At 68.6% G+C, this 57671-nt stretch carries 46 protein-coding genes and 1 pseudogene (1 of these 47 running past the window's edge); 18 read left to right on the forward strand and 29 right to left on the reverse strand.

From position 1 onward, the window contains the following. The 3 genes from HV826_RS07395 to HV826_RS07405 form a co-directional block, all read right to left on the reverse strand. Window positions 1–131, reverse strand: the 5' portion of a protein-coding gene (locus HV826_RS07395) for a hypothetical protein (RefSeq protein ID WP_176416298.1). 73 nt of this gene lie to the left of the window's left edge; 131 of the gene's 204 nt are visible here — the first part of the coding sequence; the start codon lies at window positions 129–131; the stop codon falls past the left edge of the window. A 184-nt stretch (window positions 132–315) separates the two neighbouring features. Further along, entirely contained in the window at window positions 316–2394 is a 2079-nt protein-coding gene (locus HV826_RS07400; RefSeq protein ID WP_176416299.1) for a sodium-translocating pyrophosphatase, read from the reverse strand. A 379-nt stretch (window positions 2395–2773) separates the two neighbouring features. After that, window positions 2774–3430 (reverse strand): TetR/AcrR family transcriptional regulator, encoded by a 657-nt coding sequence (locus HV826_RS07405; protein ID WP_176416300.1) that lies wholly within the window; start codon window positions 3428–3430, stop codon window positions 2774–2776. A 96-nt stretch (window positions 3431–3526) separates the two neighbouring features. Between HV826_RS07405 and HV826_RS07410 the strand changes: the two genes are divergently transcribed. Both HV826_RS07410 and HV826_RS07415 read left to right on the forward strand, forming a co-directional pair. Further along, on the forward strand, window positions 3527–4903 hold the full coding sequence (locus HV826_RS07410) for a carotenoid oxygenase family protein (RefSeq protein ID WP_176416301.1): 1377 nt from the start codon (window positions 3527–3529) through the stop codon (window positions 4901–4903). 72 nt (window positions 4904–4975) lie between these two features. Beyond that, complete coding sequence (locus HV826_RS07415; protein WP_176416302.1) at window positions 4976–6244, forward strand: glycosyltransferase; 1269 nt, start codon at window positions 4976–4978, stop codon at window positions 6242–6244. A gap of 112 nt (window positions 6245–6356) precedes the next feature. On the opposite strand, the gene HV826_RS07420 is transcribed toward HV826_RS07415, so the two are convergent. The 4 genes from HV826_RS07420 to HV826_RS07435 are packed head-to-tail and all read right to left on the reverse strand — an operon-like array spanning window position 6357 to window position 12634. Further along, window positions 6357–7118: a hypothetical protein gene (locus HV826_RS07420; RefSeq protein ID WP_217917020.1), complete on the reverse strand. Its 762-nt coding sequence runs from the start codon at window positions 7116–7118 to the stop codon at window positions 6357–6359. Between the two features lie 52 nt (window positions 7119–7170). Then, window positions 7171–8124 carry an NAD-dependent epimerase/dehydratase family protein gene (locus HV826_RS07425; protein WP_368670861.1) on the reverse strand — a complete coding sequence of 318 codons (954 nt, stop codon included), beginning with the start codon at window positions 8122–8124 and terminating at the stop codon, window positions 7171–7173. A gap of 8 nt (window positions 8125–8132) precedes the next feature. Next, window positions 8133–10739: an SDR family oxidoreductase gene (locus tag HV826_RS07430; protein ID WP_176416305.1), complete on the reverse strand. Its 2607-nt coding sequence runs from the start codon at window positions 10737–10739 to the stop codon at window positions 8133–8135. Beyond that, on the reverse strand, window positions 10739–12634 hold the full coding sequence (locus tag HV826_RS07435) for an FAD-binding oxidoreductase (protein ID WP_176416306.1): 1896 nt from the start codon (window positions 12632–12634) through the stop codon (window positions 10739–10741). The genes HV826_RS07430 and HV826_RS07435 overlap by 1 nt, the downstream gene beginning before the upstream one ends. A gap of 172 nt (window positions 12635–12806) precedes the next feature. On the opposite strand from HV826_RS07435, the gene HV826_RS07440 reads away from it, so the two are divergent. The 3 genes from HV826_RS07440 to HV826_RS07450 all read left to right on the forward strand — a co-directional run bounded on the left by HV826_RS07440 (window position 12807) and on the right by HV826_RS07450 (window position 15842). Further along, window positions 12807–13301, forward strand: a complete 495-nt coding sequence (locus HV826_RS07440) for a TetR/AcrR family transcriptional regulator (RefSeq protein WP_368670862.1) — start codon at window positions 12807–12809, stop codon at window positions 13299–13301. Window positions 13302–13501: 200 nt separating this feature from the next. Continuing rightward, window positions 13502–14524 carry a deoxyhypusine synthase family protein gene (locus tag HV826_RS07445; protein WP_176416308.1) on the forward strand — a complete coding sequence of 341 codons (1023 nt, stop codon included), beginning with the start codon at window positions 13502–13504 and terminating at the stop codon, window positions 14522–14524. Between the two features lie 484 nt (window positions 14525–15008). Then, window positions 15009–15842: a sensor histidine kinase KdpD gene (locus tag HV826_RS07450; RefSeq protein ID WP_255217080.1), complete on the forward strand. Its 834-nt coding sequence runs from the start codon at window positions 15009–15011 to the stop codon at window positions 15840–15842. Between the two features lie 66 nt (window positions 15843–15908). Here HV826_RS07450 and HV826_RS07455 read toward each other — a convergent pair whose 3' ends face one another. The 5 genes from HV826_RS07455 to HV826_RS07475 all read right to left on the reverse strand — a co-directional run bounded on the left by HV826_RS07455 (window position 15909) and on the right by HV826_RS07475 (window position 19181). After that, window positions 15909–17159, reverse strand: coding sequence for a c-type cytochrome (locus HV826_RS07455; RefSeq protein ID WP_176416309.1), 1251 nt, complete (start codon window positions 17157–17159; stop codon window positions 15909–15911). Between the two features lie 21 nt (window positions 17160–17180). Continuing rightward, window positions 17181–17822, reverse strand: coding sequence for a hypothetical protein (locus HV826_RS07460; protein WP_176416310.1), 642 nt, complete (start codon window positions 17820–17822; stop codon window positions 17181–17183). Between the two features lie 3 nt (window positions 17823–17825). Further along, on the reverse strand, window positions 17826–18353 hold the full coding sequence (locus tag HV826_RS07465; protein ID WP_176416311.1) for a DUF1801 domain-containing protein: 528 nt from the start codon (window positions 18351–18353) through the stop codon (window positions 17826–17828). 145 nt (window positions 18354–18498) lie between these two features. Next, complete coding sequence (locus HV826_RS07470; protein ID WP_255217091.1) at window positions 18499–18738, reverse strand: SRPBCC family protein; 240 nt, start codon at window positions 18736–18738, stop codon at window positions 18499–18501. Beyond that, window positions 18714–19181: a helix-turn-helix transcriptional regulator gene (locus HV826_RS07475; RefSeq protein WP_255217081.1), complete on the reverse strand. Its 468-nt coding sequence runs from the start codon at window positions 19179–19181 to the stop codon at window positions 18714–18716. The genes HV826_RS07470 and HV826_RS07475 overlap by 25 nt, the downstream gene beginning before the upstream one ends. A 31-nt stretch (window positions 19182–19212) precedes the next feature. Here HV826_RS07475 and HV826_RS07480 point away from each other — a divergent pair, with 31 nt between their 5' ends. Beyond that, the gene (locus HV826_RS07480) at window positions 19213–19422 is read left to right on the forward strand and encodes a hypothetical protein (RefSeq protein ID WP_176416313.1); all 210 of its coding nucleotides are present in this window, start codon (window positions 19213–19215) and stop codon (window positions 19420–19422) included. A gap of 319 nt (window positions 19423–19741) precedes the next feature. Here the strand turns inward: HV826_RS07480 and HV826_RS07485 are convergent, their stop codons facing one another. Then, window positions 19742–20272, reverse strand: a complete 531-nt coding sequence (locus tag HV826_RS07485) for a hypothetical protein (protein ID WP_217917021.1) — start codon at window positions 20270–20272, stop codon at window positions 19742–19744. Window positions 20273–20515: 243 nt separating this feature from the next. Here HV826_RS07485 and mxcH point away from each other — a divergent pair, with 243 nt between their 5' ends. The 3 genes from mxcH (at window position 20516) to HV826_RS07500 (ending at window position 25561) form a co-directional block, all read left to right on the forward strand. Further along, window positions 20516–23116 carry a TonB-dependent siderophore myxochelin receptor MxcH gene (mxcH, locus tag HV826_RS07490; RefSeq protein WP_176416314.1) on the forward strand — a complete coding sequence of 867 codons (2601 nt, stop codon included), beginning with the start codon at window positions 20516–20518 and terminating at the stop codon, window positions 23114–23116. A 57-nt stretch (window positions 23117–23173) separates the two neighbouring features. Then, window positions 23174–24439, forward strand: a complete 1266-nt coding sequence (locus tag HV826_RS07495; protein ID WP_176416315.1) for a hypothetical protein — start codon at window positions 23174–23176, stop codon at window positions 24437–24439. A gap of 78 nt (window positions 24440–24517) precedes the next feature. Then, a complete protein-coding gene (locus HV826_RS07500) occupies window positions 24518–25561 on the forward strand; it encodes an alpha/beta hydrolase (RefSeq protein WP_255207684.1) in 1044 nt (347 codons plus the stop codon). Between the two features lie 65 nt (window positions 25562–25626). On the opposite strand, the gene HV826_RS07505 is transcribed toward HV826_RS07500, so the two are convergent. From HV826_RS07505 to HV826_RS07520, 4 genes are all read right to left on the reverse strand, one after another. Then, on the reverse strand, window positions 25627–26454 hold the full coding sequence (locus HV826_RS07505; protein ID WP_176416317.1) for a MerR family transcriptional regulator: 828 nt from the start codon (window positions 26452–26454) through the stop codon (window positions 25627–25629). Next, window positions 26451–27518, reverse strand: a complete 1068-nt coding sequence (locus HV826_RS07510) for an alpha/beta hydrolase (RefSeq protein ID WP_176416318.1) — start codon at window positions 27516–27518, stop codon at window positions 26451–26453. Before HV826_RS07510 ends, HV826_RS07505 begins: the two co-directional genes overlap by 4 nt. Window positions 27519–27710: 192 nt before the next feature. After that, entirely contained in the window at window positions 27711–28766 is a 1056-nt protein-coding gene (locus HV826_RS07515) for a hypothetical protein (protein ID WP_176416319.1), read from the reverse strand. A 507-nt stretch (window positions 28767–29273) separates the two neighbouring features. Next, window positions 29274–29708 (reverse strand): RidA family protein, encoded by a 435-nt coding sequence (locus HV826_RS07520; protein WP_176416320.1) that lies wholly within the window; start codon window positions 29706–29708, stop codon window positions 29274–29276. Between the two features lie 275 nt (window positions 29709–29983). Between HV826_RS07520 and HV826_RS07525 the strand changes: the two genes are divergently transcribed. Beyond that, a complete protein-coding gene (locus HV826_RS07525) occupies window positions 29984–31024 on the forward strand; it encodes a hypothetical protein (RefSeq protein ID WP_176416321.1) in 1041 nt (346 codons plus the stop codon). A 494-nt stretch (window positions 31025–31518) separates the two neighbouring features. Continuing rightward, window positions 31519–33507, forward strand: a complete 1989-nt coding sequence (locus HV826_RS07530) for a hypothetical protein (protein ID WP_176416322.1) — start codon at window positions 31519–31521, stop codon at window positions 33505–33507. Between the two features lie 421 nt (window positions 33508–33928). Here the strand turns inward: HV826_RS07530 and HV826_RS07535 are convergent, their stop codons facing one another. From HV826_RS07535 to HV826_RS07550, 4 genes are all read right to left on the reverse strand, one after another. After that, window positions 33929–36388: an ABC transporter permease gene (locus HV826_RS07535; RefSeq protein ID WP_176416323.1), complete on the reverse strand. Its 2460-nt coding sequence runs from the start codon at window positions 36386–36388 to the stop codon at window positions 33929–33931. A gap of 397 nt (window positions 36389–36785) precedes the next feature. Further along, entirely contained in the window at window positions 36786–40352 is a 3567-nt protein-coding gene (locus tag HV826_RS07540; protein WP_176416324.1) for a hypothetical protein, read from the reverse strand. A 16-nt stretch (window positions 40353–40368) separates the two neighbouring features. Next, on the reverse strand, window positions 40369–42309 hold the full coding sequence (locus tag HV826_RS07545; protein ID WP_176416325.1) for a hypothetical protein: 1941 nt from the start codon (window positions 42307–42309) through the stop codon (window positions 40369–40371). 349 nt (window positions 42310–42658) lie between these two features. Then, on the reverse strand, window positions 42659–43654 hold the full coding sequence (locus tag HV826_RS07550; protein ID WP_255207685.1) for a LysR substrate-binding domain-containing protein: 996 nt from the start codon (window positions 43652–43654) through the stop codon (window positions 42659–42661). A gap of 212 nt (window positions 43655–43866) precedes the next feature. Here HV826_RS07550 and HV826_RS38005 point away from each other — a divergent pair, with 212 nt between their 5' ends. Both HV826_RS38005 and HV826_RS07560 read left to right on the forward strand, forming a co-directional pair. Further along, the gene (locus tag HV826_RS38005) at window positions 43867–44097 is read left to right on the forward strand and encodes a cupin domain-containing protein (RefSeq protein ID WP_368670863.1); all 231 of its coding nucleotides are present in this window, start codon (window positions 43867–43869) and stop codon (window positions 44095–44097) included. Window positions 44098–44132: 35 nt separating this feature from the next. Beyond that, window positions 44133–44999 (forward strand): MBL fold metallo-hydrolase, encoded by an 867-nt coding sequence (locus HV826_RS07560; protein WP_255207687.1) that lies wholly within the window; start codon window positions 44133–44135, stop codon window positions 44997–44999. A 57-nt stretch (window positions 45000–45056) separates the two neighbouring features. Here the strand turns inward: HV826_RS07560 and HV826_RS07565 are convergent, their stop codons facing one another. The 5 genes from HV826_RS07565 to HV826_RS07585 form a co-directional block, all read right to left on the reverse strand. After that, window positions 45057–45452: a hypothetical protein gene (locus tag HV826_RS07565; protein WP_176416256.1), complete on the reverse strand. Its 396-nt coding sequence runs from the start codon at window positions 45450–45452 to the stop codon at window positions 45057–45059. 136 nt (window positions 45453–45588) lie between these two features. Further along, window positions 45589–48495, reverse strand: a complete 2907-nt coding sequence (locus HV826_RS07570) for a CHAT domain-containing protein (RefSeq protein WP_176416327.1) — start codon at window positions 48493–48495, stop codon at window positions 45589–45591. An 8-nt stretch (window positions 48496–48503) separates the two neighbouring features. Continuing rightward, complete coding sequence (locus HV826_RS07575; protein ID WP_176416328.1) at window positions 48504–49067, reverse strand: hypothetical protein; 564 nt, start codon at window positions 49065–49067, stop codon at window positions 48504–48506. 34 nt (window positions 49068–49101) lie between these two features. Continuing rightward, window positions 49102–49839 (reverse strand): hypothetical protein, encoded by a 738-nt coding sequence (locus tag HV826_RS07580; RefSeq protein WP_368670864.1) that lies wholly within the window; start codon window positions 49837–49839, stop codon window positions 49102–49104. Continuing rightward, complete coding sequence (locus tag HV826_RS07585) at window positions 49836–50396, reverse strand: RNA polymerase sigma factor (protein WP_255217094.1); 561 nt, start codon at window positions 50394–50396, stop codon at window positions 49836–49838. The genes HV826_RS07580 and HV826_RS07585 overlap by 4 nt, the downstream gene beginning before the upstream one ends. 631 nt (window positions 50397–51027) lie before the next feature. On the opposite strand from HV826_RS07585, the pseudogene HV826_RS07590 reads away from it, so the two are divergent. The 4 genes and pseudogenes from HV826_RS07590 to HV826_RS07605 all read left to right on the forward strand — a co-directional run. Further along, window positions 51028–51367: pseudogene (locus tag HV826_RS07590) on the forward strand (DUF6444 domain-containing protein); the annotation flags it as partial. Window positions 51368–51777: 410 nt separating this feature from the next. Continuing rightward, window positions 51778–52107, forward strand: coding sequence for a PadR family transcriptional regulator (locus HV826_RS07595; RefSeq protein ID WP_176416330.1), 330 nt, complete (start codon window positions 51778–51780; stop codon window positions 52105–52107). Window position 52108: 1 nt separating this feature from the next. Beyond that, window positions 52109–52468, forward strand: coding sequence for a DUF1048 domain-containing protein (locus HV826_RS07600; protein ID WP_176416331.1), 360 nt, complete (start codon window positions 52109–52111; stop codon window positions 52466–52468). Window positions 52469–52514: 46 nt separating this feature from the next. Further along, complete coding sequence (locus tag HV826_RS07605; protein ID WP_176416332.1) at window positions 52515–53768, forward strand: serine hydrolase domain-containing protein; 1254 nt, start codon at window positions 52515–52517, stop codon at window positions 53766–53768. Window positions 53769–53844: 76 nt separating this feature from the next. Here the strand turns inward: HV826_RS07605 and HV826_RS07610 are convergent, their stop codons facing one another. Then, window positions 53845–55224, reverse strand: coding sequence for a hypothetical protein (locus HV826_RS07610; RefSeq protein ID WP_176416333.1), 1380 nt, complete (start codon window positions 55222–55224; stop codon window positions 53845–53847). A 189-nt stretch (window positions 55225–55413) separates the two neighbouring features. On the opposite strand from HV826_RS07610, the gene HV826_RS37025 reads away from it, so the two are divergent. Further along, a complete protein-coding gene (locus HV826_RS37025) occupies window positions 55414–55704 on the forward strand; it encodes a PEP/pyruvate-binding domain-containing protein (RefSeq protein WP_303623575.1) in 291 nt (96 codons plus the stop codon). Window positions 55705–55713: 9 nt separating this feature from the next. Here the strand turns inward: HV826_RS37025 and HV826_RS07620 are convergent, their stop codons facing one another. Continuing rightward, window positions 55714–55872, reverse strand: coding sequence for a hypothetical protein (locus HV826_RS07620; protein WP_255217084.1), 159 nt, complete (start codon window positions 55870–55872; stop codon window positions 55714–55716). 264 nt (window positions 55873–56136) lie between these two features. Then, window positions 56137–57621: an ELWxxDGT repeat protein gene (locus HV826_RS07625; RefSeq protein WP_176416335.1), complete on the reverse strand. Its 1485-nt coding sequence runs from the start codon at window positions 57619–57621 to the stop codon at window positions 56137–56139. Between the last annotated feature and the right edge of the window lie 50 nt (window positions 57622–57671).

Consider the following 57671-nt stretch of genomic DNA (forward strand, 5'->3'; position numbering starts at 1 on the left):
AGCTTGCGCTTCAGTGCTTCGCGCAGGTCGCGCGCGTCGGTGTGAAGGACCTCGTCATGCAACTCCGCGATGCTCTCAGACAGGCATGCGTGGAGGACGTGGATCTGCTGCTGGGAGAGCTCCAGGAACATGGGTCACCTCTCTGACAGCAGAACAACGGAGCCGCGCCACCCGCTCTGCCGAAGGCACGGGGGGCGAACACGCGCACGACAGGCCGCTGGCGCTCCAGAGCACCGCGCGGCTCATGGGGCCGCGCGGTGCGAGCTGCCAGGGGTGGCGCGGCGCCTCGGCATCCGAGGCGCCGCACCGGTGCGACTACCGCAGCGCGATGAGCGAGGCCACGAGCAGGGACACGACGCTCATGACCTTGATGAGGATGGCCACGCCAGGACCGGAGGTGTCCTTGAACGGGTCACCGACCATGTCACCGACAACGGCGGCCTTGTGGACGGCCGAGCCCTTCGCGTGGCCCGGGAGCTTGCCCTTCTCGATGAACTTCTTGGCGTTGTCCCACGCGCCACCCGCGTTGGCCATGTAGAGCGCCATCGTGGCGCCGACGACGAGCGCGCCGGCCAGCAGCCCCGCCAGCGCACCGGGGCCCAGCAGGTAGCCCACCAGGGGCGGGGCGACGATGGCGACGATGCCCGGGAAGATCATCTCGCGCAGGGCGCTCTTGGTCGCGATGTCGACGATCTTCTTGGGGTCCGGGTCCGCCTTGAGCTCCATCAGCCCCGGAATCTCGCGGAACTGACGGCCAATCTCCTCGACGATGGCGCCGGCCGCGCGGCCCACGGCGAGCATCGTGGAGGCGCCCACCAGGAACGGGAGGATGGAGCCCAGCAGCATGCCGACGATGACGTTCGGGTTGGTCAACTGCAGGCTCATCTCCGGCAGGCCGGCGGCGATGCGCGTGTGGTTGACCTCGAGGTTGAAGGCGGAGAAGAGCGCGATGACGGTGAGCGTCGCCGAGCCGATGGCGAAGCCCTTGCCGATGGCCGCCGTGGTGTTGCCCACCGCGTCCAGCTCGTCGGTGATGGCGCGGACCTCGGGGCCCAGGCCGGACATCTCTGAGATGCCGCCGGCGTTGTCGGAGATGGGGCCGTAGGCGTCCACGGTCATCACCACGGCGGTGCCGCCCAGCATGCCCACGGCCGACAGCGCGATGCCGTACAGGCCGAGCGCCTGGTCGGCGATGTAGGCCACCAGGGCGATGGTGGCCATCGGGATGCCCACGCTCTCCATGCCGACGGCGAGGCCGCGGATGAGGTTGGTGCCGGCGCCCGTGACGGAGGCCTCCGCGATGCGCTGCACCGGCGTGGACGACGTGTAGTAGTCCGTGACGAGGCCGATGATGGCGCCGCCGAAGGCGCCCGCGGCCAGCGCCACCGTGATGGCCTGGGACAGGCCGAACACCTGCATCATCACGAAGGAAAGTCCCACCAGGATGACCGGGGGCAGGATGAGAGCGCTGCGCAGCACCTGCGCGGGGTTCATGTGCTTGAGCGCGCGCGCGATGAAGATGCTCAGCAGGCTGACCACCATGCCCACGGCGGACAGCACCAGCGGGAGCACCACGCCCGCCACCTTCGCGCTACCGGTCGCGGACGGGTCCACCACGAGGCGGGAGAGGTCCGCGGCGCTGGCGGTCAACGCGATGGCCATGGCGGCGACAATCGCGGCCACCATGGACTCGTAGATGTCCGCGCCCATGCCGGCCACGTCACCCACGTTGTCGCCCACGTTGTCGGCGATGACGCCCGGGTTGCGCGGGTCGTCCTCGGGGATGTTCTCAATGACCTTGCCGGCGATGTCGGAGCCGACGTCAGCGGCCTTGGTGTAGATGCCGCCGCCCACGCGGGCGAAGAGCGCGATGGAGCTGGCGCCCACGGCGAAGGAGTGGAGGACGGGGGAGAGCTGCGCATGCCCCTGGAAGGCGTAGTAGATGCCACCCATGCCGATGAGGCCCAGGCCGGCGACGGCGAGGCCCATGACCGCGCCACCGTCGAGCGCGACCAGCAGCGCGTTCGGCTTGGAGCCGGTGCGCGCGGCCTGCGCGGTGCGCACGTTCGCGTACGTCGCCGCCTTCATGCCGATGTAGCCCGCCAGCAGCGAGAGGAACGCGCCCAGCACGAAGCTCCCGCTGGCGAGCGGCCCCAGCGCCAGGCCGATGAGCACCGCGACGGCCGCGCAGTACGCGGCGAGCACCTGGTATTCGCGGACGAGGAACGCCATCGCGCCTTCGCGGATGTAGCCCGCGATGCGGTTCATCGTCGCGTCACCCTCCGGGAGCGACTTGACGCGGAAGTAGAAGAACGCAGCGAAGAGCAGCCCCACGGCGCCGACCACGCCCGGTGCGATTGCCCAGAAACTCGACTCGAGACTCGACAACTCCATCCAATCCTCCAGAGCCGTCCCGGGGGCCTGACCTCGCCGACCGAGTCGCTCGTGTGCCGCGAAATTTGTACGGAGCGCGTATAGTTGATTTCAGCGCAATCTGGGAGTTTCCTAGGCGCGCCCCAGCAGGTTGGGAGTCTTACCAACGTTCTGGGTGGGCGCGTCACGGCCGCCAGCGCCAGGCTGGCTCCCATGCGGGGCGTGGCTCCGGGCGGCAGGCGGGGCGGGTGGATGCACCACCGCGGCGCCAAGTGCCCGGACTCACTCACGATTCTCCGAAAGCTACGGGCCAGTACGTATTCCAGGCCCCGCCGCCACGGGGCGCCGCTCATGGCGCTGGCTTCTCCCGGGGGCTCCGTGCGCTCAGCACCTCCGATGCTCAGCGCGTGCGCGAAGTCTTGCCCTTGCGGGTTGTCGTGGCCGGGACGTCCTCACCGATGACGGCGCGGGCAAGCCGCTCCGCGTCGGAGGCGGCGATTCCGAGCGATGCGAAGACGCCGCTGACGAACATGTTCGCCACGCCCTGTGCGAGCGCGCGACCTCGCAATTGCTCCATCAGCGGATGCGAGGTGGGGAGCGCGCTCCCGGACCGGACGCGCTCCGACAGCTCCGACCAGAACGTGTCCAGGGTGCCCTTGAGCAACTCGGGGACTTCCTCGTCCGGATGCGGGCCCGCGTAGTCGATGTACGCCGGGTCCGTCGCAATGCGATACAGGGCCGGGTTTTCGGCCGCCCATCGGATGTAGGCGACCCCTGAGCGCCGGAAGGCCTCGTGCGGGTCCTTTGACCCTTCCGTCGCGGTGATGAGGGCCTGGTTGAGCCGTCGGTTCCCCTCCGTCGCGAGCGCGCGCAACAGGGACAAGCGGTCCGCGAAGTGCTTGTAGGGCGCGGCGGAAGACACCCCCACGCGGCGTCCGACTTCGGCGACGGTGAGCGCGTCGACGCCTTCCTCGCGAATGAGTCCGATGCTGGCTTCCAGCAGGGCGTGCTTGAGGTCCCCGTGGTGGTACGGGCGTGCTCGCGTCTTCGTGGCCATGCGTGGCGCCAGGGTAGATGGAGTGGTGTCTGTTGCAAAGTAAGTGAGAGTCACTTACTTTTCTCGACGCAGATTCCATCGCTCCAGGAGCAGCGGATGCGCAGCGCGAATGCCGTGAGCCCATTGTTGCGGTCCCTCTCCCGCCCCCATGGCTTCGAGCCGCTGCGGGTCGAAGGCCGGCTCCCCGAGTCCCTCCGAGGGACGTTGTTCCGCGCCGGACCGGGCCTCTTCGAGCGCTTTGGCACGCGAATCGCGCATGCGTTCGAGGCGGATGGCGCCGTGACGGCGGTGCGCTTCGACGGCGGTGGCGCGCAGGGCGCGAGCCGCATCGTCGAGAGCGCCGGCTTCCGTGCGGAGGAGCAAGCGGGGCGGTTTCTCTACACGTCGTCCGCGTCGTGGCTTGACCGGATGCGGGCGGCGAGAAAAGACGTGGCGAAGACCACGGGCAACACCTCGACGTTTCTGTGGAAGAACCGGCTCTTCGCGCTGATGGAGAACGGCCTGCTTCAAGAGATGAGCCCCACGACGCTGGAGACGCTCGACGCCACGGGACTGGGCGTGGTGACGGGGGCCTTCTCCGCGCATCCTCATCGTGTCGCCTCGCTGCGAACGACGTTCAACTTCGGGGTGCGGTATGGCCGGAAGATGAACATCGACCTGTACGCGCTGCCGGACGACGGGGAGCCGTCGAAGCTCGGCACCGTGGAGGCGCCCTGGCAGAGCATGGTGCATGACTTCATGGCGACGGAGCGGCACCTCATCCTGTTCGTGGGGCCCGTGCGGCTGAAGCTCCTGCGCGCCATGGTCGGCCTGGGGGATGTCACCCAGCTCTTTCAGTGGCGGCCTGAGCTCGGGGCGCGGCTCATCGTCGTCCCGCTCGATGCCATCCATTCCCCCCGGACGTTCGAGCTCGACCCTTTCTGGCTCTGGCATTTCTCGAACGCCTTCGAGGAGGTGGACGGTCCCTGTGTCGACTTCTGCCGCTACCCCGAGTTCTCGCTCGGGGAGATTGGAGAAATGGAATCGACCGGGCCCCTCCCGTTGCTGACGCGTGTGCAGCTCGACCTGCGGTCCGGCAAGGTGCGTGAGACGAAGCTCTTCGATGTGCCCTGCGACTTTCCTCAGGTGCATCCGCGACTGCACGGCGCGCGGCATGCCACGGTGTTCGCGCAAACCGAGCGGAACGTCGCGGGCCGGAGCATCCAGGGGGTGACGCGCATCGACCTCGACCGTGGCAGGAGCGCCGAGTGGGTACTCCCGGCCGGGCATGTGCCGAGCGAGCCCGTGCTCGTGCCGCGCGAAGCGTCACAGGACGCCACCTTCGTGCTCGACCTCGTGTTCGACTCGAAGGCCGATCATTCCTACGTCGCGGTGCTCGACGGCGAGCAGCTCGAAGACGGTCCGCTGGCGACCGTTCACTTCGACCAGGCCATCCCCGTGACGTTTCACGGCAGCTTCGCGACCGCGGGCTGAGTCTTCTCACGGCGTCTGGCCGTGCTCCCATCGAGGTCGTGGCGGGTGTGCGATACACCTGGGGGAGTTCAGATGTCCACGGTCGGAATCTACATGCTGCCCGAATACGGCGGCCTCAACGCGACCTTCTCGCTGGCGAGGGCGCTGGTGCGCCGGGGGCACCGCGTCCGCTACTTCGTGCCGGAGCCCTTCGCGGCGCACGTGTCGCGGCAGGGCTTCGAGTGCAGCCGCTACCGCCAGTCACTCCGCGTCACCGCGAGCTGGGCGACGCGTGTCCCGGGTATCCGTTTCCTGCACCTGCGCGCGCGTTACCACGAGCACCTCGCGGCGGCGTTCGACGCATGGGTGGACGCGGATGGGCTTGATGGGGTGCTGGTGGATCCGGTGGTGTGGGATGTGGCCGCGGGTGCGCACGAGCGCGGGCTGCCGTACCTCAGCCTCAGCCCGACGTATGCGGCCTCGTTCTCGCTGGACTATCCGTCCGTGCACTCTCCGGCCATTCCCGCTGCCAATGGCCACCTCGGCCGTGCTCGCAACCTCGTGACGTGGACGCTCCAGTCGAGAATCCCCTGGCTCCGGGGCCTGTATGACCATGGAGTCCGCTGGGCGGGCCACCGCGCGCTCCGGCGGATGCGGCGCGCGGGTCGCCGCGTGCGATGGGGCGACTTCGGCTACCGGCCGGAAGTGGAGGAGCTGGTGATTGGCCCCCGGGCCCTGGACTTCGAACCGCTGCGAACGCTTCCCCGCCGACACTATCTGGGCACCTGCGTGGAGCCCTCACGCAACGAGGGCACCTTCGATTGGCGCGGCTACGACGCGTCCAGACCGCTGGCGTACTGCTCGTTGGGGACGTTCGGAGAGGACCAGCCGGCCGCGCTGCGCTTCTACACCGCTGTCATGGAGTCCTTCCGGCGGCGCGCGGGGTGGCAGCTCATCGTGAGCTGCGGCGCCCTGGCCGAGCAGCTCCGCGGCCTGGCGGTGCCGCCGTCCATCCGGGTGGAGGCCTCGGTGCCCCAATTGGAAGTCCTCCCTCGGGCGCGGTTGTTCCTGAATCACGGCGGCATCGGCTCCGTGCGGGAGGCCCTGTATTTCGGCGTCCCCATGCTCCTGTTCCCCTATGGCGCGGACCAGCCTGGGCTGACGGCGCGGCTGGTGCACCACAACCTCGGGCTCCGAGGCGACCTCCGCACGAAGGACGCCCGCGTCATCACCGAGCGGGTGGATGCCTTGCTGGGGCGCGACGACCTCCTCGCCGCGGTGGCGAGGATGCGCCAGGCCTGCCGAGCCTCGCGCGAACTGGATGAGGGCGTGGACGTCATCGAGCGGTCCCTCGGCCGATGACGAGGCCGCGGCGGAGTCGGGCGTCGCCTTGCACCGCGCGGTCAGGACAGCGGGCTCATGGATGGCCTCTCGCTGGACAGCTTCGCGAGAGGCCAATCCATGGTCGTCTCACCTACTCCGAGTACTCGTAGAACTCGACGAGCTGCCAGTTGCGGTTGTAGACGTGGCGCTTGGTGAACCAGCCGCTGTGGCAGCTGCCCGTGTTGGTGGCCATGTAGCCGTAGACGAAGCCGTTGTGGACACGGGCGTTGAGGCTCGGGTAGCCGGGGTTCTCACAGGGCTGGGTGACGCGGACGGCCTGGTACGCGGCCTCGGCGTAGACCTGCTCCTGCCCTTCGAAATCGTAGCGGGAGTGGACGCGCTCCTCGGTGAACGTGGCGAGCTGGCTGGCCTGCTGGGCGTAGGTCTGCGTGAGGAACGACTGCAGGTGGGCCAGGGTGGTGGCCTCGGAGGTGAGCGTGCCGGTGAGGCGGTGCACGGCGCCGTCATTGTCGGAGAGCGCGGCGCGGATGGAGGCGATGCCGGCCGGGCCCTGGTAGACGGAGGTGTCTCCCCAGGTGAAGCTGAGGGCGCTGCCCGCGCTGTAGGCGTTGAGCGCGCAAGCGCCGTTGGCGCCGGCCGTCTCGACGATGATGATCTTGCGGAGGCGGTGCTCGGGGTTCACGAGCGCGATGCACTCGTTGCCAGCGACACCGTCGTAGTTGCCGGCCGGGAGCACGGCCTCGACGATGTTGTGGACGCGGAACAAGGGGTCCGTCGCCTGCTGCTCGATGGCCTGGACCGCCTCCGTGTCAGTGTCCGTCTCGGGACCGAGACAGCCCGCGGTGAGGGAAGAAGCGACGAGGAGGGACGCGAAGCTGAGGGAAGTGCGCATGGCGGCGGAAGATAGCACGCAAGTTTTGCGCGTTTTAAAGGTAATGCGTGCATCATCCCGTCAGAGGCGTCTGTCGCGCCTGCGCCTCGCGGAGCCACGCCACTGTGTCGCTCAGCGTCTGCCGGTGGCTCCGCGGCCGGTAGTCGAGCTCCTCGTGGCTCCAGATTGTCTTGAAGCCCCAGTGGCACGTCGACATCTCCAGCACCACGGGGTCTGGCAGCTTCTTGAGCGGCACGTGGGAGCCGAGCTTCGCGAGCCCGTCGACGACGAGCGTCGGTACGCCGGGACGATTCACCCGGATGCCGGCGACCTCGCCCACGCGCTCGAAGAAGGTGCGCAGGGGCAGGGTGGTGCCGGGCAGGTGGTACGTGTCCCGCCAGTCGGCCTTCTTGGCCAGCACCGCGAGCGCCCGCGCCACGTCCCGCACGTCGGTGAAGGCGATGCCACCCGTGGGAATGAAGGGGAGGCGGCCGTTCAGCACGCGGGCCACGTTGGTCGTCGAGCGGCCCAAGGTGTCCCCGGGGCCGAGGAGCACCGGAGGCCGCACCACCGTCAGCTCCACGCCGAGCTGCTTCGCCAGCTTCCGCGACTGCTGTTCTGCGCGAATCTTCGACAGGTAGTAGGGCCACCGGCCCACGAGCGCCTCGGCATAGAGGGAATGCTCATCGGCCTCGATGGTCGGATGGGAAAAGCAGCCCACCGTGCCTGAGGTCGACACCAGCACCAACCGTGCGTCGAGCGCCTTCGCGGCGCGCACCATGGCCAGCGCGCTGTCGATGTTGAAGCGCACCATCTCGTCGGCGTGCTGCCGGCTGTGGTGGACCATTCCCGCGGAGTGAATCAGCACCTTCACGCCCCGCGCGTGCGGCAGCCACGCGTCAGGGTCCAACGGCGTGCCCGACACCTGGGCCACCGGACCCGGCAGCGGCGAGCGAACCAGCGCCACCGCGTCGTCGCCCAGCGTCTCCAGGAGGTTGCGTCCGAGGAACCCGCTGGCTCCCGTCACGAGTGTCTTCACGGCTGAACCCCGCGCCAGGCGCATGCTTCATGGAACCGCGCGAGCTCCGCCGCGTTCGGACCCCACTCGAAGTCGTCACCCGCGGGCTTCACGATGTCGCGCGACACCAGCGCCTGCACCACGCCATCGAGGTGCGGCCGGTGCGCCACCGCCACGGCCTTCAGCTCGTCGGGCGCGCGCACCTTCGCCGCCTCCTGGTAGTCGCGCACCACGGGCTCGAAGAGCGCCTTCACCACGGCGTCGACGCGCGCGTCGCTCAGCTCGGCCAGGGGCGTGGCGCACCAGCGGTAGCGCGACAAGTGGTCCTCCAGCGCGGGGTTGCCCGGCTGCCGGGCCAGCACGTCACCGGCGAACCAGTGCTGCCACTGGTTCCGGAGCGAGTGCGCCAGCGCCGGAGACAGGGGGCTGGGGACTGGCAGGTCGCTGGCGAGCACACGCCCTCCGCGGCGCTCGATGGCCTCACGCAGCCACGCTTCGTCCACGCCCGCGATGGGGTGCTCGGCGAGGAACGTGCGCAGGTGGAAGCTGCTCACCGTGGTGTGGCGCTGCAGCTCGGCCATGAGCGTATGGCTCAGCGCGCGGACGTCGGTGTCCGGGTTGAGCGCCAGCGGCGCGCCACACGACAGATGCACCCGACCCAGCTGCACCTGGCCACGCGTCAGCTTCGCGAGCCACGACAGCACGCCGGTGAGCGTCATCTTCGGGCGCGGCTTGCCGGACAGCTCCTCCGACAGGGACGCCTCCTCCGGCAGCCGGTCATAGGAGATGGCGACGGGCAACACGACGAACTGGCGCTTCGTGTTCTGCAGCGCGCGCAACAGCCCGCGCTTGGGCGGCAGCATCAGCCGCGCGCGGCTGCGCTGACCCTCGACGAAGAACATGAGCGAGGCGTTCTTCTCGGTGAGCCGGCGCAGCTCCTCGCCCAGCTCCGGCACCTCGCGGCCCACGCCGCGCTTGATGAAGAAGGCCTGCGAGTCCTTGAGAATCGGACCCACCACGGGGATGCGGCCGAACTCCTCCGCGGCGGCGATGTGTGGCATCGAGATGCCCAGCTCCGGGTGCTGGAAGCACAGGTAGCTGGTCAGCAGGAAGTCGAAGTAGCTGCGGTGGGTGGGCGCCAGCACCACCAGCGTGCCCGGGGGCACCTGCGCCATCGCGCGCTCGAACGAAGGCCGGTCGAACGTCACGTCGCTGGTGCAGTGGCGGAACGTCTTGCGCAGCGCATAGCCAAACACCTTGTGGGTGGTGTTGCCCACGCCGCGCTCCTGGACCCAGGTCCGGTCGCCGCGCGCGTCGGCGTGCTTCGGCCCGGCGAAGGACACCTGGCTCTCATCGCGAGAGAGCAGGTGGCGGTACATGCCCTCGTTCACCACGCGCACGTACTCGACAGGCTCGAAGCCGGGGACCTCCAGCGGGGTGCCGCGCACGAAGTCGAAGGTGTGGTGCGTGAAGTACGCGAAGCCCTCGTTGAGGTACTGCACCTTCTCGTCGGCGCGCACCAGCCGGCGGTGGGCCTTGGCCTGGCCGAACAGCGCGAGCGCCGCCTTCTGCAATTGCACCGGCAGCTCCCGGCGCATCAGGTCGACCGCGTCGAAGCCGTGGTCCTTGCGGCCGACGAACATGTCGGGCGCCTTCACCACGCCGGGGCGGTGCTTGAACCACTCGATGGTCGACGCCGCGGCCATGTCGATGCGCAGCGCCCGCTGCACACCCATGGTGGCGTGAACGATGGGGACGGCCTGGCCGGGCTTCGGCATGGGGCCGAACACCGACCGCACGACCTCACTGGCGACCACGTCCACCGGCACCACGTCCAGGCGCACCGACGGGTCGGCGTTGAACGCGCGCACCACGCCCAGGCCGCTGTACAGCAGGCAGCCCGCGAGCGCCGCTGGGCTGTCGAGCCAGGCCGGGAAGGGCGCGCGGTGGGCCGCCGAGACGATGCTGGGGCGCACGATGACGACGGGCACGTGGCCGCGACGCTCGCAGATGAGGTGCTCGGCGACGCTCTTGGTGAGCGTGTACGTGTTGGGGTGGCCGGTGAGCTCCAGCCACTCGCGGCCGTCGCCCTGCGCCACCTGGAAGGCCTCGTAGAGCTCCGCGGCGGGCTTCGGCAGGTGCGCCAGCTTCTCTTCAATGGGGCCGGGCCGCCACACGCTGACGTAGGCCGTCGACACGTCGACCATGCCCACCACGTTGGGGCACGCGCGCGCGAGCTCCAGCACCGACAGCGCGCTCCGGATGTTGGCGGAGGTCGCCTGCGCCAGCGGCAGGTCGAACTCCACGCTGGCGGCGCAGTGCACGACGTGCGTGACGTGCTGGCGCACGGCGTCCGCGTCGGCGGGAGCCAGGCCACAGGCGGGCTGCTCGAGGTCGCCGCTCACCACCGCGACGCGCTCCGTCCAGCCGGCCTGGAGGCGCGAGAAGCACTCGGCCTGTGCCACCTTCGCGAAGCGCTCCGCGGCCGAATGAACGCGGCCCTGGCGGTCCTTCGACTCGCGGACCAGCACCGTGACGCGCTCGACGCCCTGCGCGAGCAGCGCCTCCAGCACCACCTTGCCGACGAAGCCAGTGACGCCCGTGAGAAAGACGTGGCGGGACATCAGTGCGCCTCCTCGTCCGGAGTCAGCGCCACCGGACCGTTGACTCCGCAGTTCGACGCGCCGAAGACGTTGTCGGGGTCGATGGCGGCCTTCACCTTGCGGTTGAGGGTCAGCGCGGCCTCCGAGAACACCTGGGGCAGGAAGCCGCGGCGAATCTTCCCGACGCCGTGGTGATGCGACAGCGAGCCGCCAGCGGCCAGAATCTCCTCGCGCGCCGCGTGCTCGAGCGCCGCGTACGCGCCCACCGGGTCGCTGACGCCGCGCGCGTAGAAGCCCAGGTAGAAATAGATGACCACGCCTGTCTGGTAGACTTGCGTGAAGCGGCCGGTGAAGAAGACCTTGCCCGGCAGGCCCAGCGCGGCGTGCTCCTTCTCCACGCGGCGCTGCACGCGCTCGTAGAGGTCCATGGCCCGGCTCCACGGCACGCTCGTCTCGAAGCTCTCGGCGATGGCCCAGTGCTCGAAGGTGAGGTCCCGGATGTACGCGATGCCGAAGGTCAGCTGGTAGCCGCGCTCACCGTTGGCGCCGCCGCCCTTCATTCCACCGTGCTCCGAGGCGATGCGGTACACCGTCTTCTCCTGGAAGGCGACCTCCTCGCGCGAGCCCTCGAAGACGAGGGTGGCCACGGCGAGCTTGTACGGGTCGAAGCCCTTGAGCTTCGTCACCACGGCCTTCTCGACCTCGCTCTTCACCTTCGCGGCCAGCCCGTGCTTGGCCGGCTTGAGCGCCTGGCCGAAGTGGAACTGGGTGTTGTCCATCACCCGCACGCTGGCCGGCACCGCGCCCGACTGCTGGAGCGCGTAGAGGAACGAGAGGCCCGTTTCGAGGTCGGGGAAGATGACCGAGCCATAGCGCTGGACTTCGGGGAGGGGGAACAGCTTCACCACCGCCGTGGTGACGATGCCGAAGTTGCCCTCGCTGCCGAACATGTACTGGCGCGGGTTGACGCCCACGCTCTCCCGAGGGGCCTGGCGCGGGCGCTCCACGATGCCCTGGGGCGTGACGACCTGCATGTCGAGCACCAGGTCCTCGATGTTGCCGTAGCGGTTCTTCTTCATGCCGCTGGCGTTCGTGGCAATCCACCCGCCGAGCGTGGAGAACTCCAGGCTGTCCGGCTCGTGGCCCATGGTGAAGCCGAACTTCGCGAGTTCCTCCATCAGGTGGCGGCCCGTGGCGCCCGCCTCGACACAGGCCATGCGGTTGACGGGGTCCACCCACAGAATCCGGTTCATCTGCCGCATGTCGACGGCGATGACCAGGCGCCCCTCGGAGAGCGGGATGCGCAGCGCCTCCGTCACGTTGGTGCCGCCGCCGAAGGGGATGACACAGGCGCCGTGCTGGGTGGCGACCTCCACCAGCCGCACCACCTCATCGTGCCCGCGCGGGAAGGCGACGAGGTCGGGCACCCGGTCCAGCTTCCCGTAGCGAATGGCCCAGATTTCACCGCCCGTGTGTCCGTGGCCGCGGCGCAGGCGCTGCTTGGGGTCTTCGGTGAGCTGCTCTTCCTTCAGGAACTCGCGCAGCGCCGCGACAAGCTTGTCGTTCTTCTTCGCCGCGGGAATCTCGGGCGGGTAGTGCGGCTCGTTGCGGTTGTCGTACCCCAGCGGCGAGGCCAGCTTGCCAGCGAACCACGGCATCAGGTCCGGCAGCGCGACATTGCTGATGTTGTAGCGGGTGCCCGTGAGGACGGTGCTCCCGTCGGGCTTCACCACGAAGCGGGTGTCGGCGAAGCCCCAGCCTTCGAGTGATTCCTCGTCCTTCGACGCGGCGGGCGTCGGCGGCGTGAAGCGCGTGTCTCCGGAGGAAGGCGTCGGTGACGGGCTGCCGAAGCGCTCGCTCACCTCGTTCAGCGCCACATCCCCAAGACGGCGCAGCAAACCTGATTGTTTAGCCATGGTCGCTCGCACTCGTACACAGCACCCTCTTCCCCGTCAACGCGCGTGGGTTACGCAGGTGCGCACTGCGTTACGCGATTTCGGAACCATGAGTCTCGTAAATGGGTTGTTTCCGAGACCCGAGGTCTCGTAAAGGCGTGTGATGCGGACAGGACGACCCAGGGACGAAAACGTGCGCGTGGCCATTCTCACGGCGGCGCAGGAGCTGGTGCTGGAGAAGGGCTATGCGGCGGTGACGACCGCCGACGTGGCGAAGCGCGCGGGGGCCGGGAAGCAGACCCTCTACCGCTGGTGGCCGGGGAAGGGGGCGCTGGTGCTCGACGCGTTCTCCGAGTGGGTGAGCCAGGCGCCCCGTATGAGCCGGCGCAAGCCTTCCCTGTCCTCGACGCTGGTGGAGCTCTGCCGGGGGGCCGCGGAGGCGGCGCCCGTGCTGCGGGCGCTGATGGCGGAGGCGCAATTCGACGAGGACCTCCACCGGCGGCTCATCGCCCAACTGGTGCGCCCCCGAGGTGACGAGCTCCGGGCGTGCCTCGCCGACCGCCGGCCCGCGGACCGGGAGCTCGTGGTCAACGTGCTCTCCGGCCTGGTGTGGCAGCGCCTCATGCTCCAGGAGCCGCTGGACGCGCGCTTCGTGCGCTTCGCGCTGCGGGTGGTTCAGCGCATCTGAGGCGGGCGGCACTGTTGGGGGCCAACCAGGGGGGCGTGGAACGCGGTGGCGACTCGCGGTCCTCCTGTGTTAGCTAGCCCGGAGCCACTTGACGCTCCGATGGCGGCCGCGACATCTCGTTGCGACCGTAGGGTGTCCTCGGGTGGCTTTGCCAGGCGTGCGCCTCCCGAGCCTTCACCACGTTGTTGCTGGAGGCCTACATGTCCTCGTCCGAACTTCCCGTTCTCGAGTTCGTCCTCTCGAACTACAAGAACTTCAACGCGCGCGCGACGCGCGATGCGCTCCTGTCCTACTGGGAGCACGTGTCGAATGGTGGCCGGATGTTCTGGAGCGTCGCGGGCGCGATGTCGTCGGCGCAGCTCGGCATCACGCTGGCACCGGCCATCCGGGCGGGGCTGATTCATGGCCTGTCGGTGACGGGCGCCAACCTCGAGGAGTCGCTCTTCCGGCTCGTCGCGCACACGGCGTACAAGGACTTCCCCGAGTACCGCTACTTCACCAAGCAGGACGACACGCGAATCCTCGAGCAGCGGATGCGCCGGGTCACCGACACGAGCATCCCCGAGGATGAGGCGTTCCGCGCGGTGGAGAAGATTGTCGTCCCGATGTGGAAGGGCGCGACCGAGAAGGGCGAGCGCCGCTTCTGGCACGAGTACTTCTACGAGTTCATCCAGGCGCTCGACCCCTCTGTGTATGAGGGTGACCCGGAGGCCTGCTGGCTGCTGGAGGCCGCGCGTCGCCGTCTGCCCATCGTCGTCCCTGGCTATGAGGATTCGACGTTCGGCAACATCTTCGCGTCCTACGTGAAGGCGGGCGACTGCAACGCGAGCATCGTCAAGTCTGGCATTGAGTACATGGCTGACTTCTACGACCGCTACGAGGAGCTGTCCGAGGGCCGGGGCGTCGGCTTCTTCCAGATTGGCGGCGGCATCGCCGGTGACTTCCCCATCTGCGTCGTTCCGTCGATCAAGTACGACCTGCAGAAGCCGGTGAAGCCGTGGGCCTACTTCTGCCAGATCAGCGACTCGACGACGTCCTACGGCTCGTACTCGGGCGCGACTCCCAATGAGAAGATCACCTGGGACAAGCTGACTGAGACGACGCCGATGTTCGTCATCGAGTCGGATGCCACCATTGTCGCGCCGCTGATGCTCAGCGCCCTGCTCGAGTGCAAGCGCAATCCGGAAGCGGCGAACGCGCTCATCGCCCGGCACCAGCGCTAGGCACCGCGGTGTGCGGGGCGGAAGGCACACCGCCCCGCACGTTCAGCAGCATGGGTGGCGCGCCCACGACGCGGCGAGCGGATGCCGGGAGCAAGCCCCCGGCGTAGGTCACCCGCGTTACAAGTAGGCTGGTGAACGGACGAGCGAGCGTGCCCCGGATTCGGGCGCTCCACCGCCCGCGCATCGACCTAGAATCACCTCATGAAATTTCTCGGTGAACTGGACGCGTCCTCGCTCGCGCGGACGCAGCGGTGCAACCGCCGCCTCACGGACCCGAACCGGTTGCACGCAATCCGGGAGACCGGGTTGATGGACACGCCGCAGGAAGACGCCTTTGATCGGCTCGCTCGCCTGGCGGCGCAGTTCCTTGACGTCCCCCTGACCATCATGTCCCTGGTGGACGCGGACCGGCAGTTCTTCAAGGCGGACTTCGGTCTGCCCTCGCCCTTCCGAGAGAGCCGGCAGCTCCCGTTGATCAACCCGGATGGGCACCTTCTGCTGCATCCAGCCCCAGGTGCGCGAGTGGAGCTCACAGGACCTCACGGTGATGCAGGAGTTGACGGCGTCCATCATGACGGAAATCAACCTTCGCAATCAGATCCAGAAGCTGAAGGTCGAGCAGAACCTCCGGGACACGTTCGTCGCGGCGCTCACCCATGACCTCCGCACGCCCCTGACGGCGGCGAAGATGGGCGTGCAGATGCTGGGGCGGCGCCATGCGGACCTCCCGAGCGTCCAGACCTCCGTGGCGCGGGTGAGCGGGAGCCTGGACCGCGCGGAGCGCATGATTCAGAACTTGCTGGACGCAAGCCGCATCAAGGCCGGAAAGCGGGTGGCGCTGGAGCTGGGGGCGTGTGACTTCCACACCATCACGGCTCAGGCCCTGGACGAACTCTCGGCCATCTATTCGGAGCGCTTCGTCCTGAAGGCGGAGGGCATGTTCAAGATGGAGGCGGATCCGCTCGCGCTGCGCCGCATCGTGGAGAACCTGTCCTCCAACGCGGCGAAGTACGGCGCGCCGGGCACCCCGGTTGAAGTCGTGCTCGACCGGAACGAGCACCACGTGGTGCTCCAGGTGCGCAACCAGGGCGCCCCCATCGCCGCGGGTGAATTGCAGACCATCTTCGAGCCGTTTCACCGCACGAGGTCCGCGACGGAGAGCGCCGAGAAGGGCTGGGGGCTCGGACTGCCCCTCGTGAGGGGCATCGCCGAAGCGCATGGAGGCAAGGCCACCGTGACGAGCTCCGCCGAGGAGGGGACCTGCTTCACCATCACCCTTCCGCTGGACGCGGCCTCGGAGCAGCGGCGCTCGGCCTGAGGCGTGCGCGCAAGGCCCGTCTGGGCCTTGCGCGCTTCTCCCTGCTTCCAGGTGGGCGCAACGCACCTATTCGGGCGCGCCTTGTTCTATCCACGTGAAGATCAAATCGATGTCCTCATCCGGGAGGGGCGGGAAGCCCAGGGGCATGCCCGTCACGGACGGATGGGCGTGCCCGTCCAGCTCCGCGTGGCGGGCGACCAGGCTGGCCACCAGCCGGGGCGTGCCATCCTCCATCCGGTCCGGGAGCCCTCGGAACTGACCGTCCCGTTTGATGCCACGGAGGATGCCTGCTCGCGTGGCCAGGTCGAGCGAGACGCCGTCATAGCCAAAGCCACCGGAGTTGCCCGGCCCCTGGTCTCCGGCCCTCCTGCTGTCGGAGTGACAGTGGTAGCAGAGGTGGCGCGTGAGCTTCCGCGCGACTTCTGGATAGTGCACCGCGCGCTCGAGCAGGCGGGGCTTGTACGGGGGCCGAGGCCCGGCCGCCACCTCCGGCACGGGCTCGCGCAGGAAGGCCGCCAGGTCTTCGACCTGCTGCGGGGTGAACGGGAAGGTGGGCATCTCCGTGTCGGAGAGGATGCTGTGGGGCGCGCGCAGCCAGCTCCGCAGCTGCGCGAGTGACATGCGGCTGCGCACATACCGGAGGTTCGGGGCTCGCCTCCGGGCCGAGGGGGCGCGGAACTCCGGCGCTCCGTAGCGCAGGGCCGCGAGCGGGGCGTCACCACGGTAGTGACAGCTCGCGCACGCGTTCTTTTCGTAGAGCGCCCGGCCCACCGCCGCGTCACCGCGCGGTGGCTCTTCGGACTCCTCCTCGGTCACCGCGAGGAAGTCGGCGATGCGCTCGGCGTCCTTCGGGCCAATCTTCATTCGGGGCATGGTGGCGCCGTAGAGCGGCCTCACCATGTGCGGCGCCTGGAGCCAGGCGATGAGCCAGCTCCGTTTGACCCGTTGGCCCAATGAGCCGAGGTCTGGGGTCCTCATCAGGTGCGTGAGGTGCTCCTTCCACCGCTGGACTTCTGCAGCCTTGTACCAGGGGTCCAGCCGCCCGGCGGTGATGGCCTGGTGGCAGCTCACGCAGTTCTCGCTCAGCGGCGCAGACGCCGGTTCAATGCCAGGCACCACGTGGCACCGATTGCATTGGAAATGCTCCACCGCGTCCCGTGGCGTCTCGGGCGCTCGCTTCGTGGGCGCCAGGACCTTCGTTGGAAGGCGCAGGGCCAGCACGTCGGCGTCGCGGACCAGCACGAAGCCTCCTCCGGCCGTGGCCACCAGGATGGCGACGCCGGCCAGGTAGCTCAGCGGAAGGGAGCGCAGGTCCACGGTGGGAGGCACCTGGCTGGGTCAGTAGGCGCCTGAGGAGATTATTTGCACGGACCGCTCGCAGAGGTTGGGGAGGACGAACACATCGCGGGCAATCCCCATCCCCGTCGCCAGCAGGAGCGACGAGAGCACCAGACTCACGAGGGCGACTCGTTTCCTGTCACGGAACAGTCGTTTGCCGGGCCCTTGGAAGAACGCGGACTGCAGGACGAAGAGCACGATGGGGCTGGCCACCAGCGCCAACAACATGGGGCGACTCACCCTGCATTGGTGGAAGTCCTGCGCCTCGAAATTGAGGAACGGTCCGCCGGCCAGAATCGCGGCGAGCAACACGATGAACGCGGCTCCGACGAGGAGGAAGAAGGCCCGCCGGAACATGGGCGGCCTGGGCTGTGGCTCCGTGGAGGGCCGCTGGTCGTGGATGAGGATGACGCGATTCAGGAACACCGCGCCAAAGGACCAGAGGCCCATGTCGACCCAGAAGGACTGGGAGAAGTCCCTGATGGTGGCGTCCATCGCGTTGATGCAGGCGAGCATCCGGCGAGCGTAGCAGGGGCGCACCAGGAGTACGAGGAGGTCCGTGGCGGCGCCCCAGGCCTGCCCACACTTCGCGTCCAGGCCGGACCGCCGTGGCGCGAGGCGGACGTCATTCGCGGAGGGCACGCCTCACATGCGCTCGCCGGGCAGTTGGCTGGCCTGCTTCACCCAGGCGACGAACTGGGCCTCGTCGAGCGGCTCGTCCTCGCGGATATCAAGGTAGCGCGTGTCCTGGCTCTTGGACGCACCGGGTGGGATGGGGCGCAGCGATGTGCCACGGAAGAAGGCCACCTTGATGTACTTCGCGAAGCAGTGGATGCCCAGGAACCAGCCTTGGCCCTCGACTCCGTACATGGGCGAGTTCCATTTGACCGCCTTGCTCACGCCCGGGAGGGTGCGCTCGATGAGCGCGTCGAGGCGGTGCCCGACGTCGCGTTTCCAGCCCGGCATGGCTTCGATGTAGGCCCGGATGGGGGCGTCGCCGGAGCCCTTCGCAATCTGCGGATTGCCGCCAGAGAGGAGGGTTGGCCTGGCGGACGCGGCGGGGCGCTTGCGCCTGGCCGCGGTGGCCTTGGGCGCTGCCGCTGATTTCTTCGCCGTGGCCTTCTTGGACTTGGGGGCTGCTGACTTGGCTGACTTGGCTGTCTTGGCGGTCATGGTGTCCACTCCAACGTCCCAAGGGCGAGTTGAGCGGCCCGCGCTGTCGAGGTCAACCTTCACGTTTGCGCCTGGCGGGCTTCTTTCCGCCAGACGTAAGTTCTCGCCAGTCACCCCGCTCGGTAGTCCGGGGCGGAACAGCGGCTCAGGTGCCCGGCCCGTCGAGCGCCTTCTTCATCGCGGCCATGCCGGCCTCGAGCATCGGGCCGATGACGGCGCTGGCCTCATGGGGCAGGAAATCGGCAGTCCAGACGACTCGGCTCCCCGTGCCTCCCACGAAGACCTGGACCGCTCCGTTGTAGTGGGTCATCGGGCCACCTTCCGCGCCCCACACGAGGCGTCGTCCCTCGTCGTCGACCGTCACGATGGGCTCCCTGACCACCATCCCGTTGCCAAAGGTGACCACGCGGGCTCCCGGTTCGAGGCGAGTGTCGACGACGAGCCCGGGAGCCAATCGGGTGTGAAGAGCGCCAGCTTCTCTTGGAGAAGCTTGCGATCTCCGCGCGATGCCATCCGGAACGCACGAGGAGAAACGCCTGCCGCGCGGCGGAAGGCGCGCACGAAGTTGGAGAGGTCCCCGACGCCAACGTCGTAGGCGATGCGAGTGATGGGCGCATCCGTCGAGAGCAATCGCGCGGCCTGACGAAGGCGCATGTGGACGAGGTACTGATGGGGTGTGACTCCGAGCACGCCGCGGAAGATTCGGAGGAAGTGGAACGGACTCAAGCCGAGCTTCGCCGCGAGCGCTTCGAGCGTCTGCGGCTCGCCCGCCTGTTCGTCGAGGAAGAGCGCGGCTTCGACGGCCCTCCGCCGATTCCGCGCGGTCATCCTCAACGATGCCTCACGCCTCCCAGAGACGATGTCAACGAAGCGCGCCGCGAACTACGGCATCCTCTGGCCCAACTGGAACAAGGGGATTTATCAGCAGGACGGCGTCGACGTGGAGGACCATTACCAGGACGCGCTCACCGTGAGGTGGGGCAAGGTCAGCGACCACCTCGACAAGGCGTCCGGCGAGGTCGCCAGGCCCTCTGGGGGCGCCTACGGCGGGCCGACGGACCCCTTCTGATACGTCACCTTCGTGAGCTGCACGCCGAACCCGCGGGCCATGGCGTGGAGCCTGAATTCGTGGCTCTTGAGCTATCTGAACGACCCCCTGAATGCCCCGGCTGGGGCTCGGCGGCTCGGCACCATCTTGATGGATTTCCCGCTGCAAGCGGCCATCGAAAGAATCATCGACGATGCCCAGTTGGCATCTCCCGCCTCGAATGTCATCGACCGGTGGACCGGGGCACGCGAGGAGCTCGCGCTCACCGGCAGGGACCCGCGTGTCGGCGAGAGAGCGGTGATAGCGCACCCGCCTCGCCGACTCGCACCGCGCCCGGGCGTTAGCTGGACTTTCGGATGCAGATCTTCTTCAGGGTCGCCGCGTAGGTGTCTTCCAGCGCCTTGTCGCTCTTCTTGTCTCCGACCTGGACGGTGTATTTCAGCTCGTACTCCGCCTTCATCATGTTGAAGCGGACGCTGCCCGTGTACGTTTTTCCCTTCGGGTCCGTGGCGGACTCGCCCGTGTGCATGTCCACGCCGCGAGCCCAGGCCCACTTGCCCGCATCGCAGCCGGGATGTCGGGAGAGGCTCTTGTTGGGGTCCCCATAGGGCGAGTAGTCCACGTAGCAGCCCCCGTTCCGGGGGCGGAAGTGGATGCGGCAGTCGACCGTGATGCCGTGGCCCGTATTCAGGGCGTCGTTGTTGCGGATGGCGACGCAGTCCGTCGCGGCGTGTTCGCTCTCGGCCTTGATCTTCATGTACTTCTTCTGACGACTCGCCTGTCCCTTGGCGGGCAGGTCCTCGCAATCCGAGGCGAAGGCCGGGCTGACGGCGAGGCACATGACAGCGGTGGCCACGAAGACGGGTTTCATGATTTCGCGCTCCCCTTGGGTCGATTCCCCATGTGTTCACAGCGCCCTCATGGGCGACCGTGTCGACCTGTCCCCACCATCGCGTTGAGATGTTGAGGGAGTGTGGAGCTGCTTTCTCCCTTGGAGGTGCACCTCTCCAATTGACCCTCACCTCCGCCACTGATAGGAGGTCATGAGGTTGATAATGAGTATCAATATCGACATCATCCTCACGCCCGCGAACCCTGTCTGCCCACCGTGAACATGCCCACACTTCGTCGCTGGCGGGGCGCCCCCGCGCCGTCCTCTCGGGTCTCCACGCTCGCGCTCCTGGCCCTGCTGTCGAATGGCGTCGCGCGAGCGCAGGATGCGAGCGGGCCCCCGGCACAGACGACCTCCGCTGCCCCCTCCAGCGGGACACCGCCCCCGCGGGCGACGGAGGGGGAGGGCGGGCCTGCGCCATCAGGCGGGGTCATCCCTCCGGTGCTGCTGGCCCAGCCAGAGGCGGTTTATCCGCCCGGCGCCCAGGCCGCGGGGGTGGAGGGCGCGGTGAAGCTCCTCCTGACGCTTGATGCGGAGGGACGTGTCACGCGCGGGGAGGTGGTCGAGGGACTTGGGCACGGGCTCGACGAGGCGGCCGTGAGCGCGCTCGAGAACGCGCGCTTCTCCCCGGCGATGCAGGACGGCAGCCCGGTACCCTGCCAGTTCGAGTTCATCCACCACTTCGTCCTCGCGCGTCCTCCCGACGTCGCGCCGGGAGGCTCCGAGGAGGTCGCCCAGGCCACGTCCGACACGCCCGCGGCGGAGGCGCCCGCGCGGCCCTCCGAGGAGCCAGCGCCCCCCGGCTTCACCTCTGTCGTGCGCGCCAGGTCGACCGAAGCACGCGCCCTGGTGCGCGGCTCGGAGGCGGTGGACGTCGTCGAATTGGAGAAGGCCCATGAGCGCGCCGAGGACCTCGCGGAGGTGCTGACGCGGGCCTCCGCCGTGCAGGTCCAGCGGACGGGTGGAATGGGGAGCCGGACCCAGCTCTCGCTCGGGGGCCTCTCCGGCGACCAGGTGCGAGTCCTCCTCGACGGCGTCCCCATCGAGTATTCGCCCTATGTCTACGGACTCGGGAGTGTTCCGGTCTCCCTCATCCGGCAACTCGAGGTCTTTAACGGCGTTGTCCCGGTGCGGCTCGCGACGGACGCGCTGGGAGGTGCCATCCACCTGCGCTCCGGCCTCGCGTCGCCCGAAACCGGCGCGTCCCTTTCGCTCCAGGGTGGGTCCTTCGGTAGCTACCGCGGTACCGGCAGGCTGACGTGGCGAGCCAACGAGCACGTCTTCATGCGGGCCGCGGGGTTCCACGACCGCGCGCGGAACGACTACGTCGTCACAGTCCCTGTCGATGACCCGGAGACGGGGCGCGTCTCACCGCGCGCCCTGCGCCGCAACCACGACGCCTATCAGGGCACCGGAGGCGATATCGAGGTGGGCCTCGAGGCGCTGCCGGGAGTCGACCGGCTCGTCCTCAATGGCTACCTCGGCCGCTACGACAAGGAGGTCCCACACGACCAGTACATGATCCAGCCCTACGGCGCGGTCACCTCCGCACAGGAGAGTTGGGGCCTCGGGCTGCGCTACGAGGTGTCGCCTCACGAGCGGCTGAAGGTGCTCGCCATCGCCGGGTACAACCAGCGTGTGGGCGAGTTCCTCGACGCCTCCGACTGTCTATATGACTGGTACGGAGCCTGTCGTGCGACGCGGGCGAGAGCTGGGGAGATTGGCTCGACGCCGCTGGAGAATACCCAGACGCGGCAGACGTTGTTCGGGCGCGTGCGGCTCCTTGGGACGCTGCTCGACCCGGAGGACCTCGAGGTTTCGCTCGGCGTCGATGACAGCGACCGAAGCGGCGAGAACGCCTACCTCACCCGGTTGCAGCAGGAGGACCCCCTCCGGGTGCCGCTCGCGCTCACGTCGTCCTTCGGAGGGCTCTCCCATCGTCAGCTGCTCTGGGGAGGCCGGCTGGAGAACACCGTGTTCGTGAAGGGCTACCTGCAGCGCTTCGCCTCGGGGACGAGGCAGGAGGCCGCGGAGCGCCGGTGGGCCGGTGGCTTCGGTGACACCTTGCGCTTCAGCCTGACGCGTGGGCTGCTCTTCAAGGCGTCCTATGAGCGGACAACGCGGATGCCGAGGGTGGACGAGCTCTTCGGCGATGGGGGACTGCTCGTGGAGAACTCGGCGCTCGTCCCCGAGTCGAGTCACAACGCCAACCTGGGCGTGGAGCTCCTCCCCCTCGTCACGTCCGTTGGCCGCTTCGGTGCCAACGCGGTCGCGGGCGTCCGAGACGTCGAGAACCTCATCCAGCTCTTCCCTGGCGACGCCACGCAGGCCTACGAGAACGTGGACCACGCCCGCTCCTTCTCTGCGCATGCAGGGCTGGACTGGGCCTCACCCGGTGACTGGGTGGGGCTCACCGGCACCGTCACCTGGCTCAACTTCCGCAACCTCGCGCAGGACGGCCAGTTCGCCCGGTTTCACGGGGACCGCATGCCCAACATTCCCTGGCTCCAGGCCTCCGCGACCGCGCGGTTCCAGAAGCGTCAGCTCTTGAGCGCCGTGGACGCCCTCGGCCTGGAGTGGACGACCCGTTTCGTCGAGTCGTTCTACCGCTCCTGGGAGAGCGCCGGGCGGGGGGGCGACAAGGCGCGGGTGCCCACCCAGGTGCTGCACTTCGCCGCGCTCACCTACCGCTCCCGGTTCGAGGGACGCGCCTACTCCTTCTCCTTCAATCTCCAGAATCTCACCGACGCTCCCGCCTTCGACATCGTCGGTGTCCAGAAGCCGGGCCGCGCGTTCACCGCGCGCGCCACGGTTGACCTCTAAGCGCGCGATGCGGCGCTTCGAGTCTCTCGCAGGCCCCCTCCACTCAAAGGAAGCCCGATGAAGCTGAAAACCGCACTCCTGACCCTCGCCGTGTTCGCCACCGCCTGCTCGGATTCGGAGGACCCGACGCCTCCGGACGCCGGAACCACCGAGCCCCTCTACGTCGCCATCACCCAGGTCGCCATCGCCGGTGGGAACACCCAGAGCTACCTGGTGACGTTGGAGGACATCGAGGAGGAGCAGACCGTCGGGATTGGCGACGCGGTCGAGCTTCCCGCGGACTCGTACATCGCCGCCGGCCTTCCGGGCACCGGCAAGTTCATCGTCAGCAGCTCGCGGGTGCCGACGGTGACGCCGTACACCCTCAACGCGGACGGCTCGCTCAGGGCCGGTGATGCGCTTTCGTTCACCAGCCAGGGCGTCGCCGCGGTCAATGGCTATCAGTCCCAGCACTACTTCGTCAGCGAGACGAAGGCCTATTACTTCGACCACGTGAACTACAGGCTGGTCATCTGGAATCCCCAGGACCTCTCCATCATCACGTCCAAGGACCTGACGTCCCAGCTCAAGGACGGCGACTTCACGTTCCGTTACTCGCAGAGCCTGGCCGTCACCGCTGGCGACGACGTCATCATCGCCGGCGGCTGGCACGCCGCGGACGTGAGGACGGTTCCGGCGAAGACGGCGCTGGTCATCGTGGACACGCAGACGGACGAGGTGACCGTCAAGGTCGACGATCGCTGCGGCTGGGCGCGCGACGGCGTCAAGCACACGGATGGGAAGATTTATTACGCCACCGAGCCCCTGGGCAGCGGCGCGCACTTCGTGTCTCCCGGGACCACCGGCGCGCCCTGCATGGTCCGCTTCGATCCCACTGCCGGTGAGTTCGATGACTGGTTCACCACGCTGGATGCCTTCATCGCCCCCGACACCGAGGGGGACATCGCCGGCATGCTCCTGCCGGGAGCGCCCGGCAAGGGCTACCTGCGGGTGATGAACAAGGCCGCCGCGCAGGCCGCCTGGGACGCCGCGGTGGCCGCCGAGCGGCCGTTCCACGGACAGAGCGCCGCCGTGGGCGCCTGGTGGAGCCTGTGGGAGGTCACCCTCGGCGACGCGCCGACCGCGACGCCCGTCGTCCGGGACGACCTCGTGCCCACCAACGGCCGCACCATCCCGCAGAACCCCGGTGAGCTCCTGGTGCTGCCGGAGTTCATCAATGACAACGCCCAGACGCGCTTCCGTCTGATGAGTCCTGAGTCGGGCCTCGGGGACGCGAAGACGGTCGTCGAGGGTCAGGTGCGCGGCCTCCTCCGGATCCGCTAGCCGTCCGCCTTCCGACCGGAGCCCCCGCCGCGCATGGGCAGGGGCTCCGCTTCATTTGTCATCAATGGGTCTCCCGCCATGAGTCTCTTCGTCCCTGGGTCGCGCTTGCTGAACCCGCCGCTCGCCGCACGCTCCGCGCGCCTGGCCCGAGGCGCGGGCCACCTGACGTGCGTTCACCTGCTCCTCGCGGCGGGGCTGCTGACCGCCAGTTGCTCCGCGCGGCCGGTGCCACGCGCCACGCCGGTGGCTCGGGTGGACGGGACTCCGGTGACGCTCCCGGACACCTTCCAGTTCGAGCTCGACTCGACCCACACTGGACGGACCCACCGGGTGTACGTGGCGGTTCCCGAGGGCGCGGCGCCCGCCGCCGGCCATCCGGTCATCTACCTCCTGGATGGCGGTGCACACTTTCCCACCTTGGAGCGTCTCACCCGCGTCCTCCCCAGGCTCGCGCGGGGCTTCGGCGTCGCGGCGGTAACGCCGGTCATCGTCGGGCTGACCTACTCGGGAGCTCCGGCCCACCACGACCAGGCACGCGGTGAGGACTACACGCCGCCCGCTCCGAATCTCTCGGACACGGGGGACCGGTCATCGAAGAAGCAGGGCGGGGCGGATCGCTTCCTGGACTTCTTGAAGAAGGAACTCGAGCCGGCACTTGCATCGAGATTGTCAGTCGATGGCTCGCGCACCGCGCTGATGGGCCACTCCTACGGGGGGCTCCTGGTGCTGCATGCGCTCTTCACGAGGCCCACGTCCTTCGACACCTTCATCGCGGGGAGCCCGTCCATCTGGTGGAACGACCGTTACGTGCTCACCGAGAAGAAGGCCTTCCTGGCGCGGTACGCGAGGACACCGGTGAAGGCGCGCGTGCTGCTCACGGTAGGGGGGCTCGAGCAGAAGCCGCGCAAGAGCGCGGGAGCGCGGGGCATGTTCGCCGCTGAGCGGCGGATGGTCGACAATGCGCGCGAGCTCGCCGCGGAGCTCGCGGCAATGGGCGGCGGCGATTTCGAGGTCCAGTACCTGGAGTTTCCCGGCGACGACCACTACAGCGCCTGGCTCCCCATGCTGAACCGGGGGCTGCTCTTCTTCTCCGCGCCCTCGCTGCTTCCTGGCGCCGACTGAGCTCGCGCGGGCCCCGGCTCTTCTCGTCGGGCCGGGAGCCTGGTCCGGTTGGCGCGCCGCGCGCCTCAGCCCTTGCTCCGAAGCCCGTTCCCTTCCCAAGGCAGCGCGAGCTCGGTCAGCCAGGAGGTGCCATCCGTCGTGCCCACGCGCAGGTACGTCTCGCGCAGAGGGAGGGTGGGGGTGCGCTCCCTCGCATGGAGGTGGGCGAAGAGGCGGGCCCAGGAAGGGCCCACCGAGTCGGGGGCCCCGGAGTGGACGAGCACGACTGCCTGTACCTCGGGCAATTCCTCGATGGAGACGCCTGCTGGGGTGGCCCCAGGTGCCAGGGGGACACACCAGGACAGGTCCGCGTCATGCTCGCGATACTCCGCCTCGTGCAGGAGGCAGAAGGGCGCACCGGCCACGTGGGGGCCGCACGCGGCGAACAGCCGTGGGAAGACCACCGACGCGTCGGAGTACCGCCCCCGTGCTCGATGCACGGCGACGCGGACCGGAGGGAGCCTGCGCTCGAGGAGTGGCGGCGGTGCGCGCAGGTACGCCTCCGCCTGGGCCTGGTGCCGCAGCAGCGTGTCCAGCGCGAGCACGGAGCGTTGCGCGCTGGCGGCCTCCTCGGCGAGCCGGGCTCGCACGCGCGCCAGTTGCTCCGCGAGCGAGTCGCCCCGGCCCAGCTCCGCGAGCACGCCCTGAATCTCCTCCAGGGACAGCTGCAGGTCGCGCAGCGCGCGCAGTGTATGGGCCAGGGCGATGTCGCGCTCGGTGTAGTAGCGGTAGCCGGAGGAGGGGTCCACGCGTGAGGGCTCGAGCAGTCCCTTCTCCTGGTAGAAGCGCAGCGCCTTCACGGTCAGACCGGTGATGCGCGACGTCTCTCCAATGGAATACAGCAGTCCGCTCATCGCTCCTCCTCCGAAAGGAAGGCGCTCACCGTGGCCGCGAAGGCCTCGGGCTGTTCCTCGAAGGGGAAGTGCCCGCTGCCCGCCAGCTCCACCAGCCGCGCGTGGGGGAGCGCTTCTACCACGCGCGCAGTGGCCGAGCGCGGCTGGAGGTCCTGGGCGCCATGGATGACGAGCGTGCGCGCGCGCACCCGGCGCAGCCAGTCGCTCCAGTCATGATGCCGGCCCAGGCTCAGGTAGAGCCCCAGCGAGAGAAAGCCTCCGGCGGCACCGGAGCCGGGAAGCTTCGCGTCGGGGCGCCCGCGCCGCAGGGCCTGGCTGTACAGTGGGCCGAAGGCGGCGAAGTGCTCGGCGAGCCGGGCCTCGTCGTCCTTCAGGCGGGCCGGGAAGTTAAAGGTGTGCTTCATCCACGCCGCCAGCTCGCGCTGGCCTGTCTCGTCCAGCCGGGCCCGCACCTGGGTGAAGAGGTCGCCGTCGCCCGCGGGCATCGTCACCAGCGGCGCGGGTGTCACCAGCACGAGGGCCTCCACCCGCTCTGGCCACTCCGCGGCGTACAGCGCGGCCACCAGGGCTCCGAAGGAGTGCCCCACCAGCGTGAGGCGCTCCTTTCCGAGCAGGCGCCGGATACGGTCGAGGTCCGCGAGCTGCGCGGCGAGTCCCAGCCGGGCCTCCACCGCCTGCATGGCCTGCCACGTGCCGCCGGGGGGCGCGTGGGTGAAGGGACGTGAAGAGGCGCCGCAGCCTCGCTGGTCATAGAAGTGCCAGCGCAGCGCGTCGCCTGTCATGGCCGCCGCGCGCCACGGCGTCGCCGGGGGGAGGCCGGGGCCGCCATGCACAACGACGACGTCTCGTCCGGCGCCCACGGCCACGTGGTGGAGCCGCACGTCCGGTGCCACCTGCCAGGATGAGGCGTCCGCGTGTTGTCCCGAGGGGACCTCCAACGTTTCGCCCCGCGCGGCCAGCACCTGCTCCACGGTGCCCGGCTGGAAGAGCGCTCGCCCCATCCACCACCAGGTGCCCGCCGCCGCTCCCACCAGCGCGATGAGTGTTCCAATGACTACCGCCACAACCTTCCTCCGAGACGTGTTTTCGGGTGACATGCGCGGAGGGTGGCGGTCTCCCCTTGGGGGAGAGTCAAGCGGAAGAGGCCCACGCCCGCATGAATGCATCGCCCGCCGCCGGAGGGTGCGGCGCAACCGCGCTTCACCTCGCTGGACGCAGGTTCGAGCCTTGTCTCTGGCGCGCTTTCCCTTCGGCGCTCAGTTCTTCGCGCGGCGCGAGCTCCGGCCGCTCCACAGCCGGAGCGTGGCGAGCAGGCTCAGCACCGTCAGTCCGCCTCCGGCCTGGGTGCAGCCCTTGGGGGCGTCGACTGGCGCGGGGCGCGGGTCCTCGTTCATGGGACCTCCGTCAACCTCGGTGCCACCATCCGCGCATCCGCTCCCCCAGTGGGTTCCCGCGCTCGCGACCTGTGCCGCGCAGCCCAGCTCGAAGTCCACGCTCACGGAGGGAAGCGTGAGGTCCGCGTGTTCCAGCGTCGCCTTGAGCGTGGCCCGGTGTCGTCCGGGCGGGAGGCTGTCGATTGGCGGCCGCTGGTAGGAATCAGCGCAGCCCACGTAATCACAGAAGGTGAAGAGGAAGAGCAATTGCCGGTTGTTTTCATGGCGGCGCAGCTCGAGGTTCTCCTCACCGGTGGAGGTCAGCCCGCTGTGCTTTGCGAACGACCAGGGCTCGCCGTCCACTTCCACCGTCCAATGCACCCACGGAAGGAACGGCACCAGCTCCGGTGACGGCGTAAAGCGCAGCACAGTGAAGTTCCCGTTCACCTGTCTGGTGCCGCAGCTCGAATCCCCGTACACGTTGAAGATGGACTGGCCCGGCGTGTCGACCGTCAGGGTGCCAGTGGTCGAGGGCAGGGGGAGTGCGGGGCCGGCGGTGAAGGTCACGGACTCGGTCTGGGTCGGCTGGAACTGACAGACACCCTTCGCCTCGATGCGGTACGTGGTGCCTGGCTCCAGCGGCGCATCCGGGACCAGGACCTGCGTCTGATGCGCGCCCGCCGTGACGGTCGCGGGCACCTGTGTTCCATCTGGCAGCAGCAGCCGGACGGTGGAGGGATCCACGTTCTCCAGCAGCGGCGGCACCGTCACCAGTCCGGGGATGTTCGCGGGCACCACACCGCCGCCCTCGGGGAGGGGAAAGCGTACCCCCACCATGCAGTTGGGCGCGACACAGGCGCGCGCCGACGTGGGAATGAGCGCTCCCATTCCGAAGAAGAACATCCCCACCGTGCTCCACTGCCACATGTGCCCGTGCATGCCTCATTAGACACTGGAACCCGGGGATTGGGGTATTGCCCAAATGTGGCACCGGGGGGGCCGAAGGCGTGCTGGGCTTCAATGTTTGCTGGGGTCGGCAGGGGCGTGGGTGGGCGCGTGTGCGTGGATGCCGCTGCAATTCCATGCAAATCGTTGTGCGCAGGGCTCACGGCACCTGCGTCACGGGGCGACCCGCGCTTCTATCCACTGCTCCTCGCCATTCGCGACTCGCGGGGCCCTGCGGACAGCGACTTCCTGCGCGTCCTGGATGACGTCATCTCCCAGTCTGAGCAGATAAAACAAACCTGAGACCAATGAATGGACTCAAACGACAGCGACGGCAGATGGAATCCAGCAGTCCGCTCACCGCGCTACCTCGGACAGGAAGGCGCCCACCGTGGCCGCGACGGATTGGGGCTGTTCCTTGAAGGACGAGCGTGCACGCACGCGCCCGGCGCAGCCAGGCGTGATGACCGGCCCAGAACGACGCCCACGTCGGCTTCCCTGTCAGGCAGGTAGGACAGCGACTGCTTCGACTTCGAAGAGCATCCCGTCCAGCGCCAGCCGAGGGACAGGAATCAGCGTACAAGTCGGCTTCATGCCGCCGTTCCAGGCCGCGTCCAGCTCGGAGCCGATGACCCTGAGCTTCTCCTCCGTGTGCTCCACCACCAGCATCGTGAGCTTGGCGACATCGCCGACGCCAGCCCCCACGGACTCCAGGGCCGTGCGGACGTTCTGAAGCGCCTGCCGCACCTGGAGTCGGAAGTCGGGCTCAAGCGCGCCGGTCTCAATCTCCCCACCTTGCCCCGCCAGGTAGATGAGCCGCGTGCCGGGGGCCACCTGCGCCACGTGTGAGAAGCCGTAGGGTGCCGGGTCGAACAGTCCCTTGGGGTTCGTGAGGACCAGCGGCGACGTCTTCGAGGGTTCAGCGGTCTGTCCCATGGCTCACCTGTGTGGACTCTGGAGGCTGCGTATCCAGGTTCGGACCCGAATATGCGAGCGAGCAACTGACTCTTCAATTGAATCTGGAGGAGACGTGCCGGGGCCCGCGACGCGCTTGTGGGTGTGCCTACCCAAGACTCCGTTGCCGCGTCATGGCGGGCGTCGAAACGCGCGTCATGATGGGGCGCGACGGGCCCCACGGCTCATCGGGTCTGCTCTCCACCGGGTAGTTTCCAGGGGCCCGTGGGTACCGGGCACAGTGAGGAGCGCGTCGCATGACCCCAGGAGTCTCCATCGTCGCTGATGACACCCGGAGCTGGGGACTGGAGACCCCTGGCCCTGGACTGCTGCTGCGCGTGCCCTCCACGGGCCGCTGGGCGCGGCGGCCCTCGGTGCATCTGGACGCCGCTCCGGACTATCGGATCCGGTTGCGCGGCGGGGGACAGACGCTGCTCTGGACCCGCATCGATTCTTACTGGGACCACGCAATCTTCGTTCGGGGAACGGCCACTGCTCCTCAGCTCCTGCCGCCGTTGTCCGCACCCGAGGTCCGGAGCGTGAGGGCCTTGCCCGGCTCCGAGGCGTGGTGGGTGGCCTGGAATTGGCGGGTGGCGCGCGCGCTCGTGGAGGCGCCCATGCCAGCGCTCCACGCTGGCCACTGGTGTCTGCGCCCCGTGCGCGCCATCGCGGCGGAGAAGGCGGAGCGGCACCCCGTCTCCCCCATGGAGTGGAGCTTCGGTCAGCCTCCGATGCCACCGCACTCGCTGGCCGCCGTGACGCGGTTCCTGTTCGCGTGGAAGGAGGCCCGGTGGGAGTCGCTGCCGGAACAGCGGCCGGGCGCCGTGCTCGGGCTGCGCGCGCTCTCCGCTCCCGAGGATGGGCGTGTGAAAAGCTGGCGAAAGCGCGCCAGGGACGGGACGTTGCCGCCAGTGCTGCTGCTCTTCGTGGACATCCTGGCGAAGTGGGTGGTGCTGGATGGCCATGACCGGATGCACGCCGCGCTGCTTGAAGGCGTGCCGCCTCCGCTGATGGGCTTGTGGCCTGTCGTTGACCGCTCTCGCACCAGGAACGCCGCCCGCGAGGAGGGCGCCTTGTTCGGCGCGGAGTTCCAACTGCGCGCCGGAGCGACGCCGGAGACCGTCGACCGCGTCAACCGCATGCTGCTGCTCAACTTCACCTCGGAACCGAGGGGAACCGTCTCACGCGCCTGGCCGCTCCCGGGCGGACGGGAGGCGTGGCGCGAGGAGGTCTCCACCCGGCGCCGCAAGGGCCAGCTCCCGCTCCTGGACGACAGCGACTGGGGTTGGCTCGCGTAATACCCAGCCGCGTGATGCGCTGCCTCGCAGGAGGCCCCCCGCCGGTTCTCCCTGAAGGCATGGGCCTTGTCGCCGCGCGGCTATCCGGGCCGCCGCCGCTGGCGCGAAGGCACCCTCGCCGAGCGCGCGGAGTCGACGCCTGGGAAGGGGTCGTGCGAGTCCGTGCGCGTTGGCCTCATCCGTTGCAATGCCGTCACGTACGCCAGTACCTCGCGCGTCTGCCTCTGCTCTCAGGGTGGACACATCCAGCATAAAAATATGTCGCGGCGACCCGGGGTGATGTGCGTTCAGCGAGGCCTTGCGCATTCACCGGAGGGCTGGGCGTACAGGATGAGAGGGAAGGGCAGGTGGGCGCCAGTCGCCATGTGCCCATGGTTTGACATGGGATTGTGGCGGCTCCATATAGTCAGACTCGCCTTGTTGAGCTTGCACGACGCCAGGCGAGTGCGAGACGCGAGGCGTCCTTGAAGGAAGCGACGCAGCGGGGAGCGCTCATGACACTGATTGGAAGAACGTTCGTCTTGTCTTTCGCCGTGGCTTTTCTCATGGCGCCCACGGCGGATGCCGCGGTCGGCGATCGTTGCAGTCCGCAGATCGCGGGCAATGCCGCGGCTGCCGCTGTGTGTGGTGATGTCTGTGCGCAATATGGGATGGTGTTCGCGGGGAACTGGAGCAACGATCCGAATCACCCACCGGTGAAGGCGTGCATCGACTCGGGCGGAGGCCAGGCCGTCTGTGGATGCTCGCTTGCGACCCCCTCCGGGAACGTGACGATTGCGCCCACCGTTCATTTCGTCGACGCGGCCACGCCATTGCGCGTACCCATCGAGCTGAAGAAGACATGTATGCAGGGGCCTGATGCGCTGTACTCCAGTGACTTGTGTCCCATCGTCACCGCGAACGGCTTGAGTTTCTGGGCGCTGAGCTATCACGACAACAGAATGGGGATGGCCATTGTTGCGTATGACTCCAGCGGCAACGTCGTTGGCCTCACCGAAAAGGCGGGGGCTCGATACGTCTGGGACATCGTGGTGGATGGCACGGCCCACACCCTGGTCTTCAAGGGACAGGCGGGGAACACCATCACGCTGAAGTGGACCGACCTGCTCGTTCCTCAGATGACCGGGTCGACGACGGCGAGTTACGTGATCTGGCCAACTGCCACCAGCGGTCAGGCCTGGTGGACGAATGGCGTGGCGAACTATGGCGCCTCCGCCCCCTTCGGTAGTGGTTCAAACCAACTCCTCGACCCCTACGTGGAGCACGGTGCTGGCAAGCAATTGTGCGCGGAAAAGCAGCAGCCCTGGTTCGACTTCGTGAGCCCCACGGTGGCCTCTCCCTCTTCAGCGGTCACTTGTGTCGCGCCTCCCACGCCAGGACAGCCCACGTACAACGCGGCGATGAATGCCCTGCTGAACGCAGCGGTCAACGACCACGATTTGATGGCGGCTTTGCGTACCGCCACGACCGACGCGCTGCTCATCTCGGTCGCGGCCAGCAGGGGGTATCCGCTCACCTACGCAGATATCGCTCAAAGCAGAGGGCATGGCCCTTCGTTCATGAGCCGCTCGGCCTCCCCAGATGCGCTGGCCGAGGCGTCGGTCACCATGTCGGACTGTGGTGGCGCCAATCAGAAGCCGTGCATCCAGTGCGCGCAGGAGGTGTGTGTCTACTGGCCATTCAACTTCTGCTGCGTCAAGGAGTCGTGTTCATGCACTCAGTACACCAAGTCATGCGCGGCTGGCTTGCAAGTCAATGGCAGTGGCGTCTGCCAGCCAAGCTGCCCCTCCGGGCAGATTTGCAAGGATTTCCCTGTGTTCTTGGAGTATAACGACAACGGAACGGTCGCCAATGGTGTGTGCGAATCCTGGCTGGGTGTGTCCAGTTGTGCCAAGGGGATTCCGAACAACGCGCTCGCGGCCTATGAAGTCGTCTTCCATGAGGGGATCGCCTATTACAAGTCCACCAACACGCGGGTGGATACGTGGAACGTGAGCTCGGTGAGCGAGACCCTGTACGTCATCGACGCCCGGGACAGCAGGATCTACATGGTCAATGTGGATGGCCGCTACATTCAGATACGCGGCACGGCCAACTGCGTCGGCGAACCCAGGGCGCAGGATACCTCGACCCGTTATTGTAGCAAGCCAAGGTTGACAACCCACGCCGGGATCCTGATGGGTTCGATCGCGGGACTGCCGTCGCCGAACACACAGCCGGGACAGGAAGTTCGACAGCAGATCAAGGTCATTGGCGCGGGCACGGTCAAGGTAGTCAATGGCGTGATTCAGTCAATCACCAATGACAGCGGACACTTCAGGCCGAGCCAGGAGAACCTGAAGAATAGTATTTCCAATTTCAAGAGTGCCGGGTTCCCGAACTTCCCTCCCCTCAATGATTGTGGGTATGACCTCCAGCCGGTCGCGGGGAAGGAGGGCGTCTATCGTCAGGACGCCCTCACAGGGGGACATTGCGAGCTGTGATGCGTGCGCGTCGCGTTTGGGCTTGAGCGTGGGTTGTCCTCGGGCGACGCGAAGACAAGCCCCAGCCATCTCGTGGGATGGCTGGGGTTCCCACCGCCCTCGCGACGCGCGCGTCCTGCTGCCGTTCCTCCGTGTGTGCCGGCGCAGCCGCCCCGCTGGGCGCTGCTGGACTCTCCAATCATCCAGTTCTTTTGGGAGGTGGCGCGACCACCGGGCTGACTTGGAGTTTCCTCATTTCGTGCGCCAGGGCGCGGCTGCGCCAGCGCGCACGGGGGAATGCAGCGATACCACCCGGTGCGGCGTTCGGACCTGGTATGGGCCACTGCCGTCGGGCACCTGCTCGCAGCTCATCGCGCTCGACGGCGGCCGCTGACCCCGCCTCGCCCGTTCTGACGCAGCCATTGGGGTGGGTACAGGCGCTTCAGGCCTCGGAGCGAAGCACGGTCATCGGGTCCACGCGCGAGGCGCGTCGGGCCGGCAGCCAGCTCGCGAGCAGCGCCACGCCGAGCAGGAGGAGCGCCACCGCGACGAAGACGAGCGGGTCCGTGGTGCTCACCCCGTACACGAGCCCCGTGAGCACCTGGCTGAGCCCCACGGCCCCCAGCAGGCCCAAGACGATTCCCAGCCCCGCGAGCCGCGCCGCCTGCCGGAGCACCAGCCCCAGCACGTCTTCCGTCGTCGCACCCAGCGCGAAGCGGATGCCGAATTCTCGCGTGCGCTGCGCCACCGCGTAGGACACGACGGCCGCGAGCCCCGCCACCGAGAGCAGGAGCGCCATCGCACCGAAGGCGCCCAGCAGCAGGAGGCTGAAGCGCCTGGGGGCGAGCGAGCCCGCGAGCAGTTCCTCCACCGTGGACAGGCGCGAGGGCAGCTCGGGGGCAAGCTCACGCAGCACCGGCCGCGCCGCGGTGGCCAGGGCCGCGGAGCCCATCGGACCGTGCACGGCGAGGTGGACGCGGGAGGAGGCCCGCAGACGCTGCCGGGAGCCGCCATAGAACATGGGCCTGGGCGCGTCATCCAGCCCTTGCTCCCGCACGTCCCCGACCACGCCGACAATGGTGAAGGGACGCAGGTCTCCGTCCATGTTGCCGAACTGGATGAGCTTGCCCAGCGGGTCCTCATGGGGCCAGCGGGCCTTCGCGAGCGACTCACTGATGACGGCCACGTGGGGCGCGTCGATGGTGTCGCGCGCATCGAACAGCCGACCGCGTATGAGCGGGATGCCGAGCGCGGCGAAGTAGCCCTCGCTCGCCACGCGGTACTCAGCGGAGCCGGTGCGCTGGGGCTCACGCGCCAGCCGCCCGAAGTCCTCGAAGTCCCCCACCTCGTCGGGGCGGTTGAGCACGAGGAAGGTGCCATCTCCCGCCGGGCTTCCCTCGAGCGGGAAGTTGCTCACGGCGCCCACCGCGCGCACGCCGGGCAGCGACGCCAGCCGCGAGAGGAGGTGCGCTTGCAACTGCACGTTGCGCCGCCCCTGCGCCTCGTCCTCGGCCGGCGGGAGCACGAGGCTGAGCACCGCGACCTCCTTGGTGCGATACCCGGGGTCCAGCGAGAGCAGCCCCATCAAGCTCCGCCCGAGCAGCGCCGCACCCACCAGGAGGACCAACGCGAGCGCGAGCTGTCCCACGACGAGGGCGCGGCGCGTGCGCTCGGCGCCGCCTCCGCCGGTGTGCATGCGCCCGGCGCCCGCCAGCGTGGCCCCCGGGGGCTGCCGCGCCGCGCGCAGCGCCGTCAGCAAGCCCAGCCCCAGCGCGAGCAGGAGCGAGAGCCCGAGGGTGAAGAGGAGCACCGTGGCGTTCACCCCCACCTCGTGGACGCGTGGCAGGTGGCCCGGCTCGGCCGCGAGCAGCGCGCGCACGCCCCAGGCGGCGAGCACCGCCCCCAGCGCGCCTCCCGCCAGTGACAGCAGGAGCGACTCCATGAGGAAGCGCCGTATCAACGCTCCAGGCCCAGCGCCCAGGGCCACGTGGATGGCGAGCTCCCGGGCACGGGTGGCCGCGCGGGCGAGCAGCAGGTTCGTGACGTTGGCGCCCGCCACCAGCAGCAGAAAGGCCGCGGCGCCCGACAGCAGGTAGAGCGTGGACCGCACGCGGCCCACCAGGCTCTCTTGCAAGGGCTCCACGGCGATGTCATGCATCCGCGTGTCCTGGCCGTACTGGGCCTCGAGCTCGCGGGCGATGTGGGTAAGCTCCGCTCGCGCGGCCTGGAGGTCGACGCCGTCCGCCAGCCTTCCCACCACCCTCCAGTTGTGCGCGGTGCGGCTGGGCAGGGGGGCCTCCAGCTCGCGCGGAACCCACAGCTGCGTGCCCACCGGGTAGTCGAAGGACTCGGGCATCACGCCCACCACGGTGTAGGCGCGTCCCTCGAAGGTGAGGGTGTCCGGCAGGGGCAGCGGCCGTGCGCCCAGGTAGCGCTTCCAGAAGGCGTGGCTCACCACCACCACGGGAGCACCTCCCGGCTGCTGCTCCTCCTTCGCGAAGAGGCGGCCCTGGACTGGCCGCACCGCGAAGGCGGGGAAGAAGTCGCGCGAGGCGAGCGCCAGCGTGGCGAAGGCCGGCGCGTCGGCGCCCATGACGGTGACGCTCGCGGCTCCCGACACCTGGGCCAGCGCAGAGACGGTGCGAGCGCGCGTCCGCACGTCCTCGAAGTTGGGGTCCGAAAACCGCATCGGATGGCCGTCCGCCGCGCGCTGGGAGAGCTCCACGAGGCGCTCGGGGCGCGGATAGGGCAGGGGGCGCAGCAAAACGCCTTCCACCACGCTGAAGAGCGCGGTGCTTGCTCCAATGCCCACCGCCAGCATCAGCACACACCCCAGCGTGAAGCCGGGGCTGCGGCCCAGTGCGCGCAGGCTCTGACGCAATCCACCCAGAACGGTATCCACTCGGCACGTCTCCTGGAGCCGGTCGGAGGCTTCCGGAGCGGCTACGCCCGGGGCGGCGGACGATTGCGTGTCACCTGCCCATGCCGCGCGGCCACCGCGACAGCGTCGGCTGGGAGACTCCCACCTGGCGGGCCAAGGCAGGAGTTCGACGTACCCGTCCGTGAACACGTTCCGCGTCAGCGAATGGCTCATGGAAGCGCTGGCGCTGGCGGGCCTGTCATCCAAGGAGGCGAGCTGGGCCACCTTCACGCCGCGGTGAGCCTCCAGGGCCACGACGTAGCGGCGCAGGGACCTGCGCCCGCGGTGGCGCAGGCGGGCCGCGCTGCCTGCGCAGGATGCGACCACACCCGACACGCCGGAAAGCCTCCAGCTCCTCTCACGTGAGGCTGAAAGCGACTCAGCCGCCCACGTTCTGGAAGTAGATGGCCTCCGCCTTGGAGATGTTCATCGAGAGCGCGGTGACGAGGGCCACCAGATTGCCGCCCAGATAGGACAGGCCCATGCCGCCAATCATGGTGACCGCGGCCTCGGGCTGGACCTCGACGATCGCCGTGCTGATGCCGGTGATGACGCCGCCCAGGTTGGAGCAGACGTCGCTGCACCAGGTCGAGTTGCTGGGGGAGCCGATGATGTCGCTGCTGATGGCGGCGACGCCGATGCCGGCATCGAAGCAGGCCTTGATCGTGCCTCGCACCGCGACGGAGGGGATGGGCAGCGCCGTGCAGGCCATGCGCAGGATGCTCGCGACCCAGACGGCGAGCCGCAGGTCGTGCGCCGTGCCGTCCATCGCGGGGGTTTCGACGGGGTAGGTGAAGGCGGCGGCAATGCCCCCCATGGCGAGGATGGCCGCCAGCAGGCACTTGCCGCTCTTCCCCTTCTGCGCTGCCTCCTCCAGGCCGGCTCGCACGAAGCCCATCAGGGATGCGAGCAGGGCGGACACCGACGCGATTCCCGCGCCAATCACCGAATAGCGCTTGGCCGCGGTGCTGGCTTCCTTCCGGCTCGAGCTCTGCGCAGTGTCCAGCCGCATCATGCTCGTCCAAAGGTCCAGCGGTTCAACCTCCCGCTTCTTGCTCTTCGTGTTGCTCCCAGAGGAAGGGAAGGGCGCCTGGCCGTCGTTGGCGATCTTGTAGAGGTAGGTATAGGGGATCGCCACCAGCAGCGACATGAGGTTCACCGCCGTCAGCTCCTCGGACGGGTTGTCACCCTGTCCGAGCGCGCTGGTCAGCCAGGTGTAGAAGCCGGAGATGAACGGCATGTTGACCGGCTCGGTCAGCAACTGCACCACCCACGGCACAAGGTCGAGCAGGTAGTCGACGCAGCCCAGCAGCACGACTTCCAGCGTGTCGATGATGGTCTTCGCCAGGCCCTGCAGGAAGGTGACGATGTTCTCGACCGTCGTCCCCTCACCGGTGAACACGGCCTGCAGGTTCTTCCAGTCCTCCTCGATCGCCTTGACCAGGACGAAGCAGGTGGGAATCAGCACGTCGTCGATGAACTTCTGCACGGGCGCAGGCAGGTCTCCTGCTGGACCGCCGCCCAGGAGCATGCCGCTGTACTGCGTCTGGTAGCTGGCCCAGCTCGCGATGGGCGTATCGAGGTTGATGCTGGGCTGACTCTGCTGCGTGGCCGCGGCCGCCTGACTGGGGACCATGGACGCGACGCTCGCGGGCACCGTCATGCTCGCGAAGTTCTCGCGGGCGAAGCCCAGCGGTCCGGCGATGATGCTCGCCATCTTCTTCTTGAGCTTGGCTGAGTCCTGCTGCGCCTCCTTGGCCAGCGCATCCAGGGCGCCGGTGAGCGTCTTCGCGATGACCAGGTGCGTGGCCCAGATGTCATCCCAGCCGAACAGCTCGCCGAGCCAGCCGATCAGCTTGTCCAGGCCGACCATCAGCGCCTTGAACAGCGCCGTCAGGAAGGCGAAAAGTTGCGGGAAGTTCTGGATGACGAACTTGATGACGCGGCCGGCGACGTTGAGGGTGATCTTGATCACCGTCGCCGCCACCTCGAACAGCATGTGGCCAATCTGCCCCACCACGTTGCCGATGAACTGCACCACATCACCGACGGCGTCGACGATCCACTCTCCCACGGTTCCGACGACGCCGAACTGGGTCGCCTCGGCGCCCGTGTGGTACCGGATGCCTTGCGGGCCGAAGGACAGGGCGAACACCTGGGGCGGCCGTGCCGTGCGCGCCACGGCCTTGGCCTGGGGCGCGGTGCCGACGACGCTGATGACCTCGGTGGGGTAGGGCTGCTCCGGCGTGAAGGCCATCATCTGGGCGACGGCGCTGGCGATCTGATCGGCCGTCACGCCCTGGGGCAGGGTGGACGGCAGCACGGGGATGTCCGCGCCGGTCCGCACGGCGGCCAGCTTCTTGTAGACGTTGCTGGCGGGGTTGAGCTGCAGCGTGTCCGTGAAGGCGGTGCTGGTCAGCGTGAAGGTGGAGACCGCCAGGTCCTGGATCTGCTGGATGATGTCGAGCCCGCCGGTGACGTTGGTCTCGACCTGCACGCTCGCGCCGGCGTTCACGGTGTATTTCAGGCCGTTGACAAGCAGGCTCTGGTAGCTGGCGCTGGTCAGGGTCAGCGGGAGGCGCGCCGCTGGCGCCTGGCCGTTGATGCGGAAGCTGAGCTTGGTGCTGTAGCTGCTGACCTCCTGCACCTTGTCGCCGTTGTACAGGGGGATGGTCTCCTCCTGCCAGAGCGTGGTGGCCGGGTCCTGCCAGAGATAGTGGATGGCTTTCTGGCTCTCCCAGTCCGTGGTCAGGAACACCAGCTCGTTGGCGCGGGTGACGGGATTGATGAGCGGCGCGATGAGCGCGATGTCGGTCTTCAGCACCAGCGGCGTCGTCCAGTGCAGGGCGCCCTGGTATTCGAACTGGCTGAGCAGGTAGAGATTGCTGCCGGAGAGCGCCCAGGCCGCAATCGCGTTGGGTTTGTTGAAGTTCTGCCGGACGACGAGACCGCCGGCGCTCATGCCTGGCAGTTGGGAGTCCGTGGCGATGGTCTGTGCGGCCGTCCAAGCCGTTGCCTTCGAGTCGAGCTGGGCACTGGCATCCCAGAACACGAGACCGGCCGCTCCGCCCGCATAGAGATAGCTGGTGGTGCCGCTGCCCGCGGTGGTCTGGAGGCTGTTCTGGCCCGCGGGGACGGTCAGCGCCCGCACGTAGTCGCGCCCGAACTCGTTGAGCAGCGTCTTGAAGATGAGCTGGGTGCTGCCGTCCTGCCTGGCGTACAGCATGTACAGGCCCTGGCCCAGGTCGGCGATGGCCCCGGGCGCGTAGTCCAGCACCGTCCGGGCGTCTGTGGGCGAGGGGAAGGCGGTCCAGTTCCAGGTGATGGCACCGGTCGTCGTGTTGACCGTGGACTGCATCATGTAGGTGAGGACGTCGGTGGTGTGGGGGTCGACCAGGCCCACGGCAAGCATTGGAATGCCGAAGCCCTGGCCGTCGTCCAGCGGGCTGATGCTGGCGCGGTTCACGCTCGAGCCGGGCAGCGGGTTGCCGGCCGGGGTCCACAGCGAGGCCAGTTGCGCCAGGTTTGTCTGCTGCAGGTTGTTCGACAGCGGCCCGGCCACATAGGTGCTCACCGCGCCGGAGGTCGTGTCCTGGCATGCCAAAAACAGGCAGAGATTGCCGTTGCTCAATTGACCGCTGGCGAAATAGACCGGCTTGCCCAGGGCCGCCACGCCCGGGAGCAGGTCGATCTGGCTCCAGCCCGTGGGGTCGTTGCTGACGTTGACGATGGCATAGAAATCCCCGCTGTCGGCTCCGAAGGAGAAGACGATGGGGGCGCCGTTGGAGTCGCAGGCGGCGGTGACCTGGTCGCCGGGCGCGATGGGCAGCGCCGGCAGGTAGTTCTTCATCAGCGAGCCGCTGGCGCTGACGGTCAGCGACGGGTTGTTCGGCAGCGTGCTGGGGATGACGACGCTGGTGGTGGACGAATGGGGTGCCGTGGCCATGTGAGGGAATTCTCCGTCAGACGCTGTAGGTGACGTCCATCTGCAGATCCAACGTGTCGTTGAACCGCGGTGCGTTCAGCAGGAACACGTCACCGGTGGGCGAGATGAAGTTGCTGGTGGCGCTGCCCGTCAGGTCCTTGTTCAATTGGGCGCTGAGCTGGTTGAACGCGTTGCCGATGTTCGAATGCACCGTCTTGGTCATGTACGAAGCCGGGTTGAGCATCGTCAGCAGCGTGGGCGTGGGGAACAGCAGGTCAATGGCCACCAACGCGGCCTCGATAACGAAGGAGCTCAGGCCCGCCTCCCAGTTGTTCGACTGGATGGGCCCGTTCACCGGGTCGCTGAAGGTGGCCTGTGACTGGTTCACCACCAGGTCGTAGCCGTTCCCTCCCACCGCCAGGGTCAGGACCTGAGAGAACGTGGAGGAGCAGGTCACGCTCCAGACGATGGGGATTTCGACGCTGAACACCTCCAGCGTGGCAGAGAGCTGCTGGGTGATGGACAGTGAGCCCGAGACGTTGACCGTGTTTCCGCTGACCGAGATGATGTAGCTCGGGCTCTCCTTCTGCGTCACCACCTGGTAGGTGCCTGTCTTCAGCCAGTTGTCCGGTGGCGGCGTGCTGCTGACGGTCCAGGAATAGTTGGTCTGATAGGTGAACTTCGTCCCGCTTTGCTGCCAGGACGGGGTGGGGGCGTGCTCCGAGGTGAGCGCCGCCACCAGGGGGTTGAAGATCTCCGGGGTGAAGAACGTCGCTTCGGAGAACAGCAGCTCGCCCGAATAGTTGTTGGTGGTGACGAAGTTCGTGCCGACGCTGGGCGCTGGCTGGGCGGGATTGGTGTTGCCGCCGCCCATCACCTGGTAGTTCAGGACGGACAGGCCGCTGTCGGCGGTGTTGAGGAGGCTGGAGAAGCCGACCGAGGTGGGCACCAGGATGGGGGTGCTGCCGGGGGCGGTCTGCGCCGGGTTGGTGGAGGTGGCCGTGACTCCGATGATGTACGGCGTGGAGGCGGGGTTGCCGTCGTAGGTCGCCCCCACGCCGAACGCGTATTGCAACGCGACGCTCACCTCGGTGAGGAAGCTCGGGTCCTCTTCCAGCTGCGCCAGGGTGGTGGTGGAGATGGAGAACGTGTTGCTGGTCGTGTTGATGGACGCGCCCGTCACGGAGGTGCTGGTGGGCGGTGCGGTCGTGCTCCACTGCGTGAAGTCGGTGGTGTCGAAGTTCAGGAACAACTGCTGCAAGGAGAAGTACGCGCTGTCGAAGCCGTTGCCGCTGATGGTGTCCAGCACCTGCGGCGGCATGATGCCTTCATTGACCAGGGCGGTGATGCCTTGCGGCGTGGTGGGAATGGCGTCCAGGTTCACCGTGAAGCGCAGCGGCAGGCCTGTCAGGTCCACCAGGGTGGGGTAGGCGCCGCCCGACATGTAGAACAGCGCCGGCACCAGGTAGTTGGTATAGGTCGTGGTGGTGCCCACGGTGACAGACGTTCTCTGTAGCCAGTAGTACACCGTCTGGTCTGACCCCGTCTGAGAGGAGCCGTTGCTTTCGTATTCAACGTCCTCCTGGTTCACCAGCAGGCCGTACTGCGAGTTGTTGGGGCCCGGCTGTGGGTGGGCGAACGCGGCGTCCACCTGGTCCTGGGTGAAGCCGAGCTGGTCCATGACCGTCTGCGTGAGTTGCTGGCTCTGCAGCGCGAATTGGAACAGGCACTGCTGCGCGTTGTTGCCGGAGGCCAGGATGACCATCGGCTGCGCCACGGTGGGCTGCGCGATGTAGCCGCGCAGGTAGGAGGTCAAGGTCATCTCTCCACCGCCGAAGGCGCCACCAGCGGCGGCCATTCCGTTGGTCTTCAGCAGGGTGTCGATGTAGCCCTGTTGCATCAACCTGGAGAACTGGGAGTTGATCTCATTCTGGGTGACCTGCAAAACCATGTCGTAGCCAAAGAGCGCGTCGCCCATCCGTTCCCTCCAAGAATGAGGCGGCAGTCGGGGGACTGCCGGCCTGGAAACCAGCCGGCGTTGTCGCTCACACGTCCGTCACGGCGGCTCGGCCGCCATGTTTCAAAACGTGTTTCTGGACCGTGAGGACAACGCGGACCGGCGCGTTGGCCGCAGAAGCGGCCTGACGCGTGACTGTTGGGTTAGCAACTTCAGGGCCAGGGGCGCGCCGGGTTGCATCCCACCAGAATCCAGTTCGGACGCGCGCGGCATGTCCCTGGATGCGTCCTCCGGGGACGCGGGCTGCGTCGTGCCGGACGCATGACGGTACGGCGCGAGCGGCGCGGCTTTTGCCCCCATCAGACCGCTGTCAGTCTGGAGGCGAGGCCCGCGGAGCTCCGCCCATGCGCGGCGGAGCTCCTCGCCGTGAGGCCGCCCGGGGCCCTGCTTTGCCGTGGTGGGAGAAGCGCTCGCGGAGCAGCTGGATGAAGTGGGTCAGTGGAGCGGGGCGCTGCCGGGATGCGCGGGTGACGGCGCTCCAGCGGCGTCGGATTCCCCGAGGAGTGAGCCGGACGGTCCGCAGTCCATGGCGCTGGTCCGGCAGCATCCATTCGGGCAGCGCCGTCACGCCGATACCGCCACGCACCAGCTCGATCAGCGCCTCGGTGAGGGGGACGGGGGAGACCCGGTGCGGCTCGATGCCCGCGGGCCAGAGCACGCGCGTGAAGACATCGAGTTGCTCCCGAGGCGCGGCATAGGTGAGCAGGTGCTCCCGCGTCAGGTCCTCCGCCGTGACGTGTCCCCGCCGCGCCAGCGCGTGGTCCTCGGGGACCACCAGCATGAGCTCGTCCTCGAAGAGCGCGGTCTGTGCCAGGCGGGCCTGCCGCGGGACGTCGGTGGTCAAGGCGAGGTCCAGCTCGCCATTCAGCAGCGCCCCAAGCGGCTGACGCGTGGCCTCCAGGACGATGCGCAGCTCGACGCGTGGGTGCTCGGCCTGCCACCGCCCCAGGATGGGCGGCAGCCAGCCATACACTGTGTAGCAGCCCGTGCTGAGCCGGAGCAGGTCGTCCTGCGGGTGCGCACGGCAGACCGCCTCGGCCTGGGCCACCTCGCTCAGGACCCGCCGTGCGGAGAGGAGCAGCTTCTCGCCTGCGCCGGTCAGGAGCAGGCGGCGCTGGCGGCGCTGGAACAGCTGCACGCCCAGGCGCTCCTCGGCATCGCGGAGCTGGTGGCTCAAAGCCGAGGACGTGAGGTGAAGCTGCCGGCTCGCGGCGGCCAGGCTCCCAGTGTCGGCGACCGCGGCAATCAGCTTGAAGTGACGGAGCTCGAGCATGCCGGTCAGCTTCACATGAACCTTGTTCAGCATCTTCGTGAAATCGTTTCGCTGCGCTCATGGAGTGGAGGTCCTTAACATGGGCGTCCCCATGCCAGGAGGGCGGACGGATGCCCCATACAGACAGCTCCCCGAGGACGCAGCGCCCTGTCGTACCCCCATGGTCGTCGGTGCGAATCGACGACGTTGCGCCGGTCGTCGTCGGCCCTGGCTGCCTTCGGAGGGACTTGCCGAGTACTCGTGACGTGAGGGTCTGGGTCGTGGACATGGCCCCCGGGAGTCAGTGGCCCTTTGTGGACGTCCACGACACCGGCGAGGAGGTCCTCGTGGTGAGCGGCGAGCTCATCGAGGGGGAGCAGCGCTTGGGACCGGGCTCGTACCTGTTCTTCCCGCCGGCAAGCCGTCATCAGCCGCGGACCGAGACTGGCGTGCGCCTCTTTGGCATCAACCTCGTGGCCTCCCCGGGGGTTCGGTGAGCCTGGAGACCTCGAACACGGAGGGACGGGGCAAGATGGCTCAGCCCTCGCGGCCGGGCCGTCGGGATTTCCTGCGTGCGGCGGTGGCGCTCTCCGCGGGCGCGGTCCTGCTCCCCCCTGGGACGGGCCGTGCGACGAAGCCTGTCGACAGCGCCGCGCTGCGCGCCCAGCGGCTGGCCTGGGCCGGCGTGCGGCTGGGGCTCGGACAGGACACGCTCTTCCTGGACCCGTTGAGCGACCCCACCGTGTGGGGGGCCGCGCTGAAGGACCCGCTCGTCCCGATGGACGTGAGCGGCGGGGGCCGCTTCGTCCTGGTGACGCATCGTCATTCCGACCACTTCGACCCGGTGGCCGTCCGTCAGGCGCTGGGGGACACCGGGACGCTGGTGTGCGCCCCGGACATGGCCGCGGCGGCCGCCGCGTCGGGCTTCCGCGTGCGGCCCGCGCCGCTCTACGAGCCCATCCTGCTCAACGACTTCACCGCCACCGCCGTCCCCGCGGCGGACGGTTATGGGGATCCCCAGGTTTCGTGGATCGTCTCTGGCGGAGGCCGCCGCGTCATCCACTGCGGCGACACGCTATGGCACGGGTCCTGGTGGCGCATCGGGCGTCAGTTCGGCCCCTTCGATGCGGCCTTCCTGCCCATCAATGGGGCGCGCTTCGGCTGGCGCAAGCCGGTGAGCGACGTGCATGCCGTCCTGACGCCCGAGCAGGCGGTGGCCGCGGCCGTGGTGTTGGGAGCAAGGCTCCTCGTGCCCATCCACTACGGCGTCGCCGCCTCCAAGGACTACCAGGAGGTTCCAGACGCGGAAGCGCTGCTCCTGGCCGCTGCGCGCAAGCGGAAGGTGAACGTGGAGCTCGCACGTCCGGGGGAGTGGCTGACCTGGCAGGCCCGGACCTGACAGCGGGGCGGGTTCTCCAGCGAAGGGGGTGTTTGCGCCCCTGTCAGCCTGGTCCTTTCAGCGAGCGCGTACCGTGCAGGAGGTCTTGATGTAGTCCACATCATCGTAATAGGCACAGGAGAAGTACACATCCAGCCTGGAGGTCGCGGTGCAGTCCTGGCGCCCGGTCTGGGCGGTGAGGTCTGTGTCCAGATTCACGCAGTCGCAGCTCTTGCAGCTCGCCTCCTTGGTCAGACACAGGTGGCTCGTCACATCGGTGACGATGGTCGCGCAGTATTGAGTGGCGCGCTTGCAGCTTGTGTCGCCACACGCCAAGGTCTCTGGGAGCGAGTCGGTGCCCGCGTCCACCTCGGCTTCGTTCGAGTCACCACAGCCCACTACCAGCATGGAGAGAAGCACCAGGTACCGCGTCGTCGCCTTCATGTCGTCCTCCCGAGGAGTCATGGGGGGCATGAACCCCCCTCCTGATGGGAAGAGACAGGGCGGGCGACACCGTTGCAGGAAATCGACCGCTACCCTCCTGGCCTCGGCTCGTGCGCGTCTCGCTCACTCACGTTGGCGGCGAGGGTCAGACGCAGCGTTGGCGCACTCATGACGCAGATTTTGGATAGGCGCTGCGCCGTGCTCGCCACACCAGGATGCCGGCGAAGAGCACCAAAGCGAGTGTGCCGGTCCCCACCATGAGCGAGCCCGAGGACAGACTGTCTTCCCGTGGTGCCGTCACCGCGAGCGAGGCGTCTCCCAGCACCACCAGTCCCGCCCAGGCCGCCGGGGGAAGGCCGTCTTCAATGGCTTCAAGCTGGGCGCGCCTCAGCGCCGCCGAGCTGCTCAGGCCCTGGGCCAGGTATTGATAGAAGTGCTCCACCAGGTCCGCCGCCTCGGCGTCGCGCAGGGGCCACAGGCTGGCCACCACCGCGCGCGAGCCCGCCTCGAAGAAGGCACGCGACAGGCTCAGCACGCCCTCGCCCGGGAGCACCGCGCCGGAGGCGCTGCGACACGCCGACAGCACCACCAGCGCGCCCTGGAGATGCAGCTCGGCGATTTCGCGCGGCTGGAGGATGCCGTCCTCCTGCTCACTGCCCGGAGCGAGCACCAGCGCCGAGCGCTCGGGGGCCTCGGCGTCGACGACGGCGTGCCCCGCCACGTGCAGCACCCTCACCCGCGCCAGGTCCGCGCTCTTGAGCGCGCGCTCGGAGGCCTCGGTGCCCGTGCGCAGGTGGGGCGTCACGGCCGTGCCGCGCAGGGCCTCCATCACCGCGTGCCCCTCGCGTCTCGCCTCGGGCAGCGCGCCGACTCGCGCGGCCTCGGTGAATACACCCATGCGCTCCTTCGCGACGGTGCGCGCGTCCGACACACGCACGCTCCGGTCCGGGTCCGCGAGGACCAGGGCCTCGCCTCCCGGAGGCGGAGCGGAGGCCTGACGCCAGTGGCGCCACAGGCTCGCGGATGGCATCAGGGACAGCTCGTAGCGGGCGACCAGGGGCGGCCCTTCCGCGTCCTGCCTCAGCGCGGCGAAGGGCAGGTCATGCAGCGGGCCATCCGGGACCACCAGCAGGCGACGCACCCCGGTGGGCAGCTCCGCGAGGGCGGGGCCGAGAAGCTGGGCGTACAAGGCCGCCGCCGCGCCCGCCTCGGAGCCGTCGCGCCGCTCGAGCAGCCCTGAGAACAGCGCGACGGCGGGCGTCAGGCGCGCCCGCTCGGGGATGCGGTGCGCGCGCGTCCCGGTCCGCGTCACCGCCAGCACCCAGGCTCCCCCCGCGAAGTCTCCCCGGGTGTCCGTGTCGTCGCCCACGAGGAAGGCCAGCAGGGCCTCGTCCTCGCCGAGCCCCTGCTCGATGCTCGCGAGGGAGGCGAACTCCCGGGTGCCCTGGCGTGGCGCGGTGCGCAGGTCGCGCTCCACGCGCTCCAGCTCCTGCAGCTCTCGCAGCGCGGCCTCGCGCTGAGCCGCGGTGTGCGTCGTCTCCAGCAGTCGCCGCTGCACGGTCGTCAATCGTCCGCGGACCTCGGCGCGCTGGGCCTTGCGCTCCGGCGTCTCCGCGGTGGTCGCGAGCGCGTGGGACGCCGCCAGCGCGTCGAGCAGGCTCCTGGCCCGCATGCGCTCGCTCACGGCGAAGGCCCGGCTCATCGCCTCGCGCGGGTCGAGCAGGGCGGCCTTTCCCGTGGCGCCCCCCGCCTCCAGCGTCCAGCCCGCGAGCCGGTGGTAGTCGCTTGCCCAGCTCGCGAACAGCTCCGCCTGGATGAGGGCATCACTCTGCGAGGCTCGCAGGGACTCCACCGCGTCGAGGGCGCGCTCGACGTGCTCGAGCGCCACGGGGAGCGGCTGCGTCAGGTACGCCACCTGCCCGCGCCCCCGCAGGGCCAGGGCGAGGACCAGCGGGTCCGCGACCCGGAGCGCGAGCTGGATGGACTCCTCCGAGTCCTGGATGGCGCCGACGGGGTCGACGCCCGCTCGTCGCTCCGCGCGCGTCCACAGACACGAAATCTTCCGCTCATCCGAGGCCAGCTCCTCCGCGATGCGCATGCACAGGCGCAGCAGCTCCTCGGCCTCGCGTTGCTCCTCCGGGCTCTCCCCGAGCAGGTCGGCGATGAGCCGCAGCGCCTTCGCCTCGAGCTGACGGACTCCCGCGTTGCGCGAGGCGACGAGGGCCTCGCGGGCCATCCGCAGGGCCTGGGACCGTGTCTCAGGAGCCCTGTCCCGCAGATGCCGGCGCGTCATGAGGTTGGCGAGGGTGTGCCGGGCGCGGGCCTCCGAGATGAGGTCTCGCGAGCTCCTCGCCAGCTCCACCAGACGCAGGGTGGCCTCGGTGGCCTCCTCCAGTCGCCCCAGGCGCTCGCTGATGATGTGGAGCATCGTCAGGTACTGCTTCTTCAAGCCCGGGGTGCCGTCGGGGAAGGTGAGCGGCTCGGCGCGCTTGAGGACGCGGAAGGCGCGGCCGAGGTCGTACTCCACCTCGTGGAGCTGGCTGGCCTCGACGATGAGCGCGCGGGCGCGCAGGTCCGGCCTGCCGGACGCGTTTGCCACCTCTCCCACGCGGTGTGTCCAGCTCAGCGCCTCCTCGGTGCGCTTCTGTCTCAACATGATGGAGCGCAGGTTGATGCCCGCGAGGACCTCTCCCTCCGCGTTCTGTCGCTCCCGGAAGATGTCCGCGGCGCGGAGGTAGGCCGCCTCGGCGGCCTCCCGGTCCGACAGGTACTCCACGTGCCCGAGCACGAGGGCGAGCCACCCGTTCGCGGGGTGACGCTCCCCCAGCGAAATCAGCGCCCGACGAACGGTGTCCCGCGCATGAGGCGCCTGCGCGCACTCATAGAAGCACATCACCGCTTCGTGGTCCTCGGGACGGGCCGCGAAGCGCTCCTGGCAATCCACGAGCGTGGGCGACTGCGCGCGAGCGGGCTCCGAGGAGGACGCGGCGGCCGGGCACACGACGAGCATCATCCCCACCACGAGGGTGAGGTGCTTCGCTGTGTCGCACCTGAGCCGCCGCGTCGTGGGCATCTCGTCCTTCAGGGCGCCGCGCGGACCTGGAGCGTGGGCGGCTCGTCCGGAACACAGACGCGGACCAGGGTGGTGGGGCCGTCATCAGGACGGTCGGGCTCGGGCATGATGGGGACCAGCTCCCAGTGACAGCTCTGGAGGTGGCTCCACGCCGTCGGGGAGCGTGGATTCCAGCGCTCCACGGTGATGATGGCCATGGAGAGCTGCGGCCCGCTCTTGGGCGCGAACGCACGCGCGAACACGGGCCCCCCCACCGATGGCCGGTAGATGAGCCGCAGGGGCGCGTCCGGCCCCACGGTCCCCTGGGTCTGCGCCAGCACGCTGCCCGTGGTCGCGTCGATGACTTGGAGCACCACGGCCTGCGTCGCCCCGGTGCGCACGGCGTTCTCCACCACGGAGATCGCCACCGTGTCGCCCCCCTCCCCGGAGATGGAGGGGCTCCGCGCAATCGTGAACGTCGACGGCGTCGGTGCCTGTCCCCACGCCTGCGTGGGCAGGCCACACGTCAGCGCCAACGCCAGCAGTCCCCCGCGAATCCACCGTCCCATCGTCATCGCATTCTCCGTCTTCATGAAGGTGTCCCCCTTGTGACTTCGCACCACCGCTTCACTCCAACCGGTTGACGAACGTGGTGCTCCTGAGCACCTGTCCGTCCGGCAACCTCGCTTCCACCTGCCACAGCAACTTCGTGCCCGCCTTCAGCGGCGCGAGCACCGACTCGGGCACGCGGTACTCGCTCTGTTCCAAGGAGTCCGCCCGGTGGACCAGGCGCAAGTCCTCCGTGGACAGCCGCACCGACCAGCGCGTGTCTTCGGTGCCACCGCTCCAACGAAGGACGCAGTCCTGCCTTCGCAGCGGCGCGTCCTCCGGCAGGCACGAGACGAGCCCCGCGGCGTCCCTGCCCCGCAGGCTCGGCGCGTCGGGGTTCTCCGGAAGCGAGACTCCCACCACCACGAGCACCAGCGCCGCGGTGGCCACCGCGCCCCACAGGGGCCGGCTCCACGCGAAGCGGAATCCGCGCTCGCCGCGCGTCCCCCCGCCGTCGCTCCGGGCCCGGGCGCCCTGGCCGCCGGCCCGCCCGTCCGATGAGGACCGCTGGGACGCGCGGTTCAGCTCGTGCGCCAGCCGCCATGCCGCGGCCCAGGCCGGGTCGGCCGCCACGCGCTCCACCACGGCCCGCCGCTCCTCGGCAGGAAGCGCTCCGCTCACCGCGCGCCAGATGCGGTCCGAGTCCACGGGCGAGTCCTCATCCTCCAGGGTGTCCTCGCTCCTCACCACCGCGCGCAGGCGCTCGACGGAGGCTTTCTCGGACTGTGCTGCGTCATCGCGTCGGTGCTCGCTCACGGCTCGAATCCCTTCGCGGAGAGGCAGGCGCGCAGGCCGCTCAGTCCGCGGTAGACGAGGTTCTCGGTACGCTTCCCATCCCATCCCAGCAGCTCCGCGGCCTCCGGGGCGGTGTGGCCCTGCAGGTATAGTGTCACCGCCAGCCTCCGGTCCTGCGCCAGCCGCTTCAGACAGTCGCGCACCGCGCGGGCAATCTGCGAGGAGCCCGCGGAGCGCTCCGGGTCTCCCGACGCCACCGGCGACTCGGGCAGCGCCTCCACCTCCTCCAGCGAGACCTCCCGGCGCCGCTGCACCCCGCGCAGCTCGTCCACCAGCGCCGTGTAGGCGACGCGATACAGGTATGCGGGGGCGAGCCTGGCGCGCTCGGGTTCGCGCCGCTGCAACTCCATGACGCGCATCATCGCCGTCTGCACCAGGTCATCACGCCGCTCGGCCAGGCGGGGAGGGCACACCCGTGAGATGGCATGGGTCAAATCCCTTCGGAGTTTCTCCAGCTCGTCATCGAGCGGAGCGCTCGCGGCCCGGGTCGGCCTCTGTCTCGGCTCCACGTGAACCATCCTCCGGGGAAAGCTCATGGTCATCGAGAGGTTCCTCCCGCGGCAAGTGTGACGGTGGCCAAGGCAGGGCGGCGCCCCAGGCGATGCGCCGCAGCTTGCCTTGGGTATCGCGCACGGACATCGCGACGTGGTTTCCGTACACGCGCGTGGAGCTCACCTCGGTGAGGTACGTGGACCGTGCCCGGCTGGAGGTGCGCGTAGAGAACCACCTTGCCGTCGGCGGTCCACACATCCACGTGATTGCCGGCGTGGGGAATCCGCACCGGGTCCGCCTGCCGCCCCAGGTAGGGGATGTCGTCCTTGCCGTCCTCCTTCCCCGTGGGCAGCTCTGCCCCGGAGCCGGGGAACGGGTACCGCGCCAGGGCCGCGCCGCTGCGGAGGCGCAGCGCAGTGGCCGTGAGTCGGGCGACGTCGTAAAGCGATGACACGGCAGGATGCCTCGGAGGTGGGGCTTGGCCGTCGACACGACGGGCCCGGATGCGCACCTGCCCCCTGAACGGAGCCCTCGCTTTTTTCTCCTCACCCGTGCGCTCGTTTTTCTCGCGAGCCTGCCTGCAGCACCAGGGGGATGAGCGGTTGAAGAAGGAGCAGGCCATCAGTCGGCGGGAGGTTTGTCGCTCGCTGACGCGGCGTGGGGCATGGGGTACAGCCTGTCGTGGCGGAGGTCGACCCCAAGGATGCGCCCATCGCGGAGCTCGAGCGTCAGGTCGAGGCGCTGACTCGGCTGGTGCAGGAGCTGCGGGGGCAGTTGCGGCGCAACGCGGGCAACTCGAACCGGCCACCGTCGAGCGGTACGCCAGGGCAGAAGGCTGAGCGGCGCAAGCAGCGCGGGAGTGGGAAGACGCGTGGTGCGCAGCGGGGACACAAAGGCCTGACATGCGCTTGTCGCCGAGGAGAGGGTGAGCGCGTTCAAGCACCTCTTCCCGTCGGAGCGTGAGAATTACTGGGCTTCCCTCTCACGCGGGGGCGGCGCTACCAGTGCGTGGCGTTTCTTGAGGAAGCCCGCTGGACTCCCGTCCTTCGCCGCTGCGTCGCCACGTCTGACGAGGACGTCAGCGCTGAGAATGCGCGCTCCACCGCCGCCTTCACCAGGAGTTGCTGCGCCACCCGGTGTTCGCGGACCCGCCTTTCAATCTTCGCTTCCAGCGTCGCAGGGGGCGTGTGCATCCGCCACGGGTGGCACACCGCGACGACGGCCTCAACACCACGCCTGAACGGCTACGGCACAACAGGTGTCATGTCCACTGACACCAGCGTGATGCGCGGCGTCGGCCTCCTCGATGCGTACGGCGCCACGCCTGCCAGGTGGACTTGCGCGGCAGCTACTCCGTGTTACTATGTACTGGTAGTCAGTGTTGCTGAGTAGTTCCGGGAGCGTTTCGTGGGCAAGCAGATGACGGAGATGCTCAAGGGCACGCTGGAGGGCCTCGTTTTGGCGCTCCTGTCCGTGCAGCCGGAGTACGGCTACGAGATCACGGCGCGGCTGCGGGAGATGGGCTTCTCCGAAATCGCCGAGGGCACTGTCTATGCGCTGCTCGTCAGGATCGAGCAGCGCGGCCTGGTCGGCGTGGAGAAAGTCCCGTCCGAGAAGGGGCCACCGCGCAAGGTGTACTCGCTCAACGCGCAGGGGCGGGAATACCTCGAAGAGTTCTGGAGGACCTGGAGCTTCCTCGCTGAACGGCTCCAACAGCTCCGTGAAGGAGGCAAATGACATGTTCATCTCAAAATTCATCTCAAAGGTGATCGGCGAGAAGGGGCAATGGCGGCAGTACAAGGCGCGCACGAAACAGCTTCCCGCGAGCTATCGCATGGCGGTCGAAGCGCTGGAGCGGTACCTGATGTACTTCGGAACGGGGGGCGACGGGACTGCGATTTACGCGGACCTCGTCGACCTGTTTGAACAGAGCGCGGCGAACCGGACCCCGATCCGCCAGATTGTCGGTGAAGACCCCGTGGAGTTCATCGAGACGTTCGTCCGGAACTACCCGAAGGGACAGTGGATCCTCCGGGAGCGCGAACGGCTGACCAACGCTCTCGAGCGCGCCGCCGAAGAAGCAGCCAGGGAAGTTTGAGGACTCCCTCAATGCGTTTCAGTCCTTCTAGAAAAGGAAGTGAAACATGTTGGACGCGACACGCGGAGCCGTAGTGCAGGGACACGTCGAGGATGGCTGGGGGAAAGTGGCCGATGTCTTCCGAGCGAACTTCGAAGGCTCCCCCGGCGAGGTCGGCGCGGCGTGCTGCGTCTACGTGGACGGCCGTCCCGTCGTCGACCTGTGGGGCGGCCTCGCCGAGCGCGAGGCGAACCGTCCGTGGAACAAGGACACCATCGCGTTGGTCGCATCCACGACCAAAGGCGCTACCGCGATCTGCGCCCATCTGCTGGCACAGCGCGGCGAGCTCGACCTGGACGCCCCGGTGGTCAAGTACTGGCCGGAGTTCGGCGCTGCCGGCAAGGCGCAGATCCCGGTGCGGTGGCTGCTCTCACACCAGGCCGGTCTGCCGGTCGTCGACGGTCCGCTGACCTTCGAGGACGCCTGCGCCTGGCATCAGGTCATCCGGGCACTGGAGGCGCAGAAGCCGGAGTGGCAGCCGGGCACGGAGCATGTCTATCACAGCATGACCTTCGGGTTCCTGGTCGGGGAGGTCGTGCGGCGGATCACCGGCAAGTCGCTCGGCACCTTCTTCGCGGATGAGGTCGCTGCCCCGCTCGGGCTGAGCGCCTGGATTGGGCTGTCCGAGGAGCAAGAGGGGCGGGTGGCGCGGATCGAGTACGCCGCTCCGTTCACGTTGGAGGAGATGACCGCCGGGATGATCGAGACCACCGGCCTGGAGAGGGACACGGTCATCGCCTGGATGAACGCGGTGTGGGGCCCGGACTCCGTGCAAGCCCGCGCCGGCCAGCTCGGCGGCGCCTTCGACCATGCCAGCGGCTACATGAACACGCGTGCCTTCCGCGCTGCTGAGTTCCCCTTCGGGAACATGTTCTCGGATGCGCGCTCGCTGGCGCGGATGTACGCGGCCACGGTGAGCAACGTCGACGGCGTGCGGCTGCTCAATCCGGCGACGGTCGAGAAGATGACCGTCGTCCACACCGACAAGACGAAGATGAACGGGCTGCCGCCAGGACTGGACGTTCCGGCCGACCGCTCCTTCTACATGTCGCTCGGGTTCTGGCGAGCCTGCCCGCCGATGCCCCTTGTCGGGCCCGGGTCGTTCGGCCACCCCGGCTCCGGCGGGTCGGTCGGCTTCGCCGACCCCGATACCGGTGTCGGCTTCGGTTACGTCATGAACCTCTGGTCATTTCGGATCGGCGAACCGCGAGCGTCGAACCTGGCCGCGGCGGTCGCGGCCTGCCTCGGGGCTTGCCGTTGAGGCGGTGCTCGCCCCGCTCGCGCGCCTGGTCCTCGAGGACCTTCCCGTGCGCGCGTTTTGACGCAGCGACCGAACCTCACGGCGTCAGGCTGAAGAGGAACATGTCGCGGCTGTCGGGCACGAGCGCCCCGGTGCCGAAGTCCACCGTGCCATCCCGGAACGACCCGACGATGACGCTGGCGCCGAACCGGGACGTGGCCAGGTCCGCCACCTCTGCGATGCCCGTCGCCACGAACCCGTGGGTCCACTGCGGCCTGCCCGTGAGGCGGTGGTAGCGGGCGACGAAGACGTTGTACGGCGGCGAGCCGGGGGCTCCCGCGAGCGGTCCCAGCCCCAGGTCGGCGCCAGAGCTGTACGCACCCGTCACGAACACACCATTGGCATCCATGCCGAGGCCCCTGGCTTCCGCGTCGAAGCTCTCCCCCCAGAGCTCGTGCCCATCCGTGTTCGCGAACGCGGCGAGCAGCATGCCCCTTCCACAGGGCCTGAGCTCCCGGCCCGCGAACTGGAACGCGCTGGCGAACGTGCCGGTCGCGGTGAGGGTGCCGCCCTGGACCGCGACCTTCCTGAAGAAGCCCAGGGTCTCCGGGCGCCGCGCCCACATCTGCCGCCCCGGCGGGTTGAACTTGAGGACCATCGGCTTTCCGAACTGGCGGTGTCCCACGGCCTCCCAGCCACTGAGGAGCAGGTCGCCGTCCTCCTCCACGGCCAGCCCGAAGCCATCGCTCGGGACGGGATCCACGTAGACCCAGCGCGTCCTGCCCAGCGAGTCGAACTTCGCGAGAAAGGCGCTGGTGGCCGTCCCGTCGCTCCAGTTCGCCGAGGAGATGGGGCCGGTCCCGAAGTCCAGGACCCCCTCGAAGCTCCCCGCGAGGGCGATGTTGCCGGCATGGTCGATGACCATCCCACTGTCGAAGAGGTTGAGGTCCACTTCGAGGTGCCTCGACCAGAGGGGCTCTCCGTCCGGGGAGAACCGGACCATGAAGCCCCCCTCGGGGACGAGCCCTTGACCGAAGTCGATCGGGCCCAGGTTCCGCCCCGCGACCACGATGTCCCCGTTGCGGTCGACCGCCAGCGACTGGGCATACGCGTCTCCGGTGAACCCGGGAGCCGTTCCGAAGACCTTCACCCAGAGCGGCTGGCCGTCCCAGCGGTACTTCACCAGGGCCAGGTTGAAGGCCTCGGGGCTCGGAGCCGTCAGCAGGCCCGTTCCGAAGTCGGCCACGTGACGGAAGGTCGCGAGGACGATGATGTTCCGCTGGCTGTCGACGGCGACCGCCGTCGCGCGCTCGTCATCGAAGCCATGGGATTGCAGCACCAGGCGTGTCTCGCCGCGGGGTGAGTCCCAGGGCTGAGAGGGGTTCGCGTCCGGCGCCTCCTCCACCATCTCCCCGGCCCCCGTTACCGGACCGACCGCGAGAGGCTCACCGCAACCGACCAGCGCGACCATCGCCATGCCCAACCCCATCCTCGTCCACCACCGACCGCGCTCCATGGTGCATCCTGTCTCTCTCGCCTCGCGGATATGGCGAAGGCGTGCCCACACATTAGGAATGCAGCCTCCTCGCAACCCTTGTCCGGTTGGAGAGGCCCCTGCGGATTGGCGAACAACACGGCCTTGCTCCGGGCTCCAGGCTCCCCGCGAATGGTGCGCGCCCGTGGGCGCCCACTGTTGGACCGGGTGCGCGAGTGCTGGAGCTCGGCCTGCGGCCAGCGCGTGGTGGCGTACCGCCGGAGCCAGGGCATGTCCGAGGCGCTCACCCACGCCGTGGTGGTGCAGGAGATGGTGGACTCGGTGCGCTCGGGGGTGATGTTCACGGCATCGACCGGGAACTGGGACCACCTCGTCATCGAGGGCGCCTTCGGGCTTGGCGAGGAAGTGGAAGCCCCGCTCCGGGTCGCCCCCGCCACGACACGGCCTCCAGCGACTGGCTGACGCAGGCGATCACCTCAGTGGGTCGTTGGTGTCGTCGCTCGGGCGCATCTCGATGGCGGGATTCTCGTGCGCCCACGCGTAGAGCTCGCGGCTGCCCATGAGGGAGGACGTCACCAGCTTGTCCGGGCCAAGCAGCGTCTTCCCGCGCCCGGTGATAACGCTTGTCACCAGCCGGCTCGGCCTGGGCCTCCAGCAGGGGCACGTTCACGGGCACGAGGTGATGGATGCGAAGCACGTCGAGGGAGGATGTGCCTCCCTGAAAGGATGGCGCGAACCGCCTCCTCGGCCGTGACCACCCTGTCCGCGTATCGTTGACGCCAATCCTTGAGCCCGGGCAGGCGCCGTTGGTGCGCACTTCGCGTTCCAACGGCGCGCCCGGGGCGAGGGGCTGCCCGGACGCAAGCCTTGCTCGGACACCCGCTTACCTAGAAGTCAGGGCTCGAGGCAGGAGTCGCGCGGGCCGTTGCGGCTGGAGATCGCGGAGCGCGGGAGGATCCACGGTTCGTCTCCATGAATGCCGTCGTTCGCGATGAAGAGGATGCGGCCCCCGCTCTCGATGAAGCCCCGCGGCATCGCGGCATCCGGGCCTGGGCGGATGTCCTGCACCCGGAAGGTGCCCGCTCGCTCGCCATCGCTCCGCCACAGCTCGAGGCCCGTGGCCCCGTCGTCCGCGGCGAACAGGAGCCGCTCGTTTGTCACGAAGAGCTCTGCGAAGAAGGGAAAGCCGCTCGCCGCCCCCGGGTTCATGTCGCGCACCAGTCGGGTGCCCGCCTCCGTGCCGTCGCTGCGCCACAGCTCCGCGCCATGCACGCCGTCAATGGCGCCGAAGTACGCCGTGCGGCCGATGCTGACAATGTCGCCGAACTGGCCGCTCTCCGAGCCTGGGAGGATGTCGCGCACCAGCCGGGTGCCCGCCTCGGTGCCGTCCGTCACCCACGGTTCCAGGCCGTGGACGTTGTCATCCGCGTAGAAGATGAGCTGGTTTCCGATGGCGACGAAGCTCCTGGGAAACGAACTCCTGACGCCCGGCGCGATGTCCTTGAGGAGATGGGTGCCCTCCGGCGTCCCGTCCGAAATCCAGGGCTCCTCGCCATGGGAACCATCCTCCGCGAGGAAGACGACGCGCCCACCCAGCGGAGTGAAGCCGAAGGCGTTCGAGCCGACCGGACCCGGGTGGATGTCCTTGATGAACTGGGTTCCTCCCGGCGTGCCGTCCGTGAGCCACGGCTCCGCTCCGTGAGTCCCATCATCCGCGAGGAACCAGGCCCGCTCGCCGATGCGCACCGGGAGCAGGGGCGCGTTGGAGGTGGCGGGGCCGGGGTTGATGTCCAGGAGCAACCGGGTGTCCCTGGCCGTGCCGTTGCTCGTCCAGGGCTCCCAGCCGTGGATGCCGTCGTCGGCCCGGAGCAGGAGTCTCCCACTGCCCAGGTTGAGGAAGAAGGAAGGCAGGGAGCTGGCCGGTCCAGGCCGGATGTCCTTGACGAGGCGGGTGCCCGCCTCCGTTCCATCGCTCGTCCACAGCTCGATGCCAGAGACACCATCCGTGACGGGGAAGAAGAAGTCCCCTCCCACCACGACGGCTCCGAAGTCGGCGTCGGTGTCGACGAAGGCGCTACCGGTGGGGTTGATGTCCTTCAGGAGCCGCGTTCCCGCTGGAGTCCCATTGCTCACCCAGGGCTCGTAGCCGAACGTGTCGTTGAAGGCCATGAACAGGAACGTGCCCCCCGTCTCCGTCTGGAGCGTCAGCCGGGAGTTCTCCGGCCCGGGCTGGATGTCCCGGAGGAGGAAGGCGGGCTTCGCGGGCCGACAGGGCTTCTGCCACGTCGCCGCGCCGGCCACCTCCTCTGTCGACGAAGCAAGAGCCGGTGAAAGCCAGACGCCAGACCAGGTCAGCAGGAGCGCCCACGGGTGCCTCATGTCTTTCTCCTTGGCGCCTGGAGCGGGTCCACGCGCCGCGCGGAAGTCTG

The sequence above is a fragment of the Myxococcus sp. AM010 genome (assembly GCF_013372585.1).
GTDB lineage: Bacteria > Myxococcota > Myxococcia > Myxococcales > Myxococcaceae > Myxococcus > Myxococcus vastator.

Bases quoted from the DNA above. Each gene is read 5' to 3' on its own strand.
- HV826_RS07625 (WP_176416335.1), bottom strand. From the start codon at position 57,621: ATGAGGCACCCGTGGGCGCTCCTGCTGACCTGGTCTGGCGTCTGGCTT.
- HV826_RS07500 (WP_255207684.1), top strand. From the start codon at position 24,518: ATGAGTCTCTTCGTCCCTGGGTCGCGCTTGCTGAACCCGCCGCTCGCC.
- HV826_RS07495 (WP_176416315.1), top strand. From the start codon at position 23,174: ATGAAGCTGAAAACCGCACTCCTGACCCTCGCCGTGTTCGCCACCGCC.
- HV826_RS07430 (WP_176416305.1), bottom strand. From the start codon at position 10,739: ATGTCCCGCCACGTCTTTCTCACGGGCGTCACTGGCTTCGTCGGCAAG.
- HV826_RS07505 (WP_176416317.1), bottom strand. From the start codon at position 26,454: ATGAGCGGACTGCTGTATTCCATTGGAGAGACGTCGCGCATCACCGGT.
- HV826_RS07525 (WP_176416321.1), top strand. From the start codon at position 29,984: ATGACCCCAGGAGTCTCCATCGTCGCTGATGACACCCGGAGCTGGGGA.
- HV826_RS07610 (WP_176416333.1), bottom strand. From the start codon at position 55,224: ATGGCGATGGTCGCGCTGGTCGGTTGCGGTGAGCCTCTCGCGGTCGGT.
- HV826_RS07585 (WP_255217094.1), bottom strand. From the start codon at position 50,396: ATGGTTCACGTGGAGCCGAGACAGAGGCCGACCCGGGCCGCGAGCGCT.
- HV826_RS07570 (WP_176416327.1), bottom strand. From the start codon at position 48,495: ATGCCCACGACGCGGCGGCTCAGGTGCGACACAGCGAAGCACCTCACC.
- HV826_RS07530 (WP_176416322.1), top strand. From the start codon at position 31,519: ATGACACTGATTGGAAGAACGTTCGTCTTGTCTTTCGCCGTGGCTTTT.
- HV826_RS07550 (WP_255207685.1), bottom strand. From the start codon at position 43,654: ATGCTGAACAAGGTTCATGTGAAGCTGACCGGCATGCTCGAGCTCCGT.
- HV826_RS07565 (WP_176416256.1), bottom strand. From the start codon at position 45,452: ATGCCCCCCATGACTCCTCGGGAGGACGACATGAAGGCGACGACGCGG.
- HV826_RS07420 (WP_217917020.1), bottom strand. From the start codon at position 7,118: ATGCGCACTTCCCTCAGCTTCGCGTCCCTCCTCGTCGCTTCTTCCCTC.
- HV826_RS07415 (WP_176416302.1), top strand. From the start codon at position 4,976: ATGTCCACGGTCGGAATCTACATGCTGCCCGAATACGGCGGCCTCAAC.
- HV826_RS07410 (WP_176416301.1), top strand. From the start codon at position 3,527: ATGCGCAGCGCGAATGCCGTGAGCCCATTGTTGCGGTCCCTCTCCCGC.
- HV826_RS07450 (WP_255217080.1), top strand. From the start codon at position 15,009: ATGGGCACCTTCTGCTGCATCCAGCCCCAGGTGCGCGAGTGGAGCTCA.
- HV826_RS07520 (WP_176416320.1), bottom strand. From the start codon at position 29,708: ATGGGACAGACCGCTGAACCCTCGAAGACGTCGCCGCTGGTCCTCACG.
- HV826_RS37025 (WP_303623575.1), top strand. From the start codon at position 55,414: ATGGTGCGCGCCCGTGGGCGCCCACTGTTGGACCGGGTGCGCGAGTGC.
- HV826_RS07605 (WP_176416332.1), top strand. From the start codon at position 52,515: ATGTTGGACGCGACACGCGGAGCCGTAGTGCAGGGACACGTCGAGGAT.
- HV826_RS07475 (WP_255217081.1), bottom strand. From the start codon at position 19,181: ATGACCGCGCGGAATCGGCGGAGGGCCGTCGAAGCCGCGCTCTTCCTC.
- HV826_RS07480 (WP_176416313.1), top strand. From the start codon at position 19,213: ATGTCAACGAAGCGCGCCGCGAACTACGGCATCCTCTGGCCCAACTGG.
- HV826_RS07465 (WP_176416311.1), bottom strand. From the start codon at position 18,353: ATGACCGCCAAGACAGCCAAGTCAGCCAAGTCAGCAGCCCCCAAGTCC.
- HV826_RS07470 (WP_255217091.1), bottom strand. From the start codon at position 18,738: ATGGTGGTCAGGGAGCCCATCGTGACGGTCGACGACGAGGGACGACGC.
- HV826_RS07545 (WP_176416325.1), bottom strand. From the start codon at position 42,309: ATGGGCGACGCGCTCTTTGGCTACGACATGGTTTTGCAGGTCACCCAG.
- HV826_RS07540 (WP_176416324.1), bottom strand. From the start codon at position 40,352: ATGGCCACGGCACCCCATTCGTCCACCACCAGCGTCGTCATCCCCAGC.
- HV826_RS07560 (WP_255207687.1), top strand. From the start codon at position 44,133: ATGGCTCAGCCCTCGCGGCCGGGCCGTCGGGATTTCCTGCGTGCGGCG.
- HV826_RS07405 (WP_176416300.1), bottom strand. From the start codon at position 3,430: ATGGCCACGAAGACGCGAGCACGCCCGTACCACCACGGGGACCTCAAG.
- HV826_RS07400 (WP_176416299.1), bottom strand. From the start codon at position 2,394: ATGGAGTTGTCGAGTCTCGAGTCGAGTTTCTGGGCAATCGCACCGGGC.
- HV826_RS07515 (WP_176416319.1), bottom strand. From the start codon at position 28,766: ATGCACGGGCACATGTGGCAGTGGAGCACGGTGGGGATGTTCTTCTTC.
- HV826_RS07485 (WP_217917021.1), bottom strand. From the start codon at position 20,272: ATGAAACCCGTCTTCGTGGCCACCGCTGTCATGTGCCTCGCCGTCAGC.
- HV826_RS07435 (WP_176416306.1), bottom strand. From the start codon at position 12,634: ATGGCTAAACAATCAGGTTTGCTGCGCCGTCTTGGGGATGTGGCGCTG.
- mxcH (WP_176416314.1), top strand. From the start codon at position 20,516: ATGCCCACACTTCGTCGCTGGCGGGGCGCCCCCGCGCCGTCCTCTCGG.
- HV826_RS07575 (WP_176416328.1), bottom strand. From the start codon at position 49,067: ATGAAGACGGAGAATGCGATGACGATGGGACGGTGGATTCGCGGGGGA.
- HV826_RS07445 (WP_176416308.1), top strand. From the start codon at position 13,502: ATGTCCTCGTCCGAACTTCCCGTTCTCGAGTTCGTCCTCTCGAACTAC.
- HV826_RS07600 (WP_176416331.1), top strand. From the start codon at position 52,109: ATGTTCATCTCAAAATTCATCTCAAAGGTGATCGGCGAGAAGGGGCAA.